The organism is Chitinophaga silvatica (assembly GCF_003419895.1).
Classification (GTDB): domain Bacteria; phylum Bacteroidota; class Bacteroidia; order Chitinophagales; family Chitinophagaceae; genus Chitinophaga; species Chitinophaga silvatica.
Map to the genome: position 1 here is coordinate 576,715 of NZ_QPMM01000001.1, position 57,671 is coordinate 634,385.

Genomic DNA, 57,671 nt, shown 5'->3' on the forward strand with positions numbered 1-57,671 from the left:
GTAATAACGATTACACCATTTGCAGCTTTTACACCATAGATGGCAGTAGAGGAGGCGTCTTTGAGAACAGTGATATCCTGTATGTCATCTACATTCAGGTAGGATACGGTAGTGCCTACCAGATTTTTTAAAGCATCCTGGTCGCCTTCATTCTGGAGGGCATTGAATTGTTGATATTGGAAGGGGATAGGATCATTTTGAATGATACCATCAACAACCCATACGGGGTCTTGAGATCCTAGCATGGTACTGGTACCGCGGGTTCTTACCTTGGTTTTAGACCCAACGAGGCCGGAAGACTGAGTCACGGCAACACCAGGTAATTGCCCCTGTAAGAGTTTATCTATGCTGTTAACACCTGGGATTTTTATTTCATCGGCACTTATACGGCTGTAAGAGCCTACCATATCTTTTCTGTCGATATTCTGGTAACCGGTTACTACCACTTCGGAAACATTGATATCCTGTTTTTCCAGTTGAATATTATTGATAAAGGAATTATCGGCGCCCCCGTTTACAGCAAACGTAACAGATTTCATACCGATATAACTTACACGGATAGAGCTTTTGTCTTGTACAAAGATGTTGTAATATCCGCTGGCATCGGAAGTTGTGGCCTTTGTAGACCCAACTTCCACCAAGGTCACACCAGGGAGCGGAACGTTGTCGGGGCTGGTGATCCGGCCTTTGACAGTTACTAAAGTTTCCACTGCTGCTATTTGTTTGCCAGGGTTGCTTATGATAATCACTTTTCCGTCGATCGAGTATTTCAGTCCTGTTCCTTCCAATACTTTTTCCAGTACCTGTTCGATAGGTTGGTTCTGGGCGGTGATATTGATAGGTGCATACTTATTCAGTTCTTTACTGTTAAAGACCAGAGAGTAGGTGATCTGATCTCTGATTTTGTTTAGTATTTCCGTTCTTTTAGCATTTTTCATTTCAAGGGTAATACCCTTTTGTTGAGCAATTGCAGAACTTAACATGCAACAGATCAGTATAGCAAGTATACCGGTGCGACGGCCAATAGACCTGATTTTATGGGCATAGGTATCCCGGAACAATCGCTTGTTCATTTTGAATTGATTTTGGTTAGGAAATCAAAGACTGATTTCTAGTCTTTACTTTCGACTTATGTAAATGGTATTGTTTTTTAGTACAAAGCTTACCGGGCTCGATTTTTCCAGTATAGCCAGTAGTTCGGTTACCTTTGGTTGTTTTTGTAATTTTCCTCCAAGCTTTTCATCTTTTAAGGTGGCATCGGTAAATACGATATCAAGATCGTACCATCTGCTAACCTGTTCCATTACCTGTTGCAAGCTGCTTTCATCCATATACATCCATCCATCAATCCAGGCGATGTAAGGTGTTACATTCACGATATCGACGGTTAAACGGCCGGCAGAAATATCGAATTGAGCCTGTTCTCCCGGATGAAGTTTTACTGTATTATTATTGGCATTCACATTTACAGCCCCTTCTGTCAGGGTTGTTTTAAGTATATTCTCGTAAGTATTTAAATTGAAAGCGGTACCGGTTACCAGTATTTCCTGTCCTTTACTATGAACAATAAAAGGTTGGTTGGCGTTTTTAGCGATCTGAAAATATGCCTCCCCATTTTCAAGGTATACTTCCCTGCTTTTACTTCCGGAGAAGTGATCCGGATAACGCAGGCGGCTGGCAGCATTCAGCCAGATTTTTGTTCCATCTGCCAACAAAACAGCAAACTGATCTCCTCTTGGAACAGATAAGGTATTGAATACCGGAGTAGTATTACTAGATGGCATCGTATAGGTAATAAGGTTTGTATCCCCAATGATTCTTACACCCGCATTGCCACTATTAAGGGTATCCTGAGCTTTGTTGAGTGTAATAACAGTTCCATTGGCCAATGTGAGTGTGCTATGATTATGTGGTTTCAGATCTGCCAGTTCAGATGTTGTACTCGCTTTTGGATGTTGAAATAACCAATAAGCAGCGGTACTTATTAATAATAATGTACTTGCAGCAACAGCCAGTTTTCTCCAATGTAATCTGATTATGCCAGGTTTAGGCTGAGCAATATCTGAACTAATGCGTTGCCATATTTTTGCCTGCAATTCTTTACTAAAGGATACAGGAACAATAGAGCGCATGGTTTGCAGCTCCAATTTAGCTGCGTGGAAAGCAGCTAAACTTGGATAAGCAGCGGTTGTCCATTCTTGCCAAAACTGTTCTGATTCCGGTGTTGGCCGAAATACCCATTCACGGAAAAAAGCATCTTCCAGAAAATCTGCTTTTTCAAATTGGGAATAGTCGGAAACGTTCATGAATTGCCTTTTATACTACTAAGACAATCGAGGTTACCAAATCTTCCCTTCTGTTTTAATTTTTTTTTAAATTTTTTTGAAGGCGGGTAATAAGGTATTCAACATTAGTGGAATAACCGGGCCGGATACCTGAATTATATCTTTGAGGGATTCTATTGCTTTATGCACCAGTTTATAGGAGCTGTTTAGGGTTATATCCATAGCAGTGGCGATATCGGCGTATTCCATTTCCTGCACATAACGCAGATAGATGATTTCTTTTTGACGGGCAGGTAATTGATTAAGCGCCATCATTAATTTCTCTCTATGCTCTTTATAAAGATCAGCATCGTTATCGGGCCATTGAAATTGCAGTTCGAAATTTTCAAAGTCTTCAGGTGAATGATTTTGGGTCTTTTTTTGTTTTTTGAGAAGATTGAAGATAATATGACGGAGAGATACCAGCAGATAGGCTTTTATTTGGGCAACTTCTCCCTGGGCAGATCTGTTGGCCCATAACTTCAGGAATAGGTCGTGCAATGCATCGCTTACCACCTCTACGTCACCTGTGAGGCGGATTCCATACTCCATAAGCAGATCAAAATAGTTGGTGTAAATAGTTGCTAGTGCGTTTTGATCACCTTCACGGTATGCATTCCAAATATGTAATTCTTCTAATATCAACTGTCACATTACAATTAATCAACAAAGCTGGAATGGATGATACTTACAAATATCGACTTTTTGGTGAATTATTTAGAAAATATATAGAGAATTGAGGTTTTTTTTGATGGAAGGTACAATAGGAGAGGAAACGGATTATTTTATGCTAATCCGTTTCCAATTAATTGAGGACTACTTTTCAAATTTCAATTCTACGGTTCTTTCACCTTTTCTTGTATACCATCCATCTTCGTCGTCAGGGCAAATTGGATCGAGCCCAACGCAATTGATGCCGCAAGGAACAAAAAGTGAAATGCCATTGTTTCCGTTATACATAGTTCCATAAACAAAACATCTACCATAAAGGAAATAACCATATTCAATCATTTGTTCGTATTCCGGAGTAACTGGAACTGGAACAAAACCAGTTACTGTGTCTCCGGTAAATTTATTGATGGCTTTTACTTCTTTTAGTTGATCAGAAACTAGTCTGAATGGGTTTGAAGTAACTTTTGCCTCAATTTTTAGATAAGGAGATTCGTCGGGTGTAGATTTTTTCTTGACAGGAGTTTCCGCATTTTTAGTACAACTGATCACTACACAGATCAGCATAATGGGTACGATCAAACATTTTTTCATTTACGATAGTATTTGGTTGAAAATGAGATTAATTCTCTGTTGGGTATTTTACAGAGCGTTCGCAAAATGAATAAATGTTTTTTTATGGAGAGGAAGGATGCTGCGCTATTGTAGCACTTTCAAAATAAACTATTAATAGTTAATTACTTCCTGGAATATGAATTTGTTGAGGTAGATAAAATAAAAATTATCCAGTAGTATAAGTGGCATTAAAAGTGGATGGGTAAATGCATTTTTACCGGTACGTTTTTGCCATTAAGACTACCGGGCTTCCATTTAGGCATAATAGATAAAATTCTTAATCCTTCTTTATCAACAAGGGTTAGTTGGTGCTGTAGCTTTTTGGAGATTTTAGCATTTCTGACTACCCCATTTTCATCTACTATAAACTCAAGCCAAATGCTACCCTGAAAATCTTCTTGTTCTTCAGGATAATGAAAATTGGTTGTAATGAATTCCATCAGTTTTGCCTCGCTATTATCAAATTCTGGCATCTGATCAACAATGATATAAGCCCTTTGTTCCAAGACAGAGTCGTATTCCTGCGTTGTTTTTGATTGGGCATAACAACAACAGGTTAAGGCAGTTTGCAGGCACAGTACAAGGATTATTTTGTTCATTTGATTTTATTAAATCTTATAGGAAGATATATTATTGTGACATCTTTTACGGCTGTATTTTCCGTCATTTTTTTAATCACAAGACTTTTCCTCAAATAAGTTGATATAACCGGATAAAATTTTATTATCTCCTTATTGGACCTATCATCCTGATAATATTTAAATATTTCTTTTTTATCCAGATATGTAGAAAGCGTAACGATTTTAAAGCTATCGAGTTTAGCATTTTTATTGATAAATAACTCTAATATAGAACTTCCGGTAACCTTACTGCCACCTAAACTATCTGGAAGGATTAATGAAATATTTTTTCTTATAGTAGTATTGAATGGCACTGGTTCAATACGGTCGATTATTACTTCATTTGTATTTTTTATATCGATTACTGCTTGTCCGGAGGTAGGGTCCGATATAAGAAGTACGGGGATTAATATATAAAAAGGCTTATGCATTCTATAAATCTATTATTACATACTGTATTGGCAAACAATGAGGTTCTTCAAAATCTTCTTAATATTGAAGAACCTCTGAGATATTTGGCCTTAAAAATGAACTAAATGTCTTTGATAATTAAAGTAATAAATTCTATTTATTAGAAATTGAATTTATTAAGAATGTTGGTCGCCTTCTTTCAGTTCTCTGAATTCGTCATCCATAGGTAATCCACCCTGATAGAAATAATAGCCGGTAATTTTCTTCAAAGTGAACAGATTCGGTGGACCGAATAATAGTATGAGATGCCAGACTTTATCGGCTGCAATATTTGACTGTTTGTTTGAAAATGAAATATCAACAACACGTTGTCCTAATGAATTGAATAAATTTGTAATTTCAATAGATGCTTCATCAGTTCGAATATCTTTTCTGTACTTTTCGACAATTTTATTAAATTCGAATTCTACAAACCGTTCGTCTTTTCCTATTGTTTTAAGGTCTACACCAATTAGGCTTCTAAACTTCTTTTCATTGTTTTCTTTTATAGAGGAAATGATTTCGTTAGAAGTTTTTAGCATTACTTCCTTCTCTGTTTGTGATTTACAGCCGAAGGAAAGAATTAAAAGCAGATGCAACTCGATAGTGTAAATTGTTTTTTCATTATTTGAAAAGTTTCAATACTTATAGCATAAGATATTTTAGTATAAATCTATTTCTTAGATAATTTGAGATATAGTTTATAACTCCAGTATATGAATATCGTAGTTATTATAATGCAGGCAATTATTATTGCCGATTTATCTTCACTTTCATATCCTGAATCCTTGATTATATACCATTCATAATTTTGATTGTAGTATAATTGAACCTGATCACCAATTTTATATTTTAAGCATTGATTGTAAGTCAAATTTGCATGATGGATTCCATCATTATATTTAAAGATTAATGAGCTTCTTCCATGTGATTGATTGCAGTCAATTCGCGCTATTGTAACAGATATTAAATTTTCCTTGCTTATCGTCTTTTTCGTTTCTTGAAGTCTATTAAAGCTTAGGAACAAGTACAGAACTGAAATAATAAATATTACAAGGATGGAAATAGCATTCTTTGACATATTATTTATTTTATTATAGGTTTGACAAGGAATATTATCAAGCCTTCTATTGAGATAGCCAAAAAAATTGCGGATGAACTGCGTGTTACCGTAGATTATCTGATTGGTGGCTCTACGAGCATGGTATTGGATAAAAAACTCCTTAAAAGAATAGAAAATATTGAAGCTTTGCCAGAGGAGGAAAAAGAAAAAATTTATTACTTCATCGATTTGGCTATTACTTATAACAAAACAAGAAAAGCGTATTCACGATAAATAGCAAAAGCACCAAGCATAATTCACTTGCTGCTTTTAATTCTTTCGATTACGATTTACTCAATCTTTTTATTTGATTCAACCAACTCTTTAAACTTTTCCAGTAAAAGCTCTAATTTATTTAAATCCCCAGCTCCAAAGTATTGTTTGTTTTTAATCTTATAAACATACCAATCATTATCACTAGTCTCAACAAGATCCGTTTCAAAATCCAAATGATCTAACTCTGTATCCGTCAAGTCTATTTTAACTGACCATCCGGGATTATCTAAAGTCTCTATCTTTACCCCATATTCATGCTCCCAGTCTCCATCACAGTGAGACAATAACCAATTTGATATCCAACTAATAATTTGATCCATTTTCAATTAGTAAATTTAGGTCGTTCCGCCTGGGATTATAAATCTGCTGTTATTGGTTATTTCATCAGGATCCTGGGCACTTACATTTCCAACAATTGCAATAAGATAGATGGTTGCAAGGGCTAAAAACAATCTCATAGATATAGGTTTTATAATGACTCTTTATGGAGAGCAAGATAAGTATAATGGTTTAAAATCAAAATTCTAGATTTATAACCAATCAAAAATGTCAGCTACTCCGATCAGAAAGGAGCAGACATTTTTTTAATTTCAACGATTACCTATATACGAAGTAAGATTACTTTATTTTATACCCAATCTTTCTTTCATACGCTGTAAAGAAACGGTGTGCCATAGTTGCACTGAACCGGCTGATAAATAAGCCAACATGCAATACTGGTACTCTTTTTCTGTAACTGCGGTACAGTCTTTTTCTGTGCCAGCCCAAATCCTTGCTGTTTAACTGCAGGTATTTTAAAAATAGGAGATAAGTTTCACGGGTAGGAGGTTTTTTCCATTTATAGGTATCATAATAGCCGCCGTAGATCAATACGCGGGCATTGTGATAGCGATTGAATGAAGCCGCATATTTTTCGAGCAGACCTTTGGCTTCAAGGAACTCCTTCATCAGCTGATCCGAATGGTAGAAGTTAATGACCTTAGTTTCAGATAAGCCCGAAGTCATCGTTGATCCCTGTTCGTTGTTTAGTCCTCTGATGTAATAGAAATAATAGAGTCCTTTGAGGAAGGTTACTTTTTGGGCATGATACAGCGCCTCCAGCATAAATGGGGAGTCTTCAAACACTCTTAACCGGAAGCGGACCTTATTGGCTTCTAATAAGGAACGTTTATAGAGCTTCCCACAGGTAGCTGCATTAAGTGAATTTTTCTCAAGTGTATTGTCGAGCAGGAAAAGTGAAATGTAGTCCTGATTGGTATATAAAGAAGGGTCGTATTCGAAGTGTTCGAGCAGACTGATTTCATTATTGACTTTGGTTACTTTCTGAAATCCGTAGCAGACAATATCTGCATTTTCGCTTAATGCGGCGCCCACACTCACTTCAAGAGTATCGGGAGCTATCCAGTCGTCACCATCCACGAACGAAACGTATTCGCCGGTGGCATTATCCAGTCCATTATTTCTAGCAAATCCCTGCCCGGCATTTTCCTGGTGGAGTACCTTAATGTTGTGGTACTTTTCACTGGCTGCATTTAGTATTTCTCTGGATTGGTCTGTAGAGCCATCATCCACGAAAATTAGTTCGGTAGATGTATATGTCTGGCCAACCAGCGATTGAATACAGGTTTCCAGATAGGGGGCAAGGTTATATACAGGAACAATAACGGTAACCAGAGGTGACGACATTTTCTCGTTTTTATATTGATCAATTCAGCTTCAAAGCAGCATCCATTTTCTTATAAACTTTCTCGGCCGAGAAGTTCTTTTTATAGGAGCCAATACTAAGCTCACCTTGTTGTGCAAGGAAGTCTGGATTCCTGAGCAGTTGATTGATATATTCGGCAAACTCAGTAGCTTCATCCGTAACCAGGCATCCATTATTACTTTTATCGGGAAGTCCATCCTGTCCGCGTTCGTTGCAAACAACGGGCTTACCATAAGATAGCGCTTCCAGTACTTTTACTTTAACACCAGTTCCTGATAGCATAGGGCATAAAACAACTTTTGACCCTGCATAATATTCACTTAAATCCTCAACATACGGAATGATAGTTACGTTTTTAAGATCCTGAGGAATATGCTTTGCTATTTTTCCAATTATACAAATAGTATAATTAGATGGAAGTAAAGGATATACTTCATCGAAAAACCATTTGGCTGAGATCTGGTTGTGGTAGTTGTCGGATGCAACATAGACCATATCGAATTGCTTGTCCGGAGAGGCTTTTACATTAGCCGGTGGTATTTCTCCCATGGTTGGGATATACCATACATTGTTTGGCAGGAATTGACTGAAGAAATAGTTTTCTTCAGACGAACAGGCCCATACCTGGTTAAAGAGCGACAGACGTCTTAATTCTTCTTCCAGTGAGGCACTAATATTAATTCCTTTATCACGTAAATGCTGAGGAGTTACCAGGTCATGGGTATCAGCTATAGTAATTGCGTCGCCGATCAGCGGATTGTCTTTGATCAGATCTGCATAGTATACGTAGGAAATAATGATGTAATCGTACTTATTTTTCTTTAGGATATTATCAAATTCAGTACGCAAATGCAGGTTTACCAGATTTGGCAATGCACCTTTAACCAGCTTCAGTTTACGGTTATAAAGCATATGCCTTAATTTGTATTGAAAGAAGTAGGTAATCGCATTGGTTTTAGGTGGTTTCCGGTTCCAGAACCAGGCATTCTCCACAAATCCACTATTGCGAATTCTATCCATTTCTTCCTGAGTATTGCTTCTTTCCCAATCGCCCTGCCGAGAAATAAAATCTACTTTCATTCCCCGCTTTTTGAAATATTGAAGGAGTGTCAGCGCACGTGTCTGACATCCGCTACTTTTACCAATAGGACTTAAAGGGAAGGTGAATAAAACTCGTTTCTGATCTTGCATACTTTCACAATAATTATAATGAGATATTCTGTTCTAGTTTGAGCTTTTAAGAGCGGCATCCAGTTTCTTATAAACGTTGGCTGCAGTAAAATTCTTTTTGAATGAGGAGGCACTCAGGGCGCTTTGCTGAGCATGAAGCGCTTCATCATTTAGCAGTTGCATGATATGTTCTGCAAACTCTTTAGGGTCTTCAGTTACCAGGCAACCGTTGTTGTTTTTTTCTGGTAATCCGTCCAATCCTCTTTCGTTGCACACAACAGGAAGTCCATATAACATGGCTTCAACCACTTTAATTTTAACGCCCGTTCCTGAAAGCATCGGACAAATTACTACTTTGGATTGCAGGTAATATTCACTTAAATCTTCTGCAAACGGAACAAATGTAATATTCTTGAAGGTACCAGGAATATGTTTGCCAATTGAACCAACTACACATAAATTCACCTGCTCCGGAACAAGTGGAAATACCTTTTTAAAGAACCAGTCAACCGCCACCAGGTTATGGGGGTTATGAGACGCTACATAGATCAGGTCGAACTTTTTAGGTAAATCCTTTTTAAGGTTTGCCGGTTCTTCCACCATTGTAGGGATGTACTTAAGCTCGTTTTTCAGAAACTGGCTAAAGAAATAATTTTCTTCAGGAGAGCATAACCAAACCTGGTCAAATTTAGCTAGTCGGTTTAATTCATCTCCGATAGCAATTCCTTTAAGTACGCCTTTATCGTGCTGGTGCTGAGAGGCTAAAAGATCATGTGTATCGGCAATTGTAACTGCATTACCAATACGGGGATTGTTTTTTATCAGATCGGCCCAGTAGGCATAGCTGATAATTATGTAGTCGTACTGGTTACTTTCCAGTACGGCATTAAACTTTTTCTGAAGGTAAGGGCTAACGTGATTAGGTATAGCTCCTTTTACACTAAAAAGTAGTTTAGGCAGTTTATAGGAGAATAAATATTGGAAGAAATTTTTCTTGTTAGGTTTCCTTGGGTAAAACCAGGCATTTCTTACTAAGCCACTCTCACGGAAAGCCTTGATGTTTTCAGGAGGAGTAATGCCCCAGAAATCTGTCAGAGAAAAGAAATCCACTTCCATTCCGCGTTCCTTGAAGTACTTCAATAATGTAATTACACGGGTCTGGCTTCCACTGATTTTTTCGATCGGATTCAAAGGAAAACTGAAAAGGACTTTTGCCATAGTAGGATTACTAAATTAGAAATTCGGGCAAAACTAGAGAAAATAATGTAAATTATCTAAACATTTGTAGTTTAGATAATTAGATATAAATTTTAAATTTTAATTGATAAGTTGATTATTTGATATTCATCTCCAGCTTCTTATTTTTTAAAATCTCTTTAATGGCTTTTTTCGATTTGATGTTTGCCTGGGGAATAAACATTTTATCTTCTATTTTATTATAATCCTCAAAAAACATGGCCAATTCAAACATAATTTTTTTGGGTAGATCGGTGATGTTTTTGACTTTTTCAAAGATGGAGGAGGAAACCGGAATAGCAATATATCTATCGTTACGGATAAATACTTCCTTCCCTTTTCGATGGGTAGATTGTTGAGCCTCAATGGCGCCGATAATTCTGCAAGGTAGCACACAACCCGTAAAGCTATGAAACTCAGAGATTATGATAACATCAAGCGGATCGCCATCTTCTCCTTTAGTTTCTGGTATAAATCCAAAATCATAAGGAAAAACCATTCCTGCAGGGAGTATTTTGCTCAATTCAAATAAATGTATTTCGGGATTGTAATCGTATTTCATTGAACTACCCTTTGGCGTTTCAATTATTGCTTTCATAATTTTCATGTCCTGGGATTTAATTATTTAAGATTGGTTAGCGTGTTTATCTCTCTTAAAACAAACGCAACCTTTTGGAGTATAAATACTTTTGAAAGCAACGCCTAAACTTGTGCCAAACTTTACCCTACCCGGGTGTATTAAGGATGGGCTTCTTTAATTAGGTAAACACTTTGTTGGAATTTGCTTTTGAGTATCTTTATGTTATTGAGAACCTTAATCAATTTTACCTCACATAACTCTATGTCGATATGCGTAAACTAATTCTACTCATGGCAATAATTGGAATTGTAATGACAGTAAACGCTCAAAGTCTCAAGCCCGTTGCCTATTCTGATGCTTCACAGAAGCTCAATGGGTTGGTTACTTCCAATGCTGGTAAAAAGCTACCTGGTGTACTTATTTTGCCTGCCTGGAAAGGTATTGATGATGAAGCTAAAGATGCAGCGATGGCCCTGGCAAAGCAAGGCTATATTGCATTTATTGCTGATATATACGGTGAAGGAAGTATTCCGGCCGATAATGCCGCTGCTGCAAAAATGTCGAGTTCCTACAAAAAAGACTATGTAGCCTACCAGAAAAGAATTGAGCTGGCATTAGAACAATTAAAGAAAGCAGGAGCCAATCCCGGAAAAATAGCGGTCATCGGATATTGTTTTGGAGGTACTGGTGCACTGGAAGCAGCCAGGGGAAATCTTCCTGTTAAAGGAGTAGTATCTATCCACGGAGGATTAGGTAAAGATAGCAGTAGGGCAAACAAACCATTGCCTGTCAAAATATTAATAGAAAATCCGGCTGAAGATAAAGGTGTTACTCCTCAGGTTATGAATGAGCTGATTGCCGAAATGAATGAAGGAAAGGCCGATTGGCAAATTATCACTTATGCCTATTCAAAACATACGTTTACAGATCCAAAATCGCAGGATTATAATGAGATCATGGCGAAGAGAGCCTGGGAACACACTTTGATGTTTTTGAAAGAGGCGTTGCAATAGTTATTGGTCAGTATTACTTATAAAATTGAGAGTAGGTTATTTGCCTACTCTCAATTTTTATCCATCAGAAAACCTATTAAGGAAGTTTTAATTACTTTCAAAAATCTATACTTAAAATAGAATATTCAACTGTAGAATTATGAGGAATGCAGTATTAGTAGTCCTGTATGTTGTTGTGTTATTTGCTACATATTTTGTTTCAAGATTTATTGTATTAAATTATTTATATAAACTGCAAGATATTAATGTGATTCGTTTTGATGCCGGAATAATGGTTATGTTGATTCTATTTATAGGAGTGTCAATTAAAAAATCTGTAGATCTGATTCAGGGATTAAAGGTTCCAAATGAGAACCTATATTTAGTTTTAGGGCTCTTAAGTATATTGTGTATCCCTGTAAATATGTTTTTTACATATTTATACAACCTTACCAGTTCCTATAGCATTAAATCGGATTATGATATTTTGCATTTTCTAACCTTGTTCGGAATGATTTTACTGATACACGTCCTATTTGCAAGAGTGTATAATATCCCTGATAAACAATAAGTAGTCGGCTTATCAATTAATGTGGAGTACTGCCCTCTTTACTTGAAAAAATGGGTAGTGTGAGCCGTGGTCTATTTAAAATAAAAATACTCACTAAAGCTAGTACAGCTAATACAATTATCGGTTTGCTATTTATAACTCCCAATTCCTTATCCATGAATAGTGTGAAGATTGGCAAACCCATTCCTCCACCAATGAAATAGGCTGTATTGGTAAGGCTACCTCCAACTCCCAGCTGTTCCTGCGGTACTTCTTCCATTGCAATAACTGAAAAGCCAGTGAAACAAAGTGTCATGCCAATACCTGCAATAAATGAGCCGCCGGCCAGCAGAAAAATCAGGTTATGCAACTGAACGGCCAGTATCAGACAGATGGCACCAGTGAACATTCCCAACATACCAAAAGTGGCTATACTTTTTGAAGATAATTTATGTACAATAACAGGTAGCAGAAAACGTGCTACCAATACAGATATTATATTGAATGGCATCATCAGAAATCCCGATTGTGCTGCAGAATAATTGAAGGTTTTTTGCACAAGGAAACTCATCAAAAATAAGTATCCTGTGAAAAATGCTCCCAATAAAATGAACAACAAATTTCCTTTTCTGACGGAGGTAAGTGAGAAGATTCCTAAGTCGAGCAGGGGAGTGGATTGTTTCTTTAAGCGTGAATACAAATAGGTAGATGATAATACTACAACTACCAGGCAGATCAATATACCAATGTAGTTGCTGATGGGGTCCGATATTAATTCAGTGATGTGAGTCAGGCTAAGCATCGCCACCACTAAGGCAATACCAGATGGGATATCAGGGAATCTGGCCTCAGACTCCTTATCATCTTCCATCATAAAAAAAGCAATACCAATAATTACAATTAGCACAGGAACATTAATCAGAAAAACCCATGACCATCCTAAAAAACTGGTAATAATTCCACCTACAGATAAGCCACTGGCTGAGCCAATTGCCGCAAATGAGCTAAATACAGCAATAGCTTTGCTGCGCTCTTTGGGTTCTGTGAAATAATAGGTTACAATTGAGAATGCCGCCGGCATAAGCAATGCAGCTCCCAGGCCCTGTACTACTCTGAAAAATAATAAGGTATTAAAAGTATGAGATAAACCCGCTCCAAGAGAAGTAAACAGAAATATTCCTGTTCCCCAGAGAAACACCTTTTTCCTACCAAAGAAATCAGAAAATTTACCTCCAAGGATTAAAAAACAGCCATATGTTAGAATATATAAACTTTGTAATTGGTAACTCGACTGGCTGGTTAATCCAAAATCCTTCTCTATCTCAGGGATAGCCAGATTAACAATTGCAATATCTAATGCTTCTACAAAAATTCCCATTGAGGCAATTGCCAATATCAGATTCTTATTGATCCCCTTCATATTGCAAAACTAAATTTTGCAGCTCATTTGTATTGTTAATTATAAAATTTTGGAAAAGAAATCTATTTTTTGATTGTTTTTTGGGTATTTGTTCTATTTAAAGGGTGATAAATAGAAGTAATTAGAAAGATTGCTGATTTTTATATCGAATTTGTACTATTGAAGAACTAATACAAACAGAATCAAGGCAATTTCCAATCTATGTTAAAATAAGATTATACCGGAATTAAATTACACTCATATCAGATTAGAATTCTTTAATCCTGATTTTCAGGCCATTGAATGATATTAAATTTAGGTTCATATTTCAGTTATGAATATCTTATTAATAGAAGACGAACCTAAAGTAGCAGTTTTTATAAAGAAGGGCCTTGAAACACTACAGCATTCTGTAACAGTAGCATATGACGGACAGGATGGATATCATACTGCAATGCAGCATGATTTCGATATTGTAATATTAGACCGTTTACTTCCCTCTTTATCCGGTATTGATGTATGCCGTAAAATTAAACATATAAAGAAAGGATTACCCATTATCATGCTTACTGCATTGGGATCTGTTCCTGATAAGGTGCAGGGGTTTGAAAGCGGGGCAGATGATTATCTGCCTAAACCTTTTCACTTCGATGAATTAATAGCCCGGATTCAGGCATTACACAGAAGAGGAAATGTTACTAGTCCGAGTGCCGTATACCAGGTAGCAGATCTGGAAATGGACTGCTATAACCGTTCTGTTACCAGAAATGGAAAAGATATATCCCTTACCGTTAAAGAATATGCTTTGTTGGAAGTATTAATGATTAACAAAAACAGAGTGCTTTCCCGTACCTACCTGGCTGAAACTGTCTGGGGAATCAATTTTAACCGCGGAACAAATCTTATAGATGTTTATGTAAACTATTTAAGATCGAAGGTTGATAAAGGTTTCGGGGATCCTTTAATTCATACGGTAGTGGGAGTAGGATATGTAATGAAAGATAAATAAAGATGAAAGTTAAAACTAGATTGGCGCTGCAATTTACAATGCTGTTCGCCGGACTGCTACTGTTGCTTTTAATTGGTATTTACTCATTGGTAGAAAGAAACCGTATTAATAGCTTTTATGATAAATTAGATGACAGGGCCACTACTGCCGCACAGTTTTACTTAGCGGAAGATAACCTCTCGCAGGAAAGTTTCAGAAACGTACTGAAGAAATATCCCCGCTCCCTCAACCAGGAGGTGATAAGGATCTACGACGATCATTTTCAGCCGGTTTTTATTCCTGAAGATACTGTGAAGTGGAACCGGCAGGTATTAAAAGAAATTGTGAGCAATCGCAAACTTAGATTCAGCCAGGGAAAACGCCAGGTATGCGGGATATACTATGCAGACAACTCAGGTAATTTCCTCGTAGTAGCTTCAGCTGTGGATGCCTCGGGGATGGAGAATATGAAACATCTTGCCCTGATTATGCTATTTGCTTATCTGACTTCTATTATTATTACTTACCTGATAGGATTGTTGTTTGCACATCTGGCTTTAAAGCCAATCACGCATATTATTTCCAATGTGCAATCTATCCGTGCTACCAGTTTGGATAAACGGCTGGAGTTAGCAGCCAGCAGAAGAGATGAGCTCAATCAGTTATCGGCTACTATTAATCAGCTGTTGGAACATATGGAGCAATCGTTCGAATCGCAAAAGGTATTCATTGCCAATGCATCGCATGAACTACGTACCCCCATTACCGCGATCCTGGGTGAGGCTGAGATAACGTTGCTGGATGAACGCAGTACAATCGAATACAAGCAAGCACTGGAGAATATCATCGAAGAATCTGTAAGGATAAATGGAATCATCAATAGTTTACTGGAGCTGGCCCAGGCGAATATGGACTACAACGATCTGCAAACGATTATGATGGATGAGTTGTTGTGGGAAGTAGTGGAAGAATGCTCACAACATGGCAGGCATAAGATAGATCTGAAATTATCTACAGGTCTGCAGTCCTCCAGAGTCCAGCTGCAGGGGCATCGGCATCTGTTATTTATAGCGTTAAGCAATGTGGTAAAGAATGCTATTAAATTTTCGAATGGAAAAGAAGTAACCTGCGAGCTTAGCCGTTTAAATAATGCCATTATGGTTAGGGTAATAGACAGAGGTATTGGAATCCCTCCTGATGAAATCAATAAAATATTCAGACCATTCTACAGAAGTAAGAATGCCGGTGGGTTTGAAGGACATGGAATAGGGCTTTCCCTAACGGAAAAGATTGTAAGACTTAGTAATGGAAAAATTGAAGTCTTTTCCGATATAGGCCAGGGTACAGTGTTTCAGTTTACTTTCCCTTATTAACCGAAGACGCCTGCTGAGTAGAGGAGCTTGCCACTACTTCCGCCATAGAAGGATGCATCAAAATATTGGTGCATCCTTTTTTGTTTAAAAATCGACATTAGAATTTCTTAATGAGTTTCTAACGTGAATAGCCCTCCGCTTTAATCCTGCTCCAATATGACGTTTATAGCTTTGTCACCGAATTAAATAGTTGATCTGCTTACTCATTATTTTTCTTATGAAGTTTTATTTTACCATTATTCTTAGTGCGCTGCTGTTGGCGATTACTAATGGGGCTACCGCACAGGAGCGGGTATTAAAAGGAGAGGTTGTAGATTCGGTGAATGGGCAAGTGTTACCTGGTGTTACAGTGATGGTGCCAGGAACCCGTACAGGTGTAATTACTGATGCAACAGGAAAGTTTAGTATCCAACTTCCTAACGGAACAAAGCAATTATTGTTTTCGTATGTTGGTTACCGTGAGCAACTTGTTAATGTGTTGCCCGATCAGAAAGTTTTGGGAGTACAGTTGACTTCCTCTTCCCAGTCATTATCCGGTGTTGTAGTCACTGGTTACACCCAGCAAAGCAAATCCAGGACCACTGGGGCAATAACCAGTGTACCGGTAGTTGCTACTACCCAGGCACCTGTAGGTTCGTTTGATGTAATGTTGCAGGGCCGGGCTCCGGGGCTTTACGTTGGAACACCAACCGGTCAGCCGGGAGAAGCCGGTCGGGTATCGATCCGCGGACTCGGGTCTATTAACGGAGATGTAAATCCATTGTTTATTGTAGATGGAGTACCCGTTGCTAATAATTCCTTTGCGGCGCTTAATCCTGAAGATTTTGAAACAATTCATGTACTGAAAGATGCGGCTGCTACTGCTGCTTATGGTTCCAGGGCTGCTAACGGTGTTATTGTAATAACCACTAAAAAGGGCAAAGCCTGGGAGGATGGAAAGGTAAGGGTCAATTACCGGAATCAGTTCGGAGTATCGGCATTGAACAGCTCTAAGTGGGATATGATGAATACCAATGAAAGGCTGCGTTTCGAAGAAATTATTAAAGATCCTACACTGCCAGGTTGGGCCTATTCTCCCAATAATCCTGATAAGATAGTAAATGGTGTTGCTGTTCCTAAAACACAGGAAGATTTTGCTTTTGGAAATCGGGTACTCGATAGTCTGAGACAGATTAATACAGATTGGAGAAAACATTTACTCAGACAGGGTCGTACCCAGTCGCACAGCCTCAATATCTCCGGAGGAAATGATAAAACAGTCTTTTATCTCGCTGGTTCCTACTTCAATCAGGAAGGTATTGCTTTGAATTCAGGGCTTGAAAGATATAGCTTGCGTGCCAATATTCAGAACAGAAGTGGAAGATTCCGCTCTACACTGAATATGGGAATATCTAATGCCACTGTAAAATACATTCAGGATGAAGGGGTAGCCGAAGAAGGAGGTGCCGCTGTTGGCGGGGGTGGAATTACGGAAAAGAACCCAATAGCGGCCCTTTATTATGCTTTGCCTTATGAATCAGCCTACGGTAAACCAGGTGTGGGTAATTATGGTGCAAATGCACTGGATGCCTATGCCAATAGCCTGAAAAAAGATAACCAGCTTAAAGCAGTTATCTCTTTTAATGAAACTGTAGACCTTACAAAGGAGCTTCAGTTGACAGGTACTGTAGGTATGGATTTTCAGCAGAGTAATACTACCGATTATCTGTTGCCCGACTCATGGTATGGTAAGTTGGTAAGTAACGGGAACCAGGGATATTATCAAAGAGGAATCGCTAACAGATTAGGTTTGGTAAGCACCGGTGGACTGAGATATAATAAGCTTTGGGGTAATAACGAGATTGAAGCAAATCTGTTGGGAGAAATAAATAAAATAACCGGTACTGGCTTCGGATTTACTGGTTATGGATTAGTGCCTGAACTGAGAAATACTCCGGTTGGTATAACACCGGGAACTGGTGATAATAATTTCATACCAGACATTACCGGTCATACTACGCCGCAACGATTGCTGGTATCTCAAATTGCTTTGTTCCGTTATTCGTTTGATGATCGTTATACTATTACGGCCAGTTTGCGTAGAGATGGTTCATCTCAGGTACCTGTAAATAATCGTTATAAGTTGTTTTATGCCCTTGGTGGTAACTGGAATATCCTGGCAGAAAACTTCATGAAGGGTCAGGAAGTTTTTAGTAACCTGAGGTTACGTGCCAGCTATGGTTTAACAGGAAATGCAGGTGGATTTACCAGCGATTTCGGCTACCGTACATTATATGCATCAGCAGACTATAATGGTAATAAAGCACTGGTTCCAATTACTCCAGGCAACCCTGCCTATAATTGGGAAACGAATACAATAGGTGATGTGGGTCTGGAATTCGGATTTTTTCATAACAGATTAAGAGGAGAGATTGATTTTTACAATAGAGTAACCCAGGGGTTATTCGTAAACAGAAACCTTTCACTGACTACCGGTTTTGCAACACTGGCTACCAATTCCGGAAAAGTGAGAAATAGGGGCGTGGAACTTATGTTAGAGGGGGATGTGGTAAGACAGAAAGATTTCACGCTCTCCCTGGGTCTTAATTTTGCTTATAATAAAAACCGTATCCTGAATTTAGGAGATGAAGAACAAATATTCTCCGACGAGGTAACCATGAATATGGTGGGCAAACCCCTGGGGAGCTTCTATGCAGTGAGATGGAATGGTGTTGATCCCCAGACCGGTGCCCCAACTTACCTCGATAAAGACGGCAATCCTACTAATGTCTACAACCCCGATGATGCAATACCTTTAAATAAAACCTACGACCCGCCAATCATTGGAGGAGGAACTATAACCATGCGTTATAAACGATTTGAATTCTCTACACTGATTAGTTTTATACATGGAATGTCGAGATTGAATTATCCTGATATGTATGCGCATTCCGGCAGTGCTGCCTTCCGTAGATACAGTCAGTCCAGAGATATGTTAGATATCTGGCAACAGCCTGGCGATATTAGTAAGTATGCTGGTGCACAGTACCCAACTTATGTAACTACCAGAGATATTACCAGCGCCGATTATATCAAACTACGTAATATAACCCTGGGGTATAATATACCGGTTAATGGTGTTGCAAAAGGAGCTATCAGGAACCTGAAAGTATTTGCATCAGGCCAGAATCTTCTTTCTATCATGAAATGGAAAGGTTTCGATCCTGAAGATGCAAATGATATTGCTCAGTATGAGTATCCAATGCCTAGAATTATTACCGGTGGTATTCAGGTTGCTTTTTAACTATCAATCAAAAATAATCATGAAACTGAATTCAATAAAAAAATTATCAGTGGTGCTTTGCCTTGCTGCATGCCCCATCCTATATACATCCTGCAATAAGATGTTAGACCTCAAACCTAAAGATCAGGTTGATGGTGAAGATATCTTTCAATCTCTATCTACTGTAAACAGGGCTGTTCTCGGCGTGTATGCGAGCTGGGTACCTGAATATACCCTGCGTATTGGTTCTGTAGTGGCCGACGAATGCGCAATTGGATTAAAGAATGCCGGTGTAAATGGAGATGCACAACATTTATATCGCTGGTCATTTACCAGTTTCGATCCGGAGATACTGAATCCGTGGACTAACGGATACCAGGTTATTAACCAGGTAAACAGAATCCTGGAAGGATTACCGAAAGTACCTGCTAATAGTGCGGATGAAGCAGCAGAAAAACTGAAGCTCGAAAGTGAATTGTTAGCAATACGGGCATACGAACATTTTGAACTCTACAGGCTTTATGCAAGTTCCTATAAATCAGATGCCCTTGCAGTGCCATACGTTACAAATAACGATGTAGATGCAAAACCTTCACGTCCTACAGCTGCAGAATTCTTTAGTAAGCTGGAGCTGGATTTAAATGCTGCATTGGAAAATTCAAATGATGATATTGATATAACACGCATGAACCGAATAGCCATGAATGCTTTACAGGCACGTATAGCACTGTATACTGGCAATTGGAATGATGCTGTTAAATATGCAGATAAAGTAATTGCAGCCCGACCATTGGCTACAATAAATGAATTTGCCGATATATGGAAAGATAAGAATAATGCGGAAGTAGTTTTTAAGTTGAAAAGAACCAATCAGAGTACTATCAGACCCGGTGATATATGGAAGAATGCAGCGTTGGGGATAGTTTATTTTGCGCCTTCACAGCAACTTCTGGATTCATATGATCAGGATAACGATATCAGGTATGATGCCTACTTCGATCATGATCCTTCATTGGAAGAAGAAGGACAATTGCCTGATGTAATTGCAAAGTATGCAGGAGAAGAAGGGGCAGAGAATAGAAATGATATTAAGATATTCCGCACCAGTGAAATGTACCTGATCCGTGCGGAGGCCTATGCCAATTTAGGTTCTGAACAACTGGCCGCAGACCAGCTCAATGCTTTGAGAGCCAGCAGGATTGAAGATTATGAGCCGGTTGAATTTGAGGGAGCAGCTGACCTTAAAGCAGCTATTATGGAAGAACGACTTAAAGAATTACCGTTCGAGGGGCACAGGTTCTTTGATCTCAAAAGATGGGGTAAGTCAGTTGTTCGGAAAACAATAACCGGACAGGATGTCCTATCACCGGCAGACTTATATTATTATATTCCGATTCCACAGGCAGAAGTGCTAAGTAATCCGAATATCAGACCTAATAATAGTAGTTGGTAAAGTCAAACACATTTCCTTTCACAACATCGATCATACAACTAAATTAAGGAAACAGTATCTACTGTTTTCAAACCCTGAAGCATAAGGGGCCATTCATGGTAGGTGGCCCTCTTATGACTTCATATGACCCCAGTCTCAAAAAATAACACAATCTTAAAATCACGATCTGATTAAAACGAGTACCTTGGCGCCGTTGATAATTTACCTGGTATGCAAGATGTAGCGCTTATCCGGAACGGAGACCAGAAAGCCTTCGAAACGTGTTTTAATCATTATTGGCCTTCATTGTATTCTTTTGCTCTGAAAATTCTGGGCAATTCTGCCGATGCTAAAGATGTGGTACAACAAGTCTTTATTTCAATCTGGGCACGGAGAGATAAACTTAATATAACTACTTCTTTAGAAAGCTATCTTCATCAGGCAGTTAAATATCAATCTATAAAAAAACTCCAGGAGATCATCAATCGCCCCGAAGACCTCGAGCATGTACAAGAGTTTATTTTACCTGTCCTTAACGATATCTGGCAAAAAATGGAAACCGCTGATATCTTTAAACAAATTGATCATCAATTAGATAAGTTACCTGGGAAAACCAAGGAGATATTCATGCTCAGCAGGAAACAGCAACTATCTATCAGCGAAATTGCCGGTCGGTTAAATATCTCAGAGAAAACCGTCAGAAACCAACTCCATATTGCATTGAAAGCCTTACGACACCATATAGCCGTTGCCGTTGTCATGTCTCAATTGATGAGTTAATAATTCCTTAACACAAAGTCTCGGGACAATCCCCCCTTTTAAAGGAACATATGTATAGAAGAATGTTCCGATGAATATTTCCCAAGTAAAAAGAATTTTAAGAAATTATCTGTCTGATAGGGCATCAGACAAGGAAAAAATGCTGATAGAAGAATATCTGCAACAAGCATGGGAGAATAAAGAACTTCCGGCAGATGCAGATATTCATCGTTTAGTAGTTTTAGATAATATTCGTAAGGCTATCAGACCAAAAGTATATCTGCGCTGGATTTCCGCCGCTGCGGCAAGTATTCTGATTTTGGTATTGGCCGGTACAAGCTACAACTATAGAGATGAAATTACGGAATGGATACATCCAATGCCAAAGATCCTGGTAGTGGCTGAAAAATTCCGCATAAAGAAAATTTTATTGCCTGATAGTTCAATTGCTATTCTGAATGCAGGGGCTACTATAGAATATCCCGAAAACTTCAGAGGTAAATTCAGGGCTGTAAGAATAAATGGGGAGGCATATTTCGACGTAGTACCAGACAAACATCCCTTTGTTATTGAAAGCCCTAATCTGCAGATAAAAGTACTGGGAACTTCTTTTGTGGTAACAGACAGCAATACCACCCTATTACCTAAAGTAAGTGTGAAAACCGGTAAAGTTGCCGTTGCTGCCGCCAATTTTACTCAACAGATTTCTGCTGATGAAGAACTGATTTTTGATCTCTTCAAAAATCAAATCAATATTGTTCATCATCAGGATATAAATACAGACTGGACAACCAAAAGCCTCGTGTTTAATGATAATAGTCTGAAAGAAGTATTCGCGATACTAACGGATTTGTATAAAATACAGATTCGGTGCAAGGATGTTGATATCACCAATCAAAAGTTTACCGGGGCCTTCGAAGCTAACGACGATTTAGACGATATATTAAGGATACTCGAAGTATCATACAGGTTGCATATTCTTAAAAACCACGACGGTATTATAATCAAGTAATCAGAACATACATACTATTTCCTGCTTCCGGCTACTATGTAGTGGCTGGTATAGGAACTTCTATTTCTAAAAATAAAACGAATGAAGGACAAAATTTTACAAGGCTGTATGCTGCTGCTATTGTTCTTTTCCGCGCCATCCTTTGCACAGGATGCTCAGCAAAGAAAGATAAGTGTCAGCTTCAAAAACGAACCGGTTGCCAGGTGTATTAATATCTTACAACAAAAGAATGGAATTACTTTTTTCTACAATCCATCTGATGTGAAGGCAGTGGAAAAGAAAGTGACATTCGATGCTTCAAACAAGCCGCTGGCCGAGGTATTAACTCAGTTGCTGGAAAATACAGGCCTGGAGTATGAAGTAGTAGACGGAAAGAAGATTGTTATTCGTAAGGCTATTCCACAAACTCCCCGAACAACTCAGAAGCATACTTTAAATGGGGTTGTTACCGATGCTGCAAAATCTACACCAGTAGCCAAAGCTGAAATAGTCGTTCAAAGTTCCGGTGCGGTTATTATTGCCGATGAAACCGGACATTTTTCTGCAGAAGTAAAAGATAGTACCGATGCGTTAACTGTTTATTATGTTGGCTACAGCCTGAAAACTGTGCAAGCAGGAAGTGCCAAAGTAATTACTATTGCGCTGTCTCAGGATAGCAGAACACTTAATGGTGTGACAGTAGATGCTCGCCGCCGCTCCAATACGGAAGTTATTTTATTAAACGATCGTAAAAATGCTGCAGTAATCTCTGACGGGATCTCTGCCCAGTTGATGGAACGTACCGCCAGTGTTACAACCACCCAGGCCTTACAACGCGTTTCCGGGGTTACAATTACTGATGATAAGTATGTTGCAATTCGCGGATTGGGTGATCGTAGTGTTATCGGGCAATTGAATGGTGTTAGATTGGCCTCCTCCGATCCTGACAGAAGTGCTATTCCTCTGGACCTGGTACCTGCTTCATTACTCGACAATATCACTATCTATAAATCCATTACTCCAGATAAACCAGCTGATGCCGCCGCCGGGATCGTTGAATTGAAAACAAAATCGGTACCCGACAGGCAAACACTCAATATCACTGTTCAGACAGGGATGAGTTCAAGTACCGGTAAAAGCGTAAATAGCTTCTATAACAGCGATATGGGGTTTCTTGGAGGTAAGGTTAAGGGTAAGATGTTATCGGATGATTTTAAGGACCTTTCAAGCCAATATCCCAATGGCTTAAAAGATATCCAGCAACTGATAGCAGATAGCAGAAACGATCCGGCTAAAGCTGCAGAAGTAAAAAGGATCAATAATATCATGCACAGCTTTGATCCTGTGCTCACAACTAAATACAAAACGGCACCGCTTAATCAGATTTATTCAATTACCTACGGTAATAACTTCAGTATTTTTAAGAAACACCAGCTCGGACTGATTCTCGGTGCCAACTATTACAACCGCACTACAGATGTTTATGATGGTAACCTTACACAGTATAGTATTTACCAGGGAGTGCTGACAGGCAATTCCAATTTGTATAGTCCACGTGTGATCCCTAACTACATTACACCAAACAATATCAACCTGGGGAAATATCTGAATTATAAAGAGAATACCGGTACACAAACGCTTAACTACGGTTTCCTGGGCGGACTCACCTACCGGTTTAATCCGCAACACGAAATCAGTATGCAATATCTGGGCAGTAGGGGAGCCGAAACCAAAGCCAGTAATCTGCATGGTGCCTTTGAGTATACAGGGTTGCCAGGAAAGGTATTTAATTATGTGTATTCCCTGCGACAAACCTATCGCGAATTAAATACCTATAACCTGCAGGGTGAACATAAATTTGGAAAAACAGAGTTGGCACCCAAACTGAGTTACAACCTGGCTACTTCCTATTCATCGCAGGATGATCCTGATTACAGGTTTGTAAACCTGGCAGATTACAGAATGAATGATGGTACTTCTGTCACTAAGCCTTCCGACCAACCCAATGGAGCGCCAGGTTATGTTTATAGCCAAAGTTCGTATGCCCTGGTATCAGGATATGTAAAGGGATACGGCCCTTACGGTATTATTCAGGCCGATCCTAACGGTAGAAGATACAGACATCTGGCTGAGAATAATTATAACTATAAAGCCGATTTAACCCTGCCTTTTAAGATCAACGGCTTAAAACAGGAATTCAAAACAGGAGCCAACTACCTGTTTCGCAGAAGAAGCTTTTCCGAAAATATTTTATATCTCCCGGGTTCCAATTATTCAGCAACAGGTTCAACTCCTCTATATGATGTAAATGGAAATCTGGACCAATTGATTGGATACGACAGAATTGGCGTAAGACCAATTAACAACAGCAATGAAGAAGGAGCGCCAAAAGTAGGTGGATTTCTATACAATACTCAGAAATCACCCAATAACTACAAAGGCTATTACGAAACAAGAGCATTTTACGGAATGCTGGATATGAGAGTTACTCAGCAGTTACGTTTAACCGGTGGGGTAAGATTTGAACTTACCGATATTCAGGCGGCGGTAGATACCTCCAATGTATTTCTTGATCCAAATATTACGACCACCGATGCTAGTGGTAACAAGGTGAATCTGGTATATACGGAGCCTAACAGCGTCTATAAAACTGATTATACCCCTTATTATTCGGCCAACTTAACCTACACTTTAAATAAAGATATGAATTTCCGCCTAGGGTACAATACAACCCTTGCCAGACCGGAGTTGAGAGAAATTACAAACGTATTCGATTTTGATCCGTTTCAGTTTGCCCTTGTTGTTGGTAATCCAAAATTAAAAAATCAACATACCACTAACTACGACTTCAGATGGGAATGGTTTACCAAACCTGGAGAAGTTTTATCGGCCTCTGTATTTTATAAAGAAATAGATAACCAGCTTACCAAGGTATTTAAACAACAATCATCCGGGCTTGAAGCTAAGTTTCCTGAATTCCCGGCAATCGAGTTTCAGAACGATCCGAATAAAGGTAGGGTTTATGGTATAGAACTGGAAGTAGTTAAGAACCTAAGTCTGGTAAACAAAAATCTGAAGTTCTTCAATCTTGGAGCCAATCTGTTATTAGCTCAGAGTGAGATTAAGAAAACACAGGAAAGATTAAACTCTTCCAGGGCTATTGATCGTCGTGCTCCTGAGAATAGTCCATTGTTTGAGCAGGCTCCTTATTCAATGAATATCTTCCTCAACTACAATCATTCGATTTTAGGAACCGATGTTACTGTGACTTTCAATATGGTGGGAGAACGCCTTATTCAGGTAAACCTCGATGGAACACCGGATTTGTATTCACGACCATTACCGGTACTGGATCTGGTATTTACACAACAGATCATAAAAAGACTTCAGCTAAAAGGATTTGCCAAAAATATTCTGGACAGACCAGTTGAGGAGGTATACGCAAACCCCGGAACTGGTGGGCTTTTCTATGGTAAGAGATATGTGAGAAGAAGCTACCATCGTGGAACTGAATTTATGCTTGGCCTTACTTACACCCTGTAAATCGTACTTCAATGAGAAAATACTTGCTTTATATTTTAGGTGCGACTTACTTTTTAAGTGCATGCACTAAAAAATTGGATTATACTTATGATAATAGGTTGGTACAGCTACCTAATTCTCCATCGAACAGTCGGCTTATCAATTTGATTGGTGCAACAGAGTTAAAAATAAACGGACAGGCATTGACCAGCTTTGTTGCTCCGGATATTGAAGGTAACTACGGTCCGGGGCAGACGAAAGGAACCCGCTTTTTCCCTGAATCGGGCCGTTTAGGTCTTACTTTTACTATTCCGCAGGAAGTATTAAAGAACGGAATAGCCGATAGTATCCTTTTTAGTACGCTTGGTACGAAATTGCCTGTACCACCTGCCAGACCTTTTAAAGTACAGGATGATCCATTCAAAACATTTGACTATTATTTTGTAAGGTTTACACCTAACCTGGGTGGATACACGGATTCTTTATTCCGTATTCCAAGAAGCATTTCTTCGCCGGTAAACCCTGCAGCCTTCAAAATACGCCTCGTCAATTTATCCTCTCCTCTTGATAGTCATACCCCGGTGGGGCTGCAGCGAAATGGCCCATTCAGACTGGCTTTCGCAGATGGAACTTTGGTTCCGGGTATTACTCCTATTGCTGCTGGAGAATATTCCGAATATGTAGAAATTCCATATGGTACTTATCAGTTTAAGATATTGGACAGAGATGGAAAAGAAATTTCCGGAACCGGCGGTGGATATAATATCCTTAATCCTGCTACCGGCACCTTAATGGACGTGAACGGAGAACCTGGGATTGGCGGCTATAAAAATACCTGGCTAACTTATGCGCCAGTAAAAACTTATCTGCCAGGGGGAATTTATAGTATCGTGGTAAGTATTAATTATGATAGCAAACTTCCTACCGGGAATCCCAATGGTGAAACGTATTCGACAGATAACAACGTATTCCGTGTAATCAATGATATTTCAGATCCTATTAATCTCACCTACGCAAAAATACAGGGTATTAATGCGCTGCCATCTGCCAGTGTGAAATATAAAATAGATGGAATCTTACTTCCTGAATTGCTGGAAGCTTCACGAGCTGGTGAATACAGTATTCAGATTGTAGGAAAACATACATTGGAAGTGCTGGATGCCAATGAGAAAAAATTGGCCGACACCACTTTTTATTTAGAGCCGGGAGATAATCTCAGTGCCTGGTGTTATCCAAAAACTAATGGAGTTGGAATCACAATTACCTCTAACAATTTGAGTGGTAAGTATTATAACGGAACAGCGAATGATGATGCTACCTATAATACTTTTAAGGATTCATATCCTTTCTGGGTGCGTTTTATGAACTTTTGTCCGGATACCAAAGAGGTTTCATTTATGGCCGACAATGGTATGCCTTTCAGAAGTATGATTCAAATCAATGGTAAGGGAAATGAACATATTGTTTTTACTAAACCCATTACCTCGGAGCCGTATATACGGATGTTTGTAAACTTCACCACAGATATGCTTCTTTACGCCTCCACACCTGCTATTATGCCCGGAGATTGGGTACGTGAAGTAAGGAATTTAAAGAGCCGGGAATTTATCGCCAAACCTGAATTGTATAAAACGCTGCAAGTACCGGCTAGTGAACCTGGGGTATATACCGTTGCACTTATAGGAAATTTAAATGCAAGTGCTCCGGCAAAGGATAGAGCAAGGATGATAATTGTGAAACACACAAAATAGTAAATCTACCATGAGAAATTGTTTTATATACTTTGGATTACTGACGGTATTGTTAGTCAGTAGTTGTAGAAAAACAGAATATGCCAGCGTAACTTCTCCTGCATATTTACGTGTCTTCAATTGTCTGGAATACAGCCCGACATTAGATAATAAAGACAGGCCTCAACCTTTTCTTACCATGCTGATAGACCCTGTTCTGGATGCAGACGGAGTGCCTGAAAGTGCAGCCATTATTGGTGATTTTTTAGAACAACGAAGTACATGGGCCAGACCCTATCCTGATGCCGGGAGTAATGAAGTTTGGCAGAAGGAATATCCGGGTACCAACAGAGTGTTAGCAGCTCCTATACTTAACGGGTATGATTTGTCGAGCTGGGCTCAGGTTCCTTCTGGTCCACATCGGGTAATCTTTAGAACAAGGCCTTTAAATAATACACCATTCTTTGAATTGAGCAAATTGGAAAGAGGAGTATCATTGGTAGATACCACGATTGATCTTTCTCCTACCGAAGTATATACCATGCAAATATTGATTAAGGATTATGTAAAGAATGATCCTATTATGTATTTGCGCCATGAAACCTTTCCCAAGCAGCCATTTGTTGATTCTATGGTGTATGTAAATTTCTATAATCTTAGTGCAGACGGTTTTTTTGAGCTGGCTCCGAACGAACAGCTCAATACAAACCTGACGAGTACTAAGCTGAGAGATACAATGGCCATTTATTATTCATTGAAGAAAAGAAATAACTCAACCTTTACCGCATTGCCGGGATATGGGGATGTTCCAATGGGAAGGATTATTAGGTCTTTAAATGGTACAGTTACTCCGTATTATAGTTTCCCATTGTTTGCTGATACCAGCTCCAATAAAGTGTTTACAGGTAATCTCTGTCAGCAGTTTTCCTTCTTCGGGCCAGGAATGAATCCCCAGAATATTGGTTATTCGGGCTACCTGCCAGCCGGGGCTTATTCTACTTTGATTTTAGGCGATTATGGAGAAGAACATATGGCCGGAAACTTTCCTTTCAGAGTAAGGGGAGATCTTAGAACCGGAATGATCATCAGTATACATTCAGGAACTCAGAATCCACGTTCCTTTTCCACTGTAAACACAGTAGAGTACATCAACCGGAAATTTTATGTTACAACAATCCAGCGAAGCTATGCGCCTCCTGTTTACCAATAAACAATTTACAATGTTAAAGCTAAAGCAATTTTTGTTATGCGGTCTGGTTTGCTGGTTGGCTTCCTGCAGTAAGGATAACCTTCAACCTCCAATCGATAGAACCAGTGTTCCGCGTACCATGGGTGTGTTTATAGAAAATAATTACGATCTGAGTTTGCTGAATGCAGCATTAAAAAAGACAGGTTTGTATGATACACTTATTAATAATGGACCGTTTACCTTGATGGCTCCTGATAACAATGCATTTAATTTAATTGGTATTTCAACCATAGAACAAATTGAAAGTTTGAATACAGATAGTTTGAGGGAAGTGTTGAAATACCACATTATCCGTAACCGGTATTTTACCAATATGTTGCCCTTGCAACTGGATAATAAATATATAACGCTCTCCGGAGCACCTATGCATGTTTCTGTAGATGTAAGCAATTATTTCACTGCCTCAGATAGAATGATTGTAATAAACGGAGCAATTATGGGAAAAGGAACCAAAAGGGATATTGCATTGGCTAATGGAGTGATACATATAGTAACAAGACCATTAGGGTATAATAAAATGACAACCCAGGAATATATAGCGGCTGATACTTCCCTTTCATTCTTCGTAGCTGCTATGAAGCAGTTTAAGCTGTGGGATAATCTGAAAGAGAATAACCCGGTTACCATTTTTGTACCTACCAATAATGCATTCCTGAAGAACAATATCACTCTGGAGAAAATTAAGGCTATGAATCCTGCGGATTATAGTCCGGTAACCTTTGGCATCTATGCATTGATGATGAAGCCTATGCGGATTTTTACGACCGACGGATATATGATAGGACAGTTAAATATTAATGGTGGAAGTATAGCAAGAGTAGATAGTACTTATGGTGTTTCTCCTAACTATAGCACCTGGAGTGGTAACAAGGCAGAAATCTGGATTTATAAATGGAAAGGTGGTTCGTGGGTTGTTAATACTGAAGGACCGGCTTCCATTCAATACAACCAGGGATTTTCGAATTGTGATCACCTGTGTAATAATGGTGTTGTGCATATAGTTGACGATATTTTTTTGCAACCCGACTTAATGAAACGTTAAACCAGCAATAATGAAATCAATTATAAAATTTTTATTACCTGCTTTTGTTTTGCTGATGGCTTGTACCAAGCAGGATATTATGCCTGAACCAATTGGTAGCCCTGTAGATGGAACGAAAGGACCAATTAAAACCTGGCAGCAAATAATTGAAGAATCGCCATATACACTTTTCAAGGCAGCACTCGCAAAATCTGGTATGGATCAGGTATTGAAGACGTCCAACATTCCGAATTATACACTACTGGTGCCCACAGATGATGCATTTAATGCTGCCGGATGGACAGCTCAGCGAATTAATACCTCTTCCAAAGAAGAGCTAAGCGCCATGCTTTCTTTTCATATTATTTCTTCCCGACTGGAATCTGCCAGTATGCAGGATATAAGAGGGAATATACCAGCGAAGACGATTTCAAGCCGCCAGTTGGATGGGCATGGTAACTGGTATAAACGATACAACGACTACTTATATATTGGGAAATACGGTGATAGCCTGATGATCAATGGTATTGGTCAGAATAAATGGGGAGTTGTAACTCCGGGTATTAATGGTATGGTTTACCCTATTAGCCATGTACTGATGCCTCCAACGGAATCAATGTGGGAATATATAGAAAACAATCCCGAATTCAGTTTATACAGAGATGCCATTTTACTTTCTGATAGCCTGTATACCGAAATGTGGATGTATATGGGAATTATAGATCTGTTGAATTCGGGAACCGGTATTGCACCCTTTACACTATACCTGCCTACCAATGAAGCATTTCATAAAAGTGGATTTAATACAACCGAAGACATCTACAATTATTGTATGCGTTCCTGGCCTTTGCCGGATCCGGATTATGACGAGAATTTGTTTTATCAGCAACCTGTTACGGCAATTGATAGTATACTTTTCCCTCATGGTACAGAAGTATATACTACATCCCAACTCTTTGGTGAGGCAGAACTTGGGCCAGTATACTTTTCAAATGATTTATTGGATATCCCTTATTTGCTTAGTGGGATGACTTTATACAAAGGTGAACGCTATAGCACAGGTCCTGTTCATATCAGCCTTGATTTTAGAAACAATAATGGACAACCTATGATCAGAAGATATGGAACCAACATGCCCTTTGTTCCTCTTAAAAGTAAAGATCATAGGGTGTTGAATGGTGTTATTCATGTAGTAGATGATCTGATGCAATTATCCAACTAAAAAAGTCTTCCATGCAATTATTAAAATATACTTGTTTGATCCTTTTCGCTGGTGTAATAGCCTGTACTAAGAAGGATGATACAAAGCTGAGTACTGAAGTCGAAAATCGACTTGCTTTCGTAATAGATGATAATAAATTCAATTTTTCCTTCTTTAATACCGCAATGGGCAGAACAGCCTACAGAAACGAGTTGCTGAATGATGGACCATTTACTGTTCTGATCCCCGATAATAACGCATTTATCAAGGCTGGTTATGCCAACGACCAGGCAGTTCTTAAAGAAAGTGGTGTTATTTTAAATAATATGGTTGCTTATCATATTGTGCACGGAACCTGGAAGCTGAATGAAATGCCATTCAAATTTAATCAGGAGCTTTCAGCTATTTCAGGCAGCAAAATATATGTGACCCGTTGGATTAAAAATGCAGATACGGTTGTAACAATCAATGGTACCCCTGTTTTGGCTTTCAACCTAAATGCCAGTAATGGATTAATACAGGTAATAGATAATGTATTGCAACCTTTGGTGTATAGCAAAATAGGAGAGGTGATTTCAAGTGATACAACCCTTAATTACCTTAATGTAGCACTGCAACAAGCTGGCTTAAAAGAAGAATTCTATAAGAATGAAGTTAATACCTTCTTTGCTCCGTCTAACAATGCTTTCCGCAAAGCCGGATTTCAGACTATTGATAGTATTTCCCGTACCGATGCAAACGTGTTAAAATCCTTGCTGCAATATCATTTCTTCCAGGGAAGGAGATTTATCTACGACTATATTCTTACTACCGGTACAACTGAACGTACTACACAAACTATGTTCAATAATAATACGGTTAAGATAAGTCTTGTTAAATCAGGAACTAAGTATACCAGCATTACGCTGGCTGGTGAAGGTAATGCCAACCCTGCGCAGGTCATCAAATCTAATGTCATGGCAGGTAATGGGGTGGTACATATTATTGATCAGATATTAAATGAAAACCAGAAATGATGAAGAGAATTTTTTACATATTTGGACTGTTAATCTGCTTTTTTCTGCAGGTGCAGCATTTGATGGGGCAGGAGACCAATGGTAGTTTATCCGGGAAGGTTTTGAATGATAAGAATGAACCACAGATAGGTGTTACCGTATTAGCTATTCACGAGCCTTCAGGTACTCGTTATGGAATAGTTACTGGCACCGATGGCCGATATTTTTTACCCAATCTTAGAATTGGTGGCCCTTATACTGTAACGGCTTCGATGATGGGGATGGAAACTCAAAAAAAAGAACAAATAGTAATCCGGTTAGGAGAACCATTAACCTTAAACTTCACCCTCTCTGCCACCAGCACAAATCTTAGTGGGGTTACTGTAACGGGTACACGTAAATCTGGAACTGCCAATACATTTGGTGCAGGGCAGAATATCAGCCGCACCCAGTTGAACAATATGCCAACGATCTCAAGAAGTATTCAGGATATCACAAAGATGGTACCTCAAAGCACCCGGGATAATTCATTTGCTGGTACGAATTTCCGATACAATAACGTTACAATTGATGGCGCTATTAATAATGACGCCATTGGTTTTAGTCCTTCTATGGGAGGTATTACAGGTTCTTCAGGCATGCCTGGATCCAGTACCCGAACCAATGCTGTTTCTCTGGATGCAATTGAAGATATGCAGGTTTATCTTGCACCCTTTGATGTGAAAATCGGAAACTTCACCGGTGGTAGTATTAATGCCGTAACCCGCAGTGGTACTAATAAAGTAACTGGCTCCGTTTATGCTTTTGGCCGGAATGCTGCGTTAATGGGTAAAAGTCCTGTTGGTAAAATGAACAGCGATTTTCATGATTATCAGGCAGGTTTCCGTGTTGGTTTCCCGATTATTAAGAATAAGCTTTTCTTTTTTACCAATGAAGAAATAACTTCAAGACAGGACCCTGCTCAACTAAAAGTAGGACAATCGGAAACTGCACAAATCTTTACTGTAAAAGATGCGATAGAAATCCGTGAAGCTACACTGGCAAGAACCAACAACAAATTTGATCCCGGCACCGCCGGAGATTTCCTTGCCTATTCAAAATCCCAGAAGTTCTTTAACCGCCTCGACTGGAATATTTCTGATAAACATCAGTTATCTGTTCGTAATAACACAATTCTGTCGACCGCTGTGAACATGGATAGAGATCAGCAGGACTTCCGCTTTAGCAGTATGGCTTACCAGCAGGTTAATAATCAGACTTCTACTGTGATGGAGCTGAAATCAAGATTTAATAGCAGATGGTCTAACAGCTTTATTGCGGGTTTCAGTGTGGTAAATGATAAACGTAATCCTGAAGCTGATCCATCACTCCCACAGGTACAGATTATGGGCCGTACTCCTGGAACTACTATCTACTTGGGAACAGACAGGGAAGCAAGCATCTTTAATATGAAGCAACGTACCATTGAGATTACAGAGAATCTTACTTTCAGAAGTGGAAAACATACCATATTACTGGGAACACATAATGAATTGTATCATATCGACTATGGTTTCGTTAACAGCTGGAATGGGAGAGTAGATTACCTGAGTATAGATGACTATTTAAACAATATCCCATACAGGGTACGTGGAAGTTATAATTATAATAACAATGATCGTAATTATATTCTGGCAAATCCTGAAGCCCGCTTTAATGTAAATATGAATAGCCTCTATTTTCAGGATGAAATTCAACTGACAGATAAGTTTAAGTTAATTCCGGGATTAAGAGCTGATTATAGTTGGTTACCAGAGAAGCCTGAATTAAGTGAAAAAACACAGAATGCAAATACTGATAATTATTTTGGAAATACTTACACCTATACTCCACTAAATCGCATCAACAACGGATATCTGAATAAGGTACAGGTATCTCCAAGACTTGGATTTAGATTCGATTGGCTGGGTGATCAGCGATTGATCTTACGTGGAGGTACCGGTTTCTTTACTGGTCGCATTCCATTTGCATGGATTGCCTATGCGTATTACAATAATGGTATTAATTATGGATCTTATGATCAGAAGGCCGATTCAAAAGTATTTACTCCGGGAAGCGATCCGTTACTGGGAGGTAACAATGGTATAGCACAATTTATTCTTAAGAATGGAGCAGTAGTTAACAATCCAAACGCCGGTAAAACACAGGTAGATGTTATCGATAACAACTTTGTTTTGCCTCAGGTATGGCGTAACTCTGTTGCAGTTGATTATACCAGTGACGCAGGCTTTAAATATACCGTAGAAGGTATGTTTACCAAAACCATAAAGGATGTGTTATTTCAACAGATCAATATCCAGGATAACCCTACCTACTATGGATTCGATAAACAACGTGAGCAACCTGTATACAGTGGTACCATCGATCCGCGTTTTTCCAATGCGTACCTGTTAAGCAATACAAACAAGGGATATCGTTATAGTATTACCGGTAGCGTTAATCGTAGTTTTAATAATGGATTGCAGTTTTCTCTTGCCTATACTTATGGAGGTTCAAAAGATGTATCCAATGGTATCAGAAACTCAATGGAAAGTAACTGGCAGTTGAACCAGGCATTAAATCCAAATAATCCCGGACTTGCATGGTCGAATTTCGACATCAGACACAGAATTGTGACAAATATTAACTATCGCAAAAATTGGAACGCTACCTGGAACAGTACTTTTACTCTTTTTGCCAGTGCACAATCTGGTAGTCCGTTTACCTATGGAGTAGTAAACAACAGTATTCAGGGATTGCCACAGCAGGTAAGCTTGCTCTATATTCCATCAAGAGAAGAAGCTGTTAGGTTTTTTAGAGATACAAAAGACCAGACAGCACAGCAACAGGCAGATGCCTTTAATGCATACATAGATGGCAATAAATATCTGAGAAGCAGAAGAGGAGGTTTTACAGAAAGGAATGCAGCACGTACTCCATGGAATGTGCAGGCCGATTTTCACTTTGCTCAGGAGTACCATTTCGGCAAACAGTATATCACCTTTACAGTAGATATTCTAAATCTTACTCATTTAGTGAATAATAATTGGGGAATTTCCTATTTCTCACCTAATACCTTCAACTCTACGGCGAGTGCAGGTTTAACACCAGTATTTCCGGCAAGTCAGCAACCAGGAGGCTATCCTGTTTACGGCTTTATGGATCCGGGAACTCCATACTCTATCGATTTCCTGAATTCAAGATCACAGGTGCAGCTAGGGTTGAGATATTCATTTTAATGAACGTTAAAGACAAACAAAAATGAAAAACAAATTATATCTCCTCGCATTCATCGTCTTTATATTATCCGCGTGTAAGCGTGACCGTAATGAATCGATCCATGCGGTAAATGTAACCTCATTCTGGCCTAATAGCGGAAATGCCGGAACTATTGTTACTTTCCAGGGTCAGGGCCTTAATAAAAATACCCTTGTTTCATTCAACGGAGCAGAAGCCCGAGTAATAGATGCAAGAGACACCATCCTGATTGTAATGGCTCCGCAAAATGGAAGTTCTGGTGCCCTGGTAGTAAAGGAAGGTGAACGAAAAATAGAAGTGGGTAATTATACCTATCAGGCATTGAGTATGCATAGAGTGGCCCCTTTGAATGGGCCGGCAGGTACTAACGTATCTATCTATGGTGCTGGGTTTGGAAGCCTTAATTCTCCGGCAACTGTTACTATCAACGGAAAGAGTGCGCTGGTAACCAGTATGACCGATACTTTGCTGGTAGCTACAATACCAGAAGATGCAGGAACCGGAAAATTGATAGTGGCAGTAGATGGCAAATCAGTAGATGGCCCTGCATTTACTTTCCAAAAAATCAATACCATTAAGCCTGTAAAAGGAGGTGCCGGAACCCAGGTGGTAATAGATGGAACAGGATTTGAAACAACATTAGCTGCCAACACTGTTACATTTAATGGTAAGGCAGCCAACATAATAGCTGCCACCGCAAATAAACTGACCGTAAATGTACCGGAAGGGGTAACAACCGGACCAGTGGCATTAACAATTAACGGGCAAAAAACAGTAGGACAGGTATTTACCGTTGTGCCTAAGCCACAAATTAATACCGTTGCACCATTAAGTGCTCCGGCTAATACGAGAGTAGAAATAGCGGGTGCCAACTTCAGCAGCCTGTTGGATGAAGTAAATGTAACTTTCAATGGAAAAGCTGCTAAAATATTGGGAGCTTCAGATAATCGCCTATCGGTGGAAGTTCCTGCAGGAGCAGGTATGGGAAAAATGGTGATTGCAGTGAACGGACAACAATCTGATGGCCCGTTATTTAAAGAGCAGGCATTGGGTATTTCACAACTAATTCCGGATAATGGTTTGGCGGGTTCTGAGGTAGTAGTGAAGGGGATGGGTTTTGACAATAATATCGCATCCAACCAGGTAACTTTCAATGGAATTGCAGCAACGGTTACTGCTGTTACCGATTCTACCCTAAACGTAGTTGTACCTGCAAATATCAGTACCGGACTTCTGAAGGTAACAACCGGACAACTGGTAGCAGATGGGCCGGAGTTTAGAAGAGCTGGAGTAATAACAATAGTTGGAGGCCCTCAATTGAATGTATTTGCTGACCCTAAAGCCGTAGTAGGAGATTCAAAAGGCAATTACTTTGTAGCAGATATTAACGTGATAAAAAAGGTCGATGCTACTGGTAATGTGAGCATTTTTGCCGGAAGAGCAGATAATAGCATTGGTTATGCAGATGGACAGGGAACTGCAGCGGCATTTAGTTACTGTACTAACATGGTAATTGATGCACAGGATAATCTATACATTTCAGATGGTAATAACAGGGCAATTAGAAAGGTTACACCTACCGGTATGGTTTCTACTGTTGCAAAAGTGAGTTATTATATGACCGGATTGGCAATAGATAAGAACAACGGTTTGTATTTCGGTGCCCAGTATGGTGGAGCATACAGAGTTGATGCAGCTGGTAACTCTTCGCAAATGGGAGTTGGGTATTACACTCCAACTGGTACTATGGCTATAGATAATAAGGGAGTTTTATACTTTGCCGGTGATTTTGAAAATCCATATATCTCTAAAATCGCAGATAATGTAAAGAGCCTTTATGCAGGTAACCTGTATGGCTTTGCAAATGGATCGCTCACCACTGCCGGATTTAGTAATTTGAGCGGACTCGTTTATAACAATACAACAAATGAGATGTTTGTTGCCGACAACAGCGCTATCCGCTATATTTATGATGGTCAGGTTACCCGCATCACCGGCTGGTCGGGCGGTGCATCCCCGGCTTTTGGGTATGCAGACGGAACACTGAATAAAGCATTGTTTAATAGTATCAATGCTATTTCAATTGACCGTGACGGAAATATTCTGGTAGTAGAACGATACAATAAAGCGATAAGAAAAATCATCTTACGATAATAATAAAAGAGCCTTAAACCTAAAACCTGAAACAACAAGGGCTAACCAAATAATATTGGTTAGCCCTCTTATATTGAGGAAATAAATTTCTTTATGACAATGCTTTATAATATAGTAATGGTTGTTGAAAAGTAATTTTCATCGGCAGTCTCGCCTGAATCATCATTGATATTTATAAAGAGATAGTGACCATAATAGTCTGATGATGCAAAGATCAATGGAAAAACATCAGAACCACTTGCATCCATAATGAACTCACCGGTTTTAACATTTTTCAACTTAAAAAAATAGCCCAGAGGATTATCTCCTTCTCCCAGTTTCGGGAAAGTAAGAATATGAGGATTTGGGTCATTTAATTTCAATCCTTTCAAAATTATTCCTGTTTCTTCCATATATACACTATATAGATGCAGCTCTACGTCGGGATAATTATTGAAAGGTTTTTTGAGGCTATAAATAATCTGTACTCTGATAGAATCTTCAGGTACATTTATATCACTGATAAACCCTTTCAGGTTTAAAGACTCGCTGTACCCTACTCTGAATTCCTGTTTGGTATTAGGTACAACCACAACATTGCTGTCTGCAATCAGGTTATTGCTGGCAGCGTCAATAATTTTTAATTTACCGGATTTTCCAGCAGGTAAAAGTAATTCCAGATTATCCAGCTCCCTGGGATCAATTTCCCCAAGCTTTTCTGAATCCATAAAAATACCGGCTTTTCCGGCATCTGGTAGATTTAGTAAAGTAACTTTTATTCGGCCAAAATAATGTTCTTCTGCCGGAGTGCCTTTACGACAAGCTCCCAACAGGATAACTCCTAATAATATGAGTAAATATTTTTTTTGCATAATGCTTTCTTTTAGAAAAAGTAATAACGTATAAGGTTATCCTTATACGTTATTACCTTATTTGAAATTACCAGCTAACCTGTAACCATCTGTTAGGTGTAGCACCTAAGTTCCATGTATCGATCTTAGAACCATAATTGGCAGCAAGGCCAATTGAAGCAAGATTAGGAACAGTTAAAGGACTGTTGAAAGGATTAGACAACCATCCTGATCCATTTGGATTAGTATTCTTAATACCAGTATTGGCATTTGCAGCCAGTATTGCCTGAGCATGAAACCAGGTGCTTGTGCTGAATCTTGTACCTACAGCAGCAACACCATTGCTTTCAGTCGCATAAGGAATAGAAGTTGCACCAGTGGTAATAGGAGTACCAAAACCATGAGCAAAGGTGTGGGTAATGGTAGAAATTCCTGAACGATATTTACCAGGAGTATTACCTAATGCGCTATCCAGGGAGATACCGTAATTGTAACCCATGATAATTGAATTGTTGATCTCAAATTCAGCATTTCTTCTCAGGTGAGCACCACGACCATAACGTCCGATACCAGAAGTGTCGGAAGCTCTTGCAGTGTTTTGAACTCCAACAATAGTCAGGTTGTTATACCTTGGATGCGTAATGCGGGAAGTAGTAATACCACTAACAATATTATCGCTTTCAATACCATTAGACTGGCTTTTATCTGCACGCACCTTATCAGCAATACCTACAGCATAGGAAATGGTACCATTGTAGCCATTGTCTGTATCAAACATATCATCCAAAGCATTGATCGCAATCAGGTGACTTGCATTTACCGAACCACCAAACCATTCAAAAGCATCATCTCTTGATTCTGTAACAGCTACATAATCAATTATAGTACCGCTACCAACGCCACCTAAAGTAAGACCGTTGATTTCGTTGTCCGGAGACAATTCAAAACCAGCATATTCGATGCGTACATAAGATAAAGTACCAGAGTTGTCGGCATCGTTGTTTCCGCCATAATAAGGACTACCAGGGAATCCGTCAGGAATACCTTCGATACGTAATGAGTCGGTACCAATTGGAGCATTGTTTACTGTTGCTCTACCAAGGATAATAATACCAGCCCAGTCACCGGATTTGGTAGAATCAGGTACACTCGTATCATCATAACGATAAGAGGTAAATACAATTGGGCAATCAGGTAAACCTACTGCATTAATTTTGGCACCACGGGTGATTACGAGACCACCGCCAGGAACAGTGGATGTACCGGCAAGACCAAGAATACGTGTTCCATGTTGGATAGTAAGGGTATGACCTGCTGTTACGTAAACAATACCGCTCAACTTATAACGTCTGGCATTGCTCAGGTATAAGTCGGTATTGATAAGACCAGTGATAACACTGTCGGTAGCAGGAAGGGCATCCAAACAACCAGATGCCAGTGTACCGGCATTGAGGGAACGATCATCACCAACCTTTTGATTATCCTTTTTGCAGGATGCAATTAACAGGATACCCAGGATGGCAACAGACAATGTCGAAAGAATAAAAGGTTTTCTTTTCATTTTTTTGTTTTTTTTAGGTTAAACTGTACCTGATCAGGGTACTTATATGGATACGCGTATATTTCTTCATTTAGAATTTGTAACTGAGTGTACCTCCCAATGTCGTACCTGGCTTAGCTTCAAAATCAATTCTGCTTTCTCCTTTCTTATATAATAATTGCTGAGTAGTAGGCGCTTTTTTCCCATCCAGGATGTCTAACTGCCCGGAAAATAAATTGGAATAAACCAGCGAATAACTATTCAACAGATTAGTAATATTGATTTTAAACTCGAGCTGGTTTTTCATCAGATGAAAGGCCAGTTGAGCATCCAGACTTTTCATCGGCCGCTCGAATAGTGATTGAATATAGCTTTCATTAGGAAGGAACATTCTGTTGGAAATGTAATTGTATGATACACTCAGGGATACTGGTTTTGTATCATAATAAACCCCTGCATTTAACATGATATTGCTGGCTCCTGCCTGGGGTCTTTTTTGTACCTTACCCACAACATCAATAGGTACAATTTTATATGGATTATCCGGGTCCAGCTCATTGATGCTGGTGCTCATAGGTAATACAGTTGCAAATAACCGGGTGAAATTTCCGAAAAGTGTAATATTGCGTATTACTGGTACCTTAGTGAAGGCAAACGATTTGCGAGCCTCCAATTCAATGCCATAGTTTTTAGCCCAACGGTTATTTCTTAACTCATATTCTCTATGATCACCCTGTTTGTATACTTCCATCGGATAATCGATCTTCTTGTAAAACAAAGAGAATGATACTATTTCCCCGGCTGAAGGATACCATTCGTAGCGGAAATCCAGGTGTTTCAATAAAGAAGAACGTACAAGAGTGGCACGATATACTCCCCCTAATTCAAAATCATATTCTTTAAAGAAAGATAGTTCTCTGAGGTCTGGTCTGATAATACTTTGTGCATAAGCCAAACGCAGATTCATAGCTGGAGTCAGACTATACGTGAGATTAGCAGATGGAAAAAAGCGCATGTTGGGTTCGCGGCTTCTAATGGCTGAAACGTCGAACTGCTTATCAGGGTTACGGGTAGAATTGATAAGTGCAATTGCAGAATCTAGATTGGCGTTGACATTATTAAGATTATAATATTCAGCCCTCAGCCCCCAGACTAAACGCCAGCGTTTACTGATTTTATTATCCAGCATCAGATAGCCCGCATGTAAGGCTGCAGTACGATGAAAGTCATCTCCGAATTTATCAAAAGCAAAGGTCACCCCATTTTCAGGCGAAAATGCTTTGGCTAATGGCGGACCATATATAGCAGTTGAAAAATTAGTTCCTGCATTTACTACATAGAATAGCCGATCTTTATTCCAGCCTGCATAACCACCTTTAATTGTATTATTAACAGGAAGATTACCTATCTGGAAGTTAAAGGGTACAGATAAAGACAGATCCCAGGACAGATTGTTTTCCAATGCGCGGCTCCACCAGCGAAGGGCACCAAAACTAATCCCATTACTCATGGCTGAATTAATGTTGTAATCAGAAGGGTCTTCAGGTTTTAATTGAGATGCATGTGTGGTGTTCTGATGATTATCGGGCCGTTGACGATCGAGTTGAATATAACTGCCCATCCATCTGAGCTTTATGCCTTTATTACCTAAAGAATGTTCTCCTTTCAATTGGTTTTGCCATAATGAGGTTTGAGTGGTAAGGTCGTAGTATCCAAATACAGGAGCATCGCCACCTAACTGTAATTGCTGGTCTAAGGTGCGTAAATACAAACTTTGAAAACCAATTTTATTCCTGCTGTTTTTATATCCAATCCCAAGTACCCCACCCAGGTTGGTAGTCATCCCATAACGTTTACCTATATACCCGATATATTCTCCTGATGGATCATCAGGGTTTAATATTGCTTCAAACCCATCACGGCTCATTCTAATATCCTGAGTTGATAACGAATTTCTATAGCTTGCCGAAGCTAAAATTCCGAATTGCCCGGAATTCCGACCTTTAAATATATGACCTCCCGAAAGCTGATAATTCTGGCCTGGTTGTGCTTTAAATCTTGTTAATCCCCAGTTATTACTAACGGTAGCAGGATCATTGCCATGCGAATTGTATGCCTGTAAAATATCTTTTCTGCTTTCCCAGTTGAGCTTCCCGAAAAGTTCGCGGTGTTTGGATGCCTGGGCCAGATATTCGCGACCATCAAATTGCAGAGATACAAAATCCTTTCCGGTAGTATTGGTATTATAACTGCCGCCGGCTGAAATGTTGAAGAAGTTTTCTGTCGGAATATCCAGTGTATTTACTTCTACCAGTCCGCCTCCGAATTCTGCATTCCTGTCTGGAGTCAGCGTTTTAATTACGGTTACATTTTCTACAATATTGGAAGGAATAATATCGAAGTTGAAATTTTTTCTGTTTAGCTCCGTACTTGGCATCACCTGCCCGTTTAAGACTGCCTGGTTATAACGTTCGCCAAGTCCGCGTACTATCACATACTTATTATCCATAGTGGTGAGGCCTGTAACACGTTTTAGTACTTCTCCAATGTTTTTGTCGGGTGTCCGGGAAATCTGTTCTGCACTGATCCCGTCTGAAATGGCAGCATTGGCTTTCTGGCGGAGATATAATGAGGCAATAGACTCTCGTTTTGCAGATGCTACTACTTCCACTTCTTTTAAAGTTCCTTTCCTAATACTAAGTGAAATATTTAAAAGGGTAGGGGCATTCTCTTTAACAACCACTTCATTGATCCGTTTACTGACAAAACCGAGTGAGCTTATTTCCATTGAATATTTTCCGGATGGAATTTCTAATGTATAAAGCCCATGGATATCTGTAATAGTTCCCTTATTACCTAGTTTTATAGTGGCGCCTATTACAGGTTCACCATCTATTGATTCCATAACCTGGCCAGTGATTTTACCTCCTGATATTTTTTTGGACGCTTTGCGTTGAATGGTGATTACATCTTTTTCAACTGTGAAATGGTATGGAGAATTTTTTAATGCTTCTGATAATATTTCACTAATGGTAGCCGGAGGCAGGTTGACGCTTACTTTAGTTGACAGATCAATATCTTCTCTTACCAGGTTCACTACGTAATTGCTCTGTGTTTCGATTTGTTTGATGAGATTACTGAGCGGGGCCTGTGATAGCGTGATAGACAGCTTTTCAGTGCCGGTTTGTGCAAGCAAGACATTACAGCTAATAATCATTAAACTGATACATAGCCATTTTGTAATTTTCAGGGCATGACTTCCCCTGGCCCTTTTTTCAAGGGCTTTTTTGGTAAAATTGTACATTCTTGTTTTTTTTAGTATGCTAGGTTGATAGAAACAGATTTCCTATCATTGGATAATGACCAATGAATCCTTTACCTGATATTGAAAGTTTAGCATTTTGCTTAGCAGGTCAACAATCTCCCATCTGCTCTTGTCTCTGAAAACAGCTTTGATATGTTTGTTTAAAATTTTGGTGTCCTTAATTTCAAATGTTAATCCATACTTATATTCCAGGTGTCTGAAAACATCTTTCAACATCATATCATTAAATACAAATTCGTTTTGCGTCCATCCATCAACTGCTCTTAAATCAGTATCAGTTAGCAGTGAGTTTCCGGTTGTTTCTGAGATCACAATTCTTCTACCTGGGGTGAGTAAAACACTGTCCGGATTTCCACTATTGCTAACGGCTATTTTACCACTTTTAACCGCAATATCTGTTAGCCCTTCAACTTTATAATTACGTACATTAAAGGAGGTCCCGAGTACCTTAATGTTAACATTCCCTGTTTTTACTTTAAATGGAGCTTGTGCATTTCCGGCGATATCCAGGAATATTTCCCCTTCCAGTAATTTTACTTCCCTGATTGGCCCTGCAAATTTTTCGGGGTACATTAATTGCGAGCCCCCATTTATATAAATTTTTGAACTATCAGGTAAATAAACAATCAGGTTTTCTCCTGCTTTTGTAGAAATTGTTTTCCATTGCGTTTCTGCTATTGTATTAAATGGTTTAAAAGATGTATTGCTTAAACTCCAGATCGAAACAGCAATTCCTAATACGGCAGCGGCAGCAGAAATTTTTATAATTGGTTTATTCCACCAGGCAACTTTCATTGGGGCTACTTTGGCATATGCACGGTTAAGTTCTCTGGTACTAACTGAGACGGGTATTTGTTCTTCCCATTCTTCCTCAGGAAAAATTTGCAATAGCTCTGCTTCTGTAGCATTTTCCAAAAAATGCACGATCCAGGATTCCTCTTCCTGTGTTAAGGTTCCGGCATTGAGCCCTATTAAGTATTTGCGTATTTTTCCGATATCCATATAAGAAGTACGCCGGAAAGTATTTTTATCCCTCCCGGAATTGTATTAAGGAATCGTTAAGAGAATAGTAGGAGGATATAAAATAAAATGTACTGGATCTTAGCCAGGAGTTTTGACTGGAGTATCCGGGAGGTCTGACGAATGTATTTTTCTACTGTTTTAACAGCGATGCCTTCTTTTTGTGATATCTGACTATAGGTTAATCCATATTCACGATGCAGGCGGAAACATTGTTGTTTCAGAGGGCTGATTTCACTCATCACCTGTTCATAGAACTGCTTATTTTCCTTTTCGGAGATCTTGTTGAATGTATTACTGTTATTGGCAGATTGATTAATATAGGTATATTGAACTTCCTTTGAGTAGCCGGCGCTATGCTTTTTATCTTTTGCCAGGGTTCTGAAATGGGAGATAACCGTGTTGCGTAAAATTTTAAACAGGTAACCCTCCAGGGATTGCTCCGGATCAATATTGGTACGGTTTTGCCAGAGTTTTACATATACTTCCTGTGCAATATCATCAATATGAATATTGTCATTAAATGATTTTAACAGGTAGGCATATACTTTTCCGTAAGTTTTATCGAAAAACTCTCTGAATGCTAGCTCGTTACCATTCTTTATGTTGAGTGCGAGGGGATTCATATGCTACCTAGGTTTTAGCAGCTGAACAAATATATTTCAACTGTTCTGCTATTCAATATTATCAAAAGGTTAATTCAGTTATTAATGAATTAATATGGGGGCAGTCCTTACTGCCTGTTCAATGGTCGACTGATATACCGGAGTAACCGGAATTGAAGAATGTTCCTGACCTTTGCGAAGATCGGTTGGTATTTCGGAGTAATCTTTTCCGTAAATAATATCCAGGGCCCTGCGTACCAATGGATCATCGCTTGTTCCAATATCTCTGAGTGGGAGTGTAGCCGTTTCACTTACCGCATATGTTGGATTCAGACCAGCTGCATAGTCACCTTCATTGTTCTTATTAAATAGCTTGTAAACAATAGGCTGCAGGAGCCAGTCGACTTGCCTGGGTGTTCGTTGATCCATAATGGTAAAACTGGCTTCATCTTTTCCTGTGGTTTTTTCTCCTATTTGTATAACCTGAATAAATGGTTTCAGGTTATTGATTAATAATTCTGCAGCCGAAACAGTGGCGTTGGTGGTAAGAATAAACACTCTGTTTAATTGTAATTGCCGGGGTTGTAAGTCGGTATACTGTCGTCCTTCCTGATTTCCGGAGGTACTCAATATATTTTGAAGGGTATGTGAACTTCTCCCCAGCAGTTTATTTCCCTGGTAAATCGCGAAAATTTCGCCTGCATTAAGCCTGGTTGTAATCATAGCTGCCAGTTTTGCACAGGTGGCTACACTTCCGCCGGCATTGTACCGGAGATCTATTATCAGATCGGTTATTCCGAGATTTTTGAATTTTGAAAATGCATTGAGCAAATTTGCATCATAGCTCTCATTGAAGCTGCTGTAATACAGATAACCGGTTTTACTTATTCCATTGAAGATTCTGGTATAGTAAACCGGATTTTCATTTCTGAAATCGGGGGAGAGGGATTTATTGTCTAATTCTTTCCACTCATTACTATATTCTGCAGTAGTAAGCTGAATGTTTTTGCTATTGTTGAGTAATTGATTAATCCTTGTAAGGTTTTGGGCATTAATGGTTTCCCCGTTAACTCTACTGAAGTAACTGCCTCGTATAAGTCCTGCCTGGCTGGCTGCTCCTCCTTTATTAATGAAGGTAACAGCTCCGATATAGTGATCCAGTCCGGGAACCTGGAATAATGTGTACTGGAAGCCAAATGTAAAATAGGAGTTGCTGCCAGGAGGAACATTAGGACCGCTAATATGAGAAAACCGATCATTAGCCGAGAGCAATGTTTTAAAGAACTGCTCAGGGCTCAGAGAATAATCCGGGATTGCCGGAATATCGTTACTCCAGTAATAAAATCTACGCATGCTGTCCAGTACCCATCTGTTGATCTTTCCTAAACTATCTGTGGGATATGGGTCTGGTAGTGCACCTTTTTTGCTGCAACTATTTAGCATTAACAATACAACAAGTAGGGTAATTACATTAACAAGGGATCGCACATAGGTTATTTTAATGGTAAATTATACCATTTCCGTATGAGGACGAAATAAACACTGTGAAGTTTATATTAAGAGACGGGAGTTTTTATAGGGTAAATCTCACTAAAAGTGCCTAAAAAGAGCTATTTTGCGTGTTTTACCAGTTAAATTTGTAAAAGTATTAATATGTCGATTGAAGAAAGAATGGATAATAGTGGAGGTCAGGATCCTTACGAGAATTTTCGAGTATTGTTGCAACAATCTATCAAATTTCCATCTAAATATACCTTTAAGTTCATCATTCAGGCAGATGAAGCAAAAATCGAAATGCTTAATTCAATCTTTGTAAATAAAGGTGCCAATATCACGGCTAATAATTCATCTACCGGAAAATATAAGTCATTTACTGTAGAGATAAGAGTTAAAGATGAAGAAGAAGTGATTGGTTATTATAAAGAAGTTTCAAAAATTGATTCTGTAATCATGCTATAGACAGTATAAATGATCTGTTTTAAGAATTTGTGCTTTACTGTTAGTTTTGTAGATTGCTATAAATCTATCTAGCCAATATTGCTTAAGACATCTTATGAGAAAGTTTTTGCTTTTTTTACTGGTGGCTCAACTACCGGTAAGGTTTTCATCCGCGCAGGCCAATCAATCCCAAATTAGCGATAGCCTGAAAATTTATGATAAAGTCCTCACTCCCAATGAAATGCAGAATGATTTGCGAATTTTTCGCAGCATTCGGGAAGAGGCTAATTCGGGTTTATATCGTTATCGTACCAAAAAGCAGATCGATAGTATCTTCAAATGGGCAGGCAGCGAGGTGAAAAAACCGCTGAAAACTACCCAATTCTTCAAAATATTGTTACAATTGACTGATTTTGAAGGAAGTTGTCATAATTATACAGAAGTAGGAAAGGACTTATTGGATTTCCTGAACCGTCAGCCTGGTTTCTTCCCATATGACCTGAAATATCTGGAGGGCAAGATTATCTTCAATCATCAAACAGCAGCTATTCCGGCAGGTTCCCGAATTCTCAGCATAAACGGAGTTCCTGATACTAGCCTGATGCAATCCTTTTACAAATATTATACGGGAGACGGCTATACGACAACACAGAAATTGTCGGGCAGTATTCAACGCTCATTTGGAATGCGTTATTTGATCGAATACGGTATCCATAATAGTTTTACAGTCACTTTTACTCCACCTTATTCAAAAGAAGTAAAGACAGTTACACTTCCTGCAGTTATGCTGGATAAGCGTAAGGAGAACTTACTGAGTCGCTATAGCGCAAGTACAGACAGTATCATCGACTTCAATGTACAACCTAAGTACAGCTTCCGCATGATAGATTCCACAACCGGGTTACTTAGTTTCCGCATCTTTAGTATGGCCGACAATGCAGATGATCCGAATTTCCCGGTATATGTAAAATTTATTGATAGTGTGTTTCAGGTACTCGACAGGCAGGCTATTCCCAACCTGATTCTGGATATCAGAAGCAATCCCGGAGGTAGCGATCCAACATTCGAGCAACCTATGATGTATCTCACCGGACATCCGTTTAAGGAAAATACGACTGCCTATATCAATTTTGACAGAGATACCATTCCATATATAAAGTATTTCTGGGGCGTTAGTACTTCCGCTAAAATGACGCCGGAAGAACTGGTGGCAGGCCGGCAATTCCTCAAAGAAAACTTTCTGCCCTACAGTAAGGGCAAAAGCGATCAGAATCCTGAATTCAACCCGGTATACAATGCAAAACAACCGGGCTATAAAGGCCATCTGTATATGTTGAGTGATGAGAATACGGCATCCGCAGCCTCACACCTGGCATCGCTGGTTAAAGCATATGGAAGAAATACTACTGTAGTAGGTGTTGAAACAGTAGGAGGGTATTATGGGCATAATGGCCATGCTCCTCTGGTATATGAACTTCCTAATTCAAAGATTAAAACACAGTTTTCAATTGTATATGTAGTGCAGGATGCACCTGTAAAGCCCGATCAGCCAATCGGAAGAGGAATTATTCCTGATTACGAAGTTTGGCCCACATTTGTGGATTTCATGAACCATAAGGATACTCAGATAGAATTTGTTCTTAAACTTATTAGAGAAAAGAAGTAGTATTCAGCTTTAATTAGTAAATTAAACCGAACAATTAACCTTATTTGTATATGTTGTCACAAAGAATGAAAGATGCGCTGAATAAGCAGATATTGATGGAGGCCCAATCATCACAGGCTTATCTGGCTATGGGTAGCTGGGCCGAAATTCAACCTGGATTAAAAGGAGTAACTAAGTTTTTCTTCAGGCATAGTGATGAAGAAAGAATGCATATGCTGAAACTAATCCATTTTGTGAACGAACGGGGTGGGTTTGCCGTAATACCGGCATTAGAACAACCAGTAATGACTTTCGTATCATTAAAAGCTGCCTTTGATCAATTATTTAAGCATGAAGTTAAAGTGAGTGAAAGCATCAACGATCTTGTTGAAATTGCATTGTCAGAAAAAGATTATGCCACACACAACTTTTTACAATGGTTTGTAATGGAGCAAATGGAAGAAGAAAGACTGGCCAGAGATTGTAATGATAAACTGGAAATGATCGGTGATGATAAGAGTGGTCTCTACTTATTTGACAGAGATATTATGACTATGGATCAGGAGTAAATACAAGGGGCTTTGGAGAAATGAAGAATAAATGGTCAATCATCCTCATCAAATGATAGTTCTCCTTTAGGCAAAAGAATACCAAAAGTAGTTCCTTTACCTGTAAGGCTTTCAACCTGAATGCTACCATTATTTAACTGGGTAAACTCATGACTTAGAAGTAGCCCTAATCCAAAGCCTCGTTCTCCCGCCGTTCCATAAACCGGCTGCTGGGAAGTAGTGAACAATGACTTAATCTGCCGATTACTCATTCCAACCCCCTGGTCGCTGATCCGAATTGAAATTTTATCTCCCAGGTCTTCCGTCTCAATAGTCACCTGGCTACCCTCGTTGCTGAATTTCAAGGCATTACTAAAAAGATTGCGAATTATTACGGCTACCTGGTCGCGATCTGCTTTAATGATATGCTCACCGGAGCTTTCTACCTTTACAATAATTTTCTTTTGCTTAATAGCCAGGTCAAAGAAAATCAATACTTCATCAATAATAATAAAAATGCTAAAGTTGGTAGGAATGGTTTGTATTCCTTGCATGCTTCTGCTACTCCATCTTAAGATATTATCCAGTGAGCTACCAAACTGAGAGATTTTTTCCTGCAAAACGTGAATAGTATCAGCCATATAGGTATTATCCACCAATCCATGGTGGAACATATCCAGTACTCCTTCCAATGTGGCCAGTGGGCCCCGGATGTCGTGTGCCAATATGGAGAAAAGCTTTTCCTTATCCTTATTCATGGCCAGTAAGGCTTGCCGCTGGTGTTCTATCGATTTTTGGTTCTCCGACTGTACAATTTTAAAGAAGATCAGGTTTCCTATTATGCACAAAATAGCAACAACAATATTTGACCAGACCTGGTATTTGGTTACCGGAGCTCCTAATAGTGCTGGTTGGGGAAAGAGTAATACTACTGAGAAAGCAGCAATAGCATGGCCTCCGAGGCATATCACTATCCACCATTTATCATAAATGAGAATAATAGCTATCAGCAATAACAATAAATAGTACTCTGCTCCATTATGAAAATAAAGCCCGGAAACTGTATAAATAATAATACTGCAACTAATAAGTACAAGTCTGGCGCTCAGGTACTTTCTATATTTATGCAATACCAGCAATACAGTGGTAGTGCACATATTCAGGAGGTTGAGGCCTGCAAGTGCATATCGTTTATTAACGATATTGATAATGAGGTAAATAAACATCAGAAATGTTCCGGGAACAGCCATCAGGTTTAGCAGTTTGGTACGCCTGGACTCCAGATATGGCATCGAAGGATAAATTCCCACATTAATGATATTATTCCAGCCTATTGCAATGTACTTGAATAATAATTCTCTCATCTACATTGTTGTGTTATGCAGTAGCAGATCTACTAATTTTTGCCCGTTTTTGAGAGGGAACTCAAATATTTAATTTTTTTATAAGTGTTTGTAAGTGGCAATATATAAGACAACGAAGCTAAGTATATTCCGTTCAAATATGAAATTTGGAGGAATAAGGGAGAAAAGCCGGTCCAGGAAAGGATACCTACCGGTTATTATGGGATTCTGATCAATGGGGCTAAGACAGGTATTAGTATTTTAAAAAAGAGCCATCTACGGTAAGCAGATGGCTCCTGAAAAATTCACTATTTAAAGGTTTTAATTTGTAGAGTGTAGTTAGAAACATTATCAGCAAATCCATTCACTCCCGGCTCATTCATCAGAAAAACTTCATGGTTGCTCTGAAATTCACATTTTACCCATCTGTCATTGGTACTCATAATAACTGTTCTGGATAAATCGACCTGTGGACTAATAGTTCCCAGGTAACGGCCGGATGATAATCTCGTCCAGGTAATTGAAATATCTAAGGTATTTTCTAAAATATTACTTTGCGGAGCTGCTGTTCCACTTTGATTAATAATAGCTGTATAGGATAATGCCGAAGAGCAAATAAAGGAAGTAGCCGTAACTTCGTTAGTATCTAAAATGCCATCTTTGTTCTTGTCTGTTCCGGTTTCTATTCTGTATCCGCCATTAGGACAATTACTTCCGGGTTTTTCTTCCTTCACATTAATTAAAGTACCTGTTTCATTATTATTACCATTACAGATAAAAGATGTGTTGGTAACTTCGCTATTATCTAAAATATTGTTGTCGTTTATGTCAATTCCGGTTTCAATTTTATAACCACCACTCTGGCAGTTAGTACCAGCTGGTTCAACAGTCGTTTTTATTAAACTGCTATGTCCTTTAGGCCTCTGGTCTTTTTTGCAGGAGAGGATAAAACTAATCGACAATAATGCGATAAAGGGCAGAAAATAGATTTTCATGGTATAAGTAGTATTTGTTTAAAATGATTGCCATTAGCTTATCTAGAAGTCTGTATGGGTTATTAAAGGTCTAATTGCAATGTTGGACTTATGGGTTATGTTGAATTTGTTTAAATAATTGATTTTAAGGTATTTATATCCGATTTTTTATAGGTTAATTATAAACGATATTTCGTATAGTTGATACAGTGAGGTGTAATGTAGCATTAGTCTTTATTAATACAAATTATTAATAAAGTGTTCGGGGTCTGATGTTGTTGGCCAGTTATTTTTAGCATAACCAAAACCTTGATGATATACTCGTAAAAACTAAAGAGGCTGCATCATTAATTATGATACAGCCTCTCTGTTTAGTATTAGACAAACAGTGCTATATGTTTATCAATTCTGCGTTGATTACTTTTGATACAGCCTTTGGGTTTTAAGCGTAGTGAAGTTTCTACCAGGAACTGCGCATTAATCCGTTCAATTTGTAATAATTTTCGAGGTGCCGGGTAACAATCTGTTCGCCCGCACCAACCTGAATCATGTTATCACCATCGGCACCATAACCACCAAGGGCTGCTGAACGTACATCAGGAATATATCCCGGCCATTTTCCGCCAGTCCAGGAATATCCAAACATAAATCCACTAACAGAAGCAAGTTTCATTTTATCCTTCCAATCGAGTTGAAACTGTACAAACATTTCTCCTGGGCAGACAGCTATGGAGATATTATTGTTGATAAGCAGGGTCATAAGATGTACATTGAATGTACGTTTTGCATCATATCTTCCTACAAACTGCAAAGAATCTACTTTGTATTTTATATCTGTTTCTGCAATAGCGGGCATACTAATGTTTTTCGCCAGTTTTACCACTTCCCAGGCCAATAATTCGCCTGTACGCTCCATAGGTGCGTAGTCTGTTGGGGTAGGGTCGGTTGGGCCACCTTTACGTGGACTAATCATTAAAGATTCTATATTACCGCCACCGCCATTTACAAACAGGCAGTTTACTTTGTCTCCGAATGCCGCTTCCACTTTGCGGGAGGCCACTCCGGGATAATCGGCCGAAACGGCGTAATTAAAGCAAACGATATCTGCATGCATGGCGTAGTTCATGATAATAACCTTAGGGTTATCTTTCATGTCGGTAATTTTAAGCACACCTAGTTCAGGATCCACAGGGCCAAATGGAATCCGCTCGGGGTTTTCTCTGCGATAATGCTCATCTGCTACCCACGATTCACGGGCCCGGCCATCTTCACGAACAATCAGTCGATTGAAGCCAAGCTGAGGAAAGGTGCTTTTTCCGGCGGCTATTTTTGCCGGAAACATATGAGCTACCGCTTCTCCAATAACTTTCATGATTTGTGCCTCATAATAAGGCTGGAATGGGCTGCTTTCAGATGCATTGATCTTGTTATCCACCATCGGAGCCGAATGGTTATGCGAAGAGCTAAGAATTACTTTCGAAATATTAAATTGTTGTTTGCATAACTGCTCTAAACGCTCACTGGTAAAGATGGGCAGATCCAGCGATACAAATGCAAGCCGTTGGCCATTTAAATCGAGTACCAGGCTCCTGGCATAAACTGAATCATGGATAAGCTGATCTGTTTTAGGCGTAATGTTGATCCTGCTGGTTCCTGCCATTAATTTACCATTCTCAGCAAAGCCTTGTGGGATATTGATAACGGTAGAAAATAAGGTGGCAGCAATAAATACTTTCCTGGAAAGTAAGGCATGGAAGTGCTTTAAAAAAGTAATCTTCATAACTTTTTAAATTGGACGAGTGTGCGTGGAATAAATAATTGAGCAATAAAAATAGCTGGTAGCCCCGATAATTTTCAATTTTCCTTGCTGAGTGAGAATATAGTATCAGGATTCAAGAATTTGTTATTATGAACCGGAATAGCTTCAGAGGTGTTTTCTTATTTGAATATTCATAAATATGAAAAAGCTTATTGTATTTGATCTGGATGGTACCATTGCTGAGAGTAAATCGGCTATCGATACTGAAATGGCTGGTTTAATAAATGAACTTCTGGGAATCATTAAAGTTGCTATCATTTCCGGTGGGAACTGGCCGCAGTTCGAAAACCAGGTTTTGGCAAATCTCCCACAAAGTGAAGCATGGACAAATCTTTCTTTATTGCCTACCAGCGGTACACAGTTCTATGAAATCAAAAGTCTGACTACCGGTTGGGAACAACTTTATGCCGAAAATTTTACCGAAGCCGAAAAGGAAAAAATAGTCACAGCTTTAAACGCCGCCATTAAAGCAACCGGATTCGTAGTTGCCAAAACCTGGGGCGAACAAATTGAGGATCGTGGCAGTCAGATTACCTTTTCGGCATTAGGACAGCAAGCTCCATTGGAAGAAAAAAGTAAATGGGATCCTGATAGCGCTAAGCGAAAACAAATCAAAGCAATTCTCAATACTACTATTCCCGAATTCTCCGTCAATATTGGAGGCACAACTTCAATTGATATTACTAAACCAGGAATTGATAAAGCTTATGGAATAAGAAAACTCAGAGATATTTTAGGTATTGCCATAGAAGATATGATCTTCGTGGGAGATGCAATTTATCCCGGTGGAAATGATTACCCGGCAAAGCAGGCCGGCGCCTTATCTATTGAAGTGAGAGACCCACATGAAACCAAGCGGGTAATTGAAACTATTATTGCTTGTATGAAATAGGAGGACTAAGGTTTGTTGCCCACTTTTAGTAAGGATCTATTGATTTCTGCTAATAGTTCAGGAGCTGGATTAATTCCCTTTAACTTATTGAGTTTTTCATCAATGGTTAGGATGACTTCTTGCTTTGAGAATTCACTTTTTATTTTGATTGTTTTCTTTTTCATATAGGTAATATTATTTTGTTTTACATTTAATTAAAAAACCGATTGCTGCTTTATTCGATTGAAATGGCAAAAAATCATCGCTCACCTTAATTAAAATATCAAACATTGATTCGAGATATTTTATATTGCTATTTATAATCATTCGATAGAGCCTTGTCCTTTCAATTGTACTTCCTTTAAAATAAATACTTCTGTATGGATATTTTTTTAAATAAAGTTCAATTGCCTGAAATACAGTACCTAGGATTTTATTTCTATCTCCATTGCCACTAATGGAGAAAATATCCAAATCACCATTTTTGTCAATATCGCCAAAGATCAAACTAACAAGATTTAATTGTTCTGTTGGTACAAAGATAATTCTTTTTAAAAGAACCCCTCTGGTTCCAATACTGAAAAATTCAAGGATGCTTAAATCATCTGCCACAGTCAGATTATTATAAACTTCGTACCTCATAACTCTTATTTAAATACTCCAAAACAGCATAAGGACCAAAAGGTACTTAGAATAGCATTGTTTATAATAATCACTTTTGTTCATTAAAAGTTTTGTAAGAATGATTTCATTCATTGGAAATTAATTCACATTATTTCATTCATTTTCTATTAATCGTGTTACTTTATTTATATAAATAATGATTCCAATTATCTAAAATTGATCCAATTTGATGCATAATTGAGACGTTTTGATGTACCAACATTCCATGATTGTCGCATATTCGCATTTGCTTTAAAAATGAGAATCTGAGTATAGTTATAAATTAAAACTGAACAAAAATTAGATTATGACAATGTTGGTTAATCGGTGCTGCCGGATCACACTTATTCTTGTATGTAGTTTCATGCTTGCTGTTACTTCAAAAGCACAGCAACAAAAGGCTCCCAGCTATCCACTTATCACTCATACTCCCTATTTTAGTATCTGGAGTAGTACTGACAAGTTAAACGAATCTGTTACAAAACACTGGACAGGTGCAAATCATTCCTTACTTGGTATTATTAAAGTAGACGATTCATATTACCGCTTCCTCGGAAAAGAAACAGATGAATATACCACCATTATACCTGCGGCTGATGAACAGGTATATGAAGCAGCTTATACTTTTGATAAGCCCGATAACAACTGGTTCGAATCCGGATTTGATGATACAAAATGGAAAATCGGAAAAGCCCCATTCTCCGACGATAATAAAGCAAACACCAGCTGGAATACTGATGATATCTGGATCAGAAGAACATTTACACTGAATGAAGGAATCGACCTTAATAACCTTTTCCTACGAATCAATCATGATGATAATATTGAAATTTATCTGAATGGTCAACATATTTACCACAAACAGGGTTGGGTAAATCATTACACATATCTGAACCTTTCTGAACAGCTGAAAGCCAATCTGAAAACAGGTAAGAATGTGCTGGCATTCCACGTACACAATAGTGCGGGTGGCAGATTCCTGGATGCAGGTATCTCAAAAAGAGTGGAAACTCCGGATAACAAAATGATTCAGACTGCAACGCAGCAAGATGTTGAAATAAAGGCAATGGAAACGGTTTATCATTTCACCTGCGGAAAAGTAGACCTTGAACTTACGTTTACTTCTCCATTATTGTTAAAAGACCTTTCATTGCTGTCTACTCCGGTGTCTTATATCAGCTACCAGGTTAAAGCTAACGATGGTAATAAACACAACGTTGCTGTATTCTTAAGTGCAAGCTCAGATATCGCTACTAATTTACCGGGTGAGAAAGTTACAGTTCAAAATACTACCAGTGGTAATTTAAAATTATTAAAAACAGGAACTGTTGAACAACCCATTCTTAAAAAGAAAGGGGATGATATACGGATCGACTGGGGATATTTCTATGTAGGTGCTTCTAAAGGCTATGCCCAGCAATTTATTTCTCAGGATGAAAAAAGTGCAATTCATCAATTTTTATTCAACCAATACCAGGGTCCATCTACCAAAGCCGGTACTGGTCTGGCATTGAACACAGTTGTTTCCTTCGGTCAGGTTAGTGACGAAGCGGTAAATAGAGTAATGTTACTCGGATATGATGAAGTTTACGCCATTCAGTATTTCAACAAAAATCTTCGCCCCTGGTGGAATAAGGACGGGAATCAACGTTTTGATGTGCTGATGAACAAAATGGCCGCCAACTATGATGTAGTATCCAAGAAGGTAAAACAGTTCCAGGATACTGTGTATACAGATGCGCTAAAGGCCGGTGGATCAGCATACGCCGATTTATGTAAGCTCATTTATCGCCAGAGTATTGCTGCGCATTCGTTGGTTGAAAGTCCTCAGAAAGAAATATTATTCCTGTCAAAAGAAAACTTCAGCAACGGATGTATCGGAACGGTGGACCTGACCTATCCTTCGGCCCCTTTATATATTGCCTATAATCCTGATCTGGAAAAAGGGATGATGAACGGTATTTTCCATTACAGCGAGAGTGGCAGATGGACAAAACCTTTTGCAGCCCATGATCTTGGTACTTATCCAATCGCAAATGGTCAGGTATATGGTGAAGATATGCCGGTGGAAGAAGCTGGAAATATGCTGATTCTTACTGCTGCCATCGCAAAAGCAGAAGGGAATGCAAACTATGCCCGCAAACATTGGAATACTTTGACAACCTGGGCTAAATACCTGGATAAAGAAGGATTCAACCCGGCTAACCAGCTGTGTACAGACGATTTTGCCGGTCATTTAGCCGGTAACGTTAACCTCTCTGCCAAAGCAATTATGGCATTGAGAAGCTATGCTTTCCTGGCAGAAAAGTTAGGAAATAAAACCGAATCGACCTACTATCTCGGCCGTTGTCAAACTATGGCTAAAAACTGGATAGAACTGGCAAATGGAGGTAATCATTTCACTTTGTCGTTCGACCTTAAAAACTCCTGGAGCCAGAAATATAACCTGGTTTGGGATAAAGTATTGGAATTTAATCTTTTCCCGGAAAGTGTTTTTGATACGGAAATCAACTATTATCTTTCCAAACAGGAAGCATATGGTTTACCGTTAGATTCCAGGAAAACATATACCAAATCTGATTGGATAATATGGACAGCTGTAATGAGCCGCAACCAGTCTGATTTTGAAAAATTCATTCTTCCACTCCATAAATATATGTCTGAAACTCCTAGCCGTGTTCCGATGAGTGATTGGCATGAAACTACAAACGGAGAACAGGTAGGCTTCCAGGCAAGAAGTGTAGTAGGAGGTTATTTTATGAAAGTATTACAGGATAAACTGAATAAATAATTGTAGTTTAAAAAAGTAGTTAGCCTGGTATATATTTGTTCTTAGGAGCAATATACCAGGTTAATCGCTTTAATGCCCTGTTTAAATTAATACCTATCCAACTGGCTATGCACAAAAG

47 protein-coding genes (2 of these 47 only partly in view) are annotated in these 57,671 nt (G+C 38.9%); 22 read left to right on the forward strand and 25 right to left on the reverse strand.

Annotated elements, in window-relative coordinates:
• The 7 genes from DVR12_RS02245 to DVR12_RS02275 form a co-directional block, all read right to left on the reverse strand.
• Positions 1 to 1,073, reverse strand: the 5' end (the start) of a protein-coding gene (locus tag DVR12_RS02245) for a SusC/RagA family TonB-linked outer membrane protein (protein ID WP_116973822.1). It extends 2,542 nt beyond the left edge of the window; the window shows 1,073 of its 3,615 coding nt (coding positions 1–1,073); it begins with the start codon at positions 1,071 to 1,073; the stop codon falls past the left edge of the window.
• 45 nt (positions 1,074 to 1,118) lie between these two features.
• Entirely contained in the window at positions 1,119 to 2,306 is a 1,188-nt protein-coding gene (locus DVR12_RS02250) for a FecR family protein (protein WP_116973823.1), read from the reverse strand.
• Between the two features lie 66 nt (positions 2,307 to 2,372).
• The gene (locus DVR12_RS02255) at positions 2,373 to 2,969 is read right to left on the reverse strand and encodes an RNA polymerase sigma factor (protein WP_116973824.1); all 597 of its coding nucleotides are present in this window, start codon (positions 2,967 to 2,969) and stop codon (positions 2,373 to 2,375) included.
• A 171-nt stretch (positions 2,970 to 3,140) separates the two neighbouring features.
• Positions 3,141 to 3,587 carry a hypothetical protein gene (locus DVR12_RS02260; protein ID WP_116973825.1) on the reverse strand — a complete coding sequence of 149 codons (447 nt, stop codon included), beginning with the start codon at positions 3,585 to 3,587 and terminating at the stop codon, positions 3,141 to 3,143.
• A gap of 209 nt (positions 3,588 to 3,796) precedes the next feature.
• A complete protein-coding gene (locus tag DVR12_RS02265) occupies positions 3,797 to 4,207 on the reverse strand; it encodes an energy transducer TonB (RefSeq protein ID WP_116973826.1) in 411 nt (136 codons plus the stop codon).
• Positions 4,204 to 4,659, reverse strand: a complete 456-nt coding sequence (locus DVR12_RS02270) for a hypothetical protein (RefSeq protein WP_116973827.1) — start codon at positions 4,657 to 4,659, stop codon at positions 4,204 to 4,206. Before DVR12_RS02270 ends, DVR12_RS02265 begins: the two co-directional genes overlap by 4 nt.
• A 156-nt stretch (positions 4,660 to 4,815) precedes the next feature.
• On the reverse strand, positions 4,816 to 5,220 hold the full coding sequence (locus DVR12_RS02275) for a hypothetical protein (protein WP_116973828.1): 405 nt from the start codon (positions 5,218 to 5,220) through the stop codon (positions 4,816 to 4,818).
• Between the two features lie 560 nt (positions 5,221 to 5,780).
• Between DVR12_RS02275 and DVR12_RS02285 the strand changes: the two genes are divergently transcribed.
• Complete coding sequence (locus tag DVR12_RS02285) at positions 5,781 to 6,014, forward strand: XRE family transcriptional regulator (protein ID WP_116973830.1); 234 nt, start codon at positions 5,781 to 5,783, stop codon at positions 6,012 to 6,014.
• Between the two features lie 56 nt (positions 6,015 to 6,070).
• Here DVR12_RS02285 and DVR12_RS02290 read toward each other — a convergent pair whose 3' ends face one another.
• The 6 genes from DVR12_RS02290 to DVR12_RS02310 all read right to left on the reverse strand — a co-directional run bounded on the left by DVR12_RS02290 (position 6,071) and on the right by DVR12_RS02310 (position 10,774).
• The gene (locus DVR12_RS02290; RefSeq protein ID WP_116973831.1) at positions 6,071 to 6,376 is read right to left on the reverse strand and encodes an immunity 53 family protein; all 306 of its coding nucleotides are present in this window, start codon (positions 6,374 to 6,376) and stop codon (positions 6,071 to 6,073) included.
• A gap of 15 nt (positions 6,377 to 6,391) precedes the next feature.
• Positions 6,392 to 6,514 (reverse strand): hypothetical protein, encoded by a 123-nt coding sequence (locus DVR12_RS27985; protein ID WP_262511915.1) that lies wholly within the window; start codon positions 6,512 to 6,514, stop codon positions 6,392 to 6,394.
• Positions 6,515 to 6,674: 160 nt separating this feature from the next.
• Positions 6,675 to 7,742 carry a glycosyltransferase family 2 protein gene (locus DVR12_RS02295; protein ID WP_116973832.1) on the reverse strand — a complete coding sequence of 356 codons (1,068 nt, stop codon included), beginning with the start codon at positions 7,740 to 7,742 and terminating at the stop codon, positions 6,675 to 6,677.
• A gap of 19 nt (positions 7,743 to 7,761) precedes the next feature.
• Positions 7,762 to 8,952, reverse strand: a complete 1,191-nt coding sequence (locus tag DVR12_RS02300) for a glycosyltransferase (RefSeq protein ID WP_116973833.1) — start codon at positions 8,950 to 8,952, stop codon at positions 7,762 to 7,764.
• A 33-nt stretch (positions 8,953 to 8,985) separates the two neighbouring features.
• Entirely contained in the window at positions 8,986 to 10,149 is a 1,164-nt protein-coding gene (locus DVR12_RS02305) for a glycosyltransferase (RefSeq protein ID WP_116973834.1), read from the reverse strand.
• Between the two features lie 115 nt (positions 10,150 to 10,264).
• Positions 10,265 to 10,774, reverse strand: a complete 510-nt coding sequence (locus DVR12_RS02310) for an inorganic diphosphatase (RefSeq protein WP_116973835.1) — start codon at positions 10,772 to 10,774, stop codon at positions 10,265 to 10,267.
• A 242-nt stretch (positions 10,775 to 11,016) separates the two neighbouring features.
• Here DVR12_RS02310 and DVR12_RS02315 point away from each other — a divergent pair, with 242 nt between their 5' ends.
• A complete protein-coding gene (locus DVR12_RS02315; RefSeq protein ID WP_116973836.1) occupies positions 11,017 to 11,760 on the forward strand; it encodes a dienelactone hydrolase family protein in 744 nt (247 codons plus the stop codon).
• 566 nt (positions 11,761 to 12,326) lie between these two features.
• On the opposite strand, the gene DVR12_RS02325 is transcribed toward DVR12_RS02315, so the two are convergent.
• Positions 12,327 to 13,709, reverse strand: coding sequence for an MFS transporter (locus DVR12_RS02325; protein WP_116973838.1), 1,383 nt, complete (start codon positions 13,707 to 13,709; stop codon positions 12,327 to 12,329).
• Between the two features lie 313 nt (positions 13,710 to 14,022).
• Between DVR12_RS02325 and DVR12_RS02330 the strand changes: the two genes are divergently transcribed.
• From DVR12_RS02330 to DVR12_RS02395, 14 genes are all read left to right on the forward strand, one after another.
• Positions 14,023 to 14,697 carry a response regulator transcription factor gene (locus tag DVR12_RS02330; protein ID WP_116973839.1) on the forward strand — a complete coding sequence of 225 codons (675 nt, stop codon included), beginning with the start codon at positions 14,023 to 14,025 and terminating at the stop codon, positions 14,695 to 14,697.
• A gap of 2 nt (positions 14,698 to 14,699) precedes the next feature.
• Positions 14,700 to 16,049: a sensor histidine kinase gene (locus DVR12_RS02335; protein WP_116973840.1), complete on the forward strand. Its 1,350-nt coding sequence runs from the start codon at positions 14,700 to 14,702 to the stop codon at positions 16,047 to 16,049.
• A gap of 217 nt (positions 16,050 to 16,266) precedes the next feature.
• Complete coding sequence (locus DVR12_RS02340; protein WP_116973841.1) at positions 16,267 to 19,332, forward strand: SusC/RagA family TonB-linked outer membrane protein; 3,066 nt, start codon at positions 16,267 to 16,269, stop codon at positions 19,330 to 19,332.
• A gap of 19 nt (positions 19,333 to 19,351) precedes the next feature.
• On the forward strand, positions 19,352 to 20,764 hold the full coding sequence (locus tag DVR12_RS02345) for a RagB/SusD family nutrient uptake outer membrane protein (RefSeq protein WP_158563183.1): 1,413 nt from the start codon (positions 19,352 to 19,354) through the stop codon (positions 20,762 to 20,764).
• A gap of 210 nt (positions 20,765 to 20,974) precedes the next feature.
• On the forward strand, positions 20,975 to 21,523 hold the full coding sequence (locus tag DVR12_RS02350) for an RNA polymerase sigma factor (RefSeq protein ID WP_116973843.1): 549 nt from the start codon (positions 20,975 to 20,977) through the stop codon (positions 21,521 to 21,523).
• 70 nt (positions 21,524 to 21,593) lie between these two features.
• Positions 21,594 to 22,514, forward strand: coding sequence for a FecR family protein (locus DVR12_RS02355; protein ID WP_116973844.1), 921 nt, complete (start codon positions 21,594 to 21,596; stop codon positions 22,512 to 22,514).
• Between the two features lie 81 nt (positions 22,515 to 22,595).
• Positions 22,596 to 26,036 (forward strand): TonB-dependent receptor domain-containing protein, encoded by a 3,441-nt coding sequence (locus tag DVR12_RS02360; protein WP_116973845.1) that lies wholly within the window; start codon positions 22,596 to 22,598, stop codon positions 26,034 to 26,036.
• 11 nt (positions 26,037 to 26,047) lie between these two features.
• Positions 26,048 to 27,766, forward strand: coding sequence for a hypothetical protein (locus DVR12_RS02365; protein ID WP_116973846.1), 1,719 nt, complete (start codon positions 26,048 to 26,050; stop codon positions 27,764 to 27,766).
• A gap of 10 nt (positions 27,767 to 27,776) precedes the next feature.
• Entirely contained in the window at positions 27,777 to 28,955 is a 1,179-nt protein-coding gene (locus DVR12_RS02370; protein WP_116973847.1) for a hypothetical protein, read from the forward strand.
• The gene (locus DVR12_RS02375) at positions 28,909 to 30,036 is read left to right on the forward strand and encodes a fasciclin domain-containing protein (RefSeq protein WP_116973848.1); all 1,128 of its coding nucleotides are present in this window, start codon (positions 28,909 to 28,911) and stop codon (positions 30,034 to 30,036) included. Before DVR12_RS02370 ends, DVR12_RS02375 begins: the two co-directional genes overlap by 47 nt.
• A 10-nt stretch (positions 30,037 to 30,046) precedes the next feature.
• Positions 30,047 to 31,237 (forward strand): fasciclin domain-containing protein, encoded by a 1,191-nt coding sequence (locus tag DVR12_RS02380; RefSeq protein WP_116973849.1) that lies wholly within the window; start codon positions 30,047 to 30,049, stop codon positions 31,235 to 31,237.
• Between the two features lie 11 nt (positions 31,238 to 31,248).
• Positions 31,249 to 32,232: a fasciclin domain-containing protein gene (locus DVR12_RS02385; RefSeq protein ID WP_116973850.1), complete on the forward strand. Its 984-nt coding sequence runs from the start codon at positions 31,249 to 31,251 to the stop codon at positions 32,230 to 32,232.
• A complete protein-coding gene (locus DVR12_RS02390) occupies positions 32,232 to 35,468 on the forward strand; it encodes a TonB-dependent receptor (protein WP_116974233.1) in 3,237 nt (1,078 codons plus the stop codon). Before DVR12_RS02385 ends, DVR12_RS02390 begins: the two co-directional genes overlap by 1 nt.
• 22 nt (positions 35,469 to 35,490) lie before the next feature.
• On the forward strand, positions 35,491 to 37,641 hold the full coding sequence (locus tag DVR12_RS02395; RefSeq protein WP_116973851.1) for an IPT/TIG domain-containing protein: 2,151 nt from the start codon (positions 35,491 to 35,493) through the stop codon (positions 37,639 to 37,641).
• Positions 37,642 to 37,745: 104 nt separating this feature from the next.
• Here DVR12_RS02395 and DVR12_RS02400 read toward each other — a convergent pair whose 3' ends face one another.
• From DVR12_RS02400 to DVR12_RS02425, 6 genes are all read right to left on the reverse strand, one after another.
• A complete protein-coding gene (locus DVR12_RS02400; protein WP_116973852.1) occupies positions 37,746 to 38,492 on the reverse strand; it encodes a hypothetical protein in 747 nt (248 codons plus the stop codon).
• 67 nt (positions 38,493 to 38,559) lie between these two features.
• Positions 38,560 to 40,032: a hypothetical protein gene (locus tag DVR12_RS02405; RefSeq protein WP_116973853.1), complete on the reverse strand. Its 1,473-nt coding sequence runs from the start codon at positions 40,030 to 40,032 to the stop codon at positions 38,560 to 38,562.
• Positions 40,033 to 40,102: 70 nt separating this feature from the next.
• Positions 40,103 to 43,315, reverse strand: a complete 3,213-nt coding sequence (locus DVR12_RS02410) for a TonB-dependent receptor domain-containing protein (protein WP_116973854.1) — start codon at positions 43,313 to 43,315, stop codon at positions 40,103 to 40,105.
• Between the two features lie 45 nt (positions 43,316 to 43,360).
• Positions 43,361 to 44,338 carry a FecR family protein gene (locus DVR12_RS02415; protein ID WP_116973855.1) on the reverse strand — a complete coding sequence of 326 codons (978 nt, stop codon included), beginning with the start codon at positions 44,336 to 44,338 and terminating at the stop codon, positions 43,361 to 43,363.
• A gap of 56 nt (positions 44,339 to 44,394) precedes the next feature.
• A complete protein-coding gene (locus DVR12_RS02420) occupies positions 44,395 to 44,982 on the reverse strand; it encodes an RNA polymerase sigma factor (RefSeq protein ID WP_116973856.1) in 588 nt (195 codons plus the stop codon).
• An 81-nt stretch (positions 44,983 to 45,063) separates the two neighbouring features.
• The gene (locus tag DVR12_RS02425) at positions 45,064 to 46,449 is read right to left on the reverse strand and encodes a S41 family peptidase (protein ID WP_147323395.1); all 1,386 of its coding nucleotides are present in this window, start codon (positions 46,447 to 46,449) and stop codon (positions 45,064 to 45,066) included.
• A 165-nt stretch (positions 46,450 to 46,614) separates the two neighbouring features.
• Between DVR12_RS02425 and DVR12_RS02430 the strand changes: the two genes are divergently transcribed.
• From DVR12_RS02430 to DVR12_RS02440, 3 genes are all read left to right on the forward strand, one after another.
• Positions 46,615 to 46,920, forward strand: a complete 306-nt coding sequence (locus DVR12_RS02430; protein ID WP_116973858.1) for an HP0495 family protein — start codon at positions 46,615 to 46,617, stop codon at positions 46,918 to 46,920.
• A gap of 94 nt (positions 46,921 to 47,014) precedes the next feature.
• Positions 47,015 to 48,565 (forward strand): S41 family peptidase, encoded by a 1,551-nt coding sequence (locus DVR12_RS02435; protein ID WP_116973859.1) that lies wholly within the window; start codon positions 47,015 to 47,017, stop codon positions 48,563 to 48,565.
• Positions 48,566 to 48,615: 50 nt separating this feature from the next.
• Positions 48,616 to 49,113 (forward strand): ferritin, encoded by a 498-nt coding sequence (locus DVR12_RS02440; protein WP_116973860.1) that lies wholly within the window; start codon positions 48,616 to 48,618, stop codon positions 49,111 to 49,113.
• Between the two features lie 35 nt (positions 49,114 to 49,148).
• On the opposite strand, the gene DVR12_RS02445 is transcribed toward DVR12_RS02440, so the two are convergent.
• The 3 genes from DVR12_RS02445 to DVR12_RS02455 all read right to left on the reverse strand — a co-directional run bounded on the left by DVR12_RS02445 (position 49,149) and on the right by DVR12_RS02455 (position 53,189).
• Complete coding sequence (locus DVR12_RS02445; protein WP_116973861.1) at positions 49,149 to 50,456, reverse strand: sensor histidine kinase; 1,308 nt, start codon at positions 50,454 to 50,456, stop codon at positions 49,149 to 49,151.
• 287 nt (positions 50,457 to 50,743) lie between these two features.
• A complete protein-coding gene (locus DVR12_RS02450) occupies positions 50,744 to 51,430 on the reverse strand; it encodes a DUF7151 family protein (RefSeq protein WP_116973862.1) in 687 nt (228 codons plus the stop codon).
• A gap of 439 nt (positions 51,431 to 51,869) precedes the next feature.
• The gene (locus tag DVR12_RS02455; RefSeq protein WP_116973863.1) at positions 51,870 to 53,189 is read right to left on the reverse strand and encodes a neutral/alkaline non-lysosomal ceramidase N-terminal domain-containing protein; all 1,320 of its coding nucleotides are present in this window, start codon (positions 53,187 to 53,189) and stop codon (positions 51,870 to 51,872) included.
• A gap of 178 nt (positions 53,190 to 53,367) precedes the next feature.
• Between DVR12_RS02455 and DVR12_RS02460 the strand changes: the two genes are divergently transcribed.
• A complete protein-coding gene (locus DVR12_RS02460) occupies positions 53,368 to 54,120 on the forward strand; it encodes an HAD-IIB family hydrolase (protein WP_116973864.1) in 753 nt (250 codons plus the stop codon).
• 5 nt (positions 54,121 to 54,125) lie between these two features.
• On the opposite strand, the gene DVR12_RS27530 is transcribed toward DVR12_RS02460, so the two are convergent.
• A complete protein-coding gene (locus tag DVR12_RS27530; protein WP_158563184.1) occupies positions 54,126 to 54,284 on the reverse strand; it encodes a hypothetical protein in 159 nt (52 codons plus the stop codon).
• Positions 54,285 to 54,294: 10 nt separating this feature from the next.
• Entirely contained in the window at positions 54,295 to 54,741 is a 447-nt protein-coding gene (locus DVR12_RS02465) for a DUF6934 family protein (RefSeq protein WP_116973865.1), read from the reverse strand.
• Positions 54,742 to 55,069: 328 nt separating this feature from the next.
• Between DVR12_RS02465 and DVR12_RS02470 the strand changes: the two genes are divergently transcribed.
• On the forward strand, positions 55,070 to 57,553 hold the full coding sequence (locus DVR12_RS02470) for a glutaminase domain-containing protein (RefSeq protein ID WP_233522114.1): 2,484 nt from the start codon (positions 55,070 to 55,072) through the stop codon (positions 57,551 to 57,553).
• Positions 57,554 to 57,660: 107 nt separating this feature from the next.
• Positions 57,661 to 57,671 carry the 5' end (the start) of a GH92 family glycosyl hydrolase gene (locus DVR12_RS02475; RefSeq protein WP_116974235.1) on the forward strand. Its footprint extends 2,257 nt past the window's final position, so the window shows 11 of its 2,268 coding nt (coding positions 1–11); it begins with the start codon at positions 57,661 to 57,663; its stop codon lies beyond the right edge, outside the window.

Excerpts from the sequence above, each read along its gene's own strand:
- DVR12_RS02330 (WP_116973839.1), top strand. The coding sequence starts at position 14,023 with ATGAATATCTTATTAATAGAAGACGAACCTAAAGTAGCAGTTTTTATA.
- DVR12_RS02370 (WP_116973847.1), top strand. The coding sequence starts at position 27,777 with ATGAGAAATTGTTTTATATACTTTGGATTACTGACGGTATTGTTAGTC.
- DVR12_RS02360 (WP_116973845.1), top strand. The coding sequence starts at position 22,596 with ATGAAGGACAAAATTTTACAAGGCTGTATGCTGCTGCTATTGTTCTTT.
- DVR12_RS02440 (WP_116973860.1), top strand. The coding sequence starts at position 48,616 with ATGTTGTCACAAAGAATGAAAGATGCGCTGAATAAGCAGATATTGATG.
- DVR12_RS02390 (WP_116974233.1), top strand. The coding sequence starts at position 32,232 with ATGAAGAGAATTTTTTACATATTTGGACTGTTAATCTGCTTTTTTCTG.
- DVR12_RS02415 (WP_116973855.1), bottom strand. The coding sequence starts at position 44,338 with ATGGATATCGGAAAAATACGCAAATACTTAATAGGGCTCAATGCCGGA.
- DVR12_RS02315 (WP_116973836.1), top strand. The coding sequence starts at position 11,017 with ATGCGTAAACTAATTCTACTCATGGCAATAATTGGAATTGTAATGACA.
- DVR12_RS02250 (WP_116973823.1), bottom strand. The coding sequence starts at position 2,306 with ATGAACGTTTCCGACTATTCCCAATTTGAAAAAGCAGATTTTCTGGAA.
- DVR12_RS02380 (WP_116973849.1), top strand. The coding sequence starts at position 30,047 with ATGAAATCAATTATAAAATTTTTATTACCTGCTTTTGTTTTGCTGATG.
- DVR12_RS02405 (WP_116973853.1), bottom strand. The coding sequence starts at position 40,032 with ATGAAAAGAAAACCTTTTATTCTTTCGACATTGTCTGTTGCCATCCTG.
- DVR12_RS02275 (WP_116973828.1), bottom strand. The coding sequence starts at position 5,220 with ATGCTAAAAACTTCTAACGAAATCATTTCCTCTATAAAAGAAAACAAT.
- DVR12_RS02310 (WP_116973835.1), bottom strand. The coding sequence starts at position 10,774 with ATGAAAATTATGAAAGCAATAATTGAAACGCCAAAGGGTAGTTCAATG.
- DVR12_RS02420 (WP_116973856.1), bottom strand. The coding sequence starts at position 44,982 with ATGAATCCCCTCGCACTCAACATAAAGAATGGTAACGAGCTAGCATTC.
- DVR12_RS02270 (WP_116973827.1), bottom strand. The coding sequence starts at position 4,659 with ATGCATAAGCCTTTTTATATATTAATCCCCGTACTTCTTATATCGGAC.
- DVR12_RS02340 (WP_116973841.1), top strand. The coding sequence starts at position 16,267 with ATGAAGTTTTATTTTACCATTATTCTTAGTGCGCTGCTGTTGGCGATT.
- DVR12_RS02345 (WP_158563183.1), top strand. The coding sequence starts at position 19,352 with ATGAAACTGAATTCAATAAAAAAATTATCAGTGGTGCTTTGCCTTGCT.
- DVR12_RS02265 (WP_116973826.1), bottom strand. The coding sequence starts at position 4,207 with ATGAACAAAATAATCCTTGTACTGTGCCTGCAAACTGCCTTAACCTGT.
- DVR12_RS02300 (WP_116973833.1), bottom strand. The coding sequence starts at position 8,952 with ATGCAAGATCAGAAACGAGTTTTATTCACCTTCCCTTTAAGTCCTATT.
- DVR12_RS02455 (WP_116973863.1), bottom strand. The coding sequence starts at position 53,189 with ATGAAGATTACTTTTTTAAAGCACTTCCATGCCTTACTTTCCAGGAAA.
- DVR12_RS02335 (WP_116973840.1), top strand. The coding sequence starts at position 14,700 with ATGAAAGTTAAAACTAGATTGGCGCTGCAATTTACAATGCTGTTCGCC.
- DVR12_RS02350 (WP_116973843.1), top strand. The coding sequence starts at position 20,975 with ATGCAAGATGTAGCGCTTATCCGGAACGGAGACCAGAAAGCCTTCGAA.
- DVR12_RS02465 (WP_116973865.1), bottom strand. The coding sequence starts at position 54,741 with ATGAGGTACGAAGTTTATAATAATCTGACTGTGGCAGATGATTTAAGC.
- DVR12_RS02260 (WP_116973825.1), bottom strand. The coding sequence starts at position 3,587 with ATGAAAAAATGTTTGATCGTACCCATTATGCTGATCTGTGTAGTGATC.
- DVR12_RS02395 (WP_116973851.1), top strand. The coding sequence starts at position 35,491 with ATGAAAAACAAATTATATCTCCTCGCATTCATCGTCTTTATATTATCC.
- DVR12_RS02295 (WP_116973832.1), bottom strand. The coding sequence starts at position 7,742 with ATGTCGTCACCTCTGGTTACCGTTATTGTTCCTGTATATAACCTTGCC.
- DVR12_RS02400 (WP_116973852.1), bottom strand. The coding sequence starts at position 38,492 with ATGCAAAAAAAATATTTACTCATATTATTAGGAGTTATCCTGTTGGGA.
- DVR12_RS02375 (WP_116973848.1), top strand. The coding sequence starts at position 28,909 with ATGTTACAACAATCCAGCGAAGCTATGCGCCTCCTGTTTACCAATAAA.
- DVR12_RS27985 (WP_262511915.1), bottom strand. The coding sequence starts at position 6,514 with ATGAGATTGTTTTTAGCCCTTGCAACCATCTATCTTATTGCAATTGTT.
- DVR12_RS02305 (WP_116973834.1), bottom strand. The coding sequence starts at position 10,149 with ATGGCAAAAGTCCTTTTCAGTTTTCCTTTGAATCCGATCGAAAAAATC.
- DVR12_RS02430 (WP_116973858.1), top strand. The coding sequence starts at position 46,615 with ATGTCGATTGAAGAAAGAATGGATAATAGTGGAGGTCAGGATCCTTAC.
- DVR12_RS02445 (WP_116973861.1), bottom strand. The coding sequence starts at position 50,456 with ATGAGAGAATTATTATTCAAGTACATTGCAATAGGCTGGAATAATATC.
- DVR12_RS02355 (WP_116973844.1), top strand. The coding sequence starts at position 21,594 with ATGAATATTTCCCAAGTAAAAAGAATTTTAAGAAATTATCTGTCTGAT.
- DVR12_RS02450 (WP_116973862.1), bottom strand. The coding sequence starts at position 51,430 with ATGAAAATCTATTTTCTGCCCTTTATCGCATTATTGTCGATTAGTTTT.
- DVR12_RS02435 (WP_116973859.1), top strand. The coding sequence starts at position 47,015 with ATGAGAAAGTTTTTGCTTTTTTTACTGGTGGCTCAACTACCGGTAAGG.
- DVR12_RS02290 (WP_116973831.1), bottom strand. The coding sequence starts at position 6,376 with ATGGATCAAATTATTAGTTGGATATCAAATTGGTTATTGTCTCACTGT.
- DVR12_RS02460 (WP_116973864.1), top strand. The coding sequence starts at position 53,368 with ATGAAAAAGCTTATTGTATTTGATCTGGATGGTACCATTGCTGAGAGT.
- DVR12_RS02385 (WP_116973850.1), top strand. The coding sequence starts at position 31,249 with ATGCAATTATTAAAATATACTTGTTTGATCCTTTTCGCTGGTGTAATA.
- DVR12_RS02410 (WP_116973854.1), bottom strand. The coding sequence starts at position 43,315 with ATGTACAATTTTACCAAAAAAGCCCTTGAAAAAAGGGCCAGGGGAAGT.
- DVR12_RS02470 (WP_233522114.1), top strand. The coding sequence starts at position 55,070 with ATGACAATGTTGGTTAATCGGTGCTGCCGGATCACACTTATTCTTGTA.
- DVR12_RS02365 (WP_116973846.1), top strand. The coding sequence starts at position 26,048 with ATGAGAAAATACTTGCTTTATATTTTAGGTGCGACTTACTTTTTAAGT.
- DVR12_RS27530 (WP_158563184.1), bottom strand. The coding sequence starts at position 54,284 with ATGAAAAAGAAAACAATCAAAATAAAAAGTGAATTCTCAAAGCAAGAA.
- DVR12_RS02325 (WP_116973838.1), bottom strand. The coding sequence starts at position 13,709 with ATGAAGGGGATCAATAAGAATCTGATATTGGCAATTGCCTCAATGGGA.